This is a genomic window from Nonomuraea sp. NPDC049784 (genome assembly GCF_040659615.1).
In the GTDB taxonomy this organism is placed as follows: Bacteria; Actinomycetota; Actinomycetes; order Streptosporangiales; family Streptosporangiaceae; genus Nonomuraea.
Genome location: NZ_JBFAMX010000013.1, coordinates 1 through 54704, shown reverse-complemented (window position 1 = coordinate 54704; position 54704 = coordinate 1). Strand labels below are relative to the sequence as shown.

59 protein-coding genes (1 of these 59 running past the window's edge) are annotated in these 54704 nt (G+C 70.3%); 32 read left to right on the top strand and 27 right to left on the bottom strand.

The genetic code is table 11. The annotated features are described in order from the left end of the window. Positions 1 to 199, bottom strand: partial view of a histidine phosphatase family protein gene (locus AB0J09_RS06045; protein ID WP_360685867.1) — the 5' portion only. 398 nt of this gene lie to the left of the window's left edge; 199 of the gene's 597 nt are visible here — the first part of the coding sequence; its start codon is at positions 197 to 199; the stop codon falls past the left edge of the window. A 47-nt stretch (positions 200 to 246) separates the two neighbouring features. On the opposite strand from AB0J09_RS06045, the gene AB0J09_RS06040 reads away from it, so the two are divergent. Further along, positions 247 to 1194, top strand: a complete 948-nt coding sequence (locus AB0J09_RS06040; protein ID WP_360685864.1) for an ATP-dependent DNA ligase — start codon at positions 247 to 249, stop codon at positions 1192 to 1194. 146 nt (positions 1195 to 1340) lie between these two features. After that, positions 1341 to 2840: a M20/M25/M40 family metallo-hydrolase gene (locus tag AB0J09_RS06035; RefSeq protein ID WP_360685861.1), complete on the top strand. Its 1500-nt coding sequence runs from the start codon at positions 1341 to 1343 to the stop codon at positions 2838 to 2840. A 265-nt stretch (positions 2841 to 3105) separates the two neighbouring features. On the opposite strand, the gene AB0J09_RS06030 is transcribed toward AB0J09_RS06035, so the two are convergent. Genes AB0J09_RS06030 through AB0J09_RS06020 form a run of 3 tightly spaced genes read right to left on the bottom strand, consistent with a single transcriptional unit; the run spans position 3106 to position 5787 of the window. Further along, the gene (locus tag AB0J09_RS06030) at positions 3106 to 4389 is read right to left on the bottom strand and encodes an SGNH/GDSL hydrolase family protein (RefSeq protein WP_360685858.1); all 1284 of its coding nucleotides are present in this window, start codon (positions 4387 to 4389) and stop codon (positions 3106 to 3108) included. A 19-nt stretch (positions 4390 to 4408) separates the two neighbouring features. Beyond that, positions 4409 to 4771, bottom strand: a complete 363-nt coding sequence (locus AB0J09_RS06025; RefSeq protein ID WP_360685855.1) for a nuclear transport factor 2 family protein — start codon at positions 4769 to 4771, stop codon at positions 4409 to 4411. A gap of 14 nt (positions 4772 to 4785) precedes the next feature. After that, the gene (locus AB0J09_RS06020) at positions 4786 to 5787 is read right to left on the bottom strand and encodes a zinc-dependent alcohol dehydrogenase family protein (protein WP_360685852.1); all 1002 of its coding nucleotides are present in this window, start codon (positions 5785 to 5787) and stop codon (positions 4786 to 4788) included. A gap of 100 nt (positions 5788 to 5887) precedes the next feature. On the opposite strand from AB0J09_RS06020, the gene AB0J09_RS06015 reads away from it, so the two are divergent. Then, complete coding sequence (locus AB0J09_RS06015; protein WP_360685849.1) at positions 5888 to 6634, top strand: TetR/AcrR family transcriptional regulator; 747 nt, start codon at positions 5888 to 5890, stop codon at positions 6632 to 6634. 300 nt (positions 6635 to 6934) lie between these two features. Further along, positions 6935 to 7207: a hypothetical protein gene (locus tag AB0J09_RS06010; RefSeq protein ID WP_360685846.1), complete on the top strand. Its 273-nt coding sequence runs from the start codon at positions 6935 to 6937 to the stop codon at positions 7205 to 7207. 27 nt (positions 7208 to 7234) lie between these two features. Here the strand turns inward: AB0J09_RS06010 and AB0J09_RS06005 are convergent, their stop codons facing one another. The 3 genes from AB0J09_RS06005 to AB0J09_RS05995 all read right to left on the bottom strand — a co-directional run bounded on the left by AB0J09_RS06005 (position 7235) and on the right by AB0J09_RS05995 (position 10185). After that, a complete protein-coding gene (locus tag AB0J09_RS06005) occupies positions 7235 to 7849 on the bottom strand; it encodes a hypothetical protein (RefSeq protein WP_360685843.1) in 615 nt (204 codons plus the stop codon). A 116-nt stretch (positions 7850 to 7965) separates the two neighbouring features. Beyond that, complete coding sequence (locus AB0J09_RS06000) at positions 7966 to 8817, bottom strand: hypothetical protein (RefSeq protein WP_360685840.1); 852 nt, start codon at positions 8815 to 8817, stop codon at positions 7966 to 7968. A gap of 147 nt (positions 8818 to 8964) precedes the next feature. Then, positions 8965 to 10185 carry an MFS transporter gene (locus tag AB0J09_RS05995; protein WP_360685837.1) on the bottom strand — a complete coding sequence of 407 codons (1221 nt, stop codon included), beginning with the start codon at positions 10183 to 10185 and terminating at the stop codon, positions 8965 to 8967. Between the two features lie 231 nt (positions 10186 to 10416). Here AB0J09_RS05995 and AB0J09_RS05990 point away from each other — a divergent pair, with 231 nt between their 5' ends. Beyond that, on the top strand, positions 10417 to 10914 hold the full coding sequence (locus AB0J09_RS05990; RefSeq protein WP_360685891.1) for a sigma-70 family RNA polymerase sigma factor: 498 nt from the start codon (positions 10417 to 10419) through the stop codon (positions 10912 to 10914). Between the two features lie 51 nt (positions 10915 to 10965). Then, positions 10966 to 11661 (top strand): zf-HC2 domain-containing protein, encoded by a 696-nt coding sequence (locus tag AB0J09_RS05985; protein WP_360685834.1) that lies wholly within the window; start codon positions 10966 to 10968, stop codon positions 11659 to 11661. Between the two features lie 2 nt (positions 11662 to 11663). Here AB0J09_RS05985 and AB0J09_RS05980 read toward each other — a convergent pair whose 3' ends face one another. The 6 genes from AB0J09_RS05980 to AB0J09_RS05955 all read right to left on the bottom strand — a co-directional run bounded on the left by AB0J09_RS05980 (position 11664) and on the right by AB0J09_RS05955 (position 18410). Continuing rightward, on the bottom strand, positions 11664 to 13916 hold the full coding sequence (locus tag AB0J09_RS05980) for a hypothetical protein (RefSeq protein ID WP_360685831.1): 2253 nt from the start codon (positions 13914 to 13916) through the stop codon (positions 11664 to 11666). Further along, complete coding sequence (locus tag AB0J09_RS05975; protein WP_360685828.1) at positions 13913 to 15601, bottom strand: ABC transporter permease subunit; 1689 nt, start codon at positions 15599 to 15601, stop codon at positions 13913 to 13915. The genes AB0J09_RS05980 and AB0J09_RS05975 overlap by 4 nt, the downstream gene beginning before the upstream one ends. Continuing rightward, positions 15598 to 16764 (bottom strand): hypothetical protein, encoded by a 1167-nt coding sequence (locus AB0J09_RS05970; RefSeq protein ID WP_360685825.1) that lies wholly within the window; start codon positions 16762 to 16764, stop codon positions 15598 to 15600. Before AB0J09_RS05970 ends, AB0J09_RS05975 begins: the two co-directional genes overlap by 4 nt. Beyond that, complete coding sequence (locus tag AB0J09_RS05965) at positions 16748 to 17365, bottom strand: ATP-binding cassette domain-containing protein (protein WP_360685822.1); 618 nt, start codon at positions 17363 to 17365, stop codon at positions 16748 to 16750. Before AB0J09_RS05965 ends, AB0J09_RS05970 begins: the two co-directional genes overlap by 17 nt. A gap of 86 nt (positions 17366 to 17451) precedes the next feature. Further along, positions 17452 to 17814 carry a VOC family protein gene (locus tag AB0J09_RS05960; protein WP_360685819.1) on the bottom strand — a complete coding sequence of 121 codons (363 nt, stop codon included), beginning with the start codon at positions 17812 to 17814 and terminating at the stop codon, positions 17452 to 17454. Continuing rightward, positions 17811 to 18410: an alpha/beta family hydrolase gene (locus AB0J09_RS05955; RefSeq protein ID WP_360685816.1), complete on the bottom strand. Its 600-nt coding sequence runs from the start codon at positions 18408 to 18410 to the stop codon at positions 17811 to 17813. Before AB0J09_RS05955 ends, AB0J09_RS05960 begins: the two co-directional genes overlap by 4 nt. A 70-nt stretch (positions 18411 to 18480) precedes the next feature. Here AB0J09_RS05955 and AB0J09_RS05950 point away from each other — a divergent pair, with 70 nt between their 5' ends. After that, positions 18481 to 19020 (top strand): SET domain-containing protein, encoded by a 540-nt coding sequence (locus AB0J09_RS05950; protein WP_360685813.1) that lies wholly within the window; start codon positions 18481 to 18483, stop codon positions 19018 to 19020. 43 nt (positions 19021 to 19063) lie between these two features. Here the strand turns inward: AB0J09_RS05950 and AB0J09_RS05945 are convergent, their stop codons facing one another. Further along, complete coding sequence (locus AB0J09_RS05945; protein ID WP_360685810.1) at positions 19064 to 20053, bottom strand: aldo/keto reductase; 990 nt, start codon at positions 20051 to 20053, stop codon at positions 19064 to 19066. A 104-nt stretch (positions 20054 to 20157) separates the two neighbouring features. Here AB0J09_RS05945 and AB0J09_RS05940 point away from each other — a divergent pair, with 104 nt between their 5' ends. Then, a complete protein-coding gene (locus AB0J09_RS05940; protein ID WP_360685808.1) occupies positions 20158 to 20712 on the top strand; it encodes a helix-turn-helix domain-containing protein in 555 nt (184 codons plus the stop codon). 73 nt (positions 20713 to 20785) lie between these two features. After that, entirely contained in the window at positions 20786 to 21448 is a 663-nt protein-coding gene (locus tag AB0J09_RS05935; protein WP_360685805.1) for a hypothetical protein, read from the top strand. A gap of 56 nt (positions 21449 to 21504) precedes the next feature. Here the strand turns inward: AB0J09_RS05935 and AB0J09_RS05930 are convergent, their stop codons facing one another. From AB0J09_RS05930 to AB0J09_RS05920, 3 genes are all read right to left on the bottom strand, one after another. Continuing rightward, a complete protein-coding gene (locus AB0J09_RS05930; protein ID WP_360685802.1) occupies positions 21505 to 21873 on the bottom strand; it encodes a hypothetical protein in 369 nt (122 codons plus the stop codon). 103 nt (positions 21874 to 21976) lie between these two features. Beyond that, positions 21977 to 25438: a tetratricopeptide repeat protein gene (locus tag AB0J09_RS05925; RefSeq protein WP_360685799.1), complete on the bottom strand. Its 3462-nt coding sequence runs from the start codon at positions 25436 to 25438 to the stop codon at positions 21977 to 21979. Positions 25439 to 25530: 92 nt separating this feature from the next. After that, a complete protein-coding gene (locus AB0J09_RS05920) occupies positions 25531 to 26232 on the bottom strand; it encodes a response regulator transcription factor (protein WP_360685796.1) in 702 nt (233 codons plus the stop codon). A gap of 176 nt (positions 26233 to 26408) precedes the next feature. Here AB0J09_RS05920 and AB0J09_RS05915 point away from each other — a divergent pair, with 176 nt between their 5' ends. The 10 genes from AB0J09_RS05915 to AB0J09_RS05870 all read left to right on the top strand — a co-directional run bounded on the left by AB0J09_RS05915 (position 26409) and on the right by AB0J09_RS05870 (position 32387). Continuing rightward, positions 26409 to 26660 carry a MoaD/ThiS family protein gene (locus tag AB0J09_RS05915; RefSeq protein ID WP_360685794.1) on the top strand — a complete coding sequence of 84 codons (252 nt, stop codon included), beginning with the start codon at positions 26409 to 26411 and terminating at the stop codon, positions 26658 to 26660. Between the two features lie 72 nt (positions 26661 to 26732). Then, positions 26733 to 27398: a DUF2993 domain-containing protein gene (locus AB0J09_RS05910; protein ID WP_360685788.1), complete on the top strand. Its 666-nt coding sequence runs from the start codon at positions 26733 to 26735 to the stop codon at positions 27396 to 27398. 37 nt (positions 27399 to 27435) lie between these two features. Next, entirely contained in the window at positions 27436 to 27951 is a 516-nt protein-coding gene (locus AB0J09_RS05905; RefSeq protein WP_360685785.1) for a sigma-70 family RNA polymerase sigma factor, read from the top strand. Further along, positions 27948 to 28763: a zf-HC2 domain-containing protein gene (locus AB0J09_RS05900; protein WP_360685782.1), complete on the top strand. Its 816-nt coding sequence runs from the start codon at positions 27948 to 27950 to the stop codon at positions 28761 to 28763. Before AB0J09_RS05905 ends, AB0J09_RS05900 begins: the two co-directional genes overlap by 4 nt. Before the next feature lie 28 nt (positions 28764 to 28791). Beyond that, entirely contained in the window at positions 28792 to 29241 is a 450-nt protein-coding gene (locus AB0J09_RS05895; RefSeq protein WP_360685779.1) for a thioredoxin family protein, read from the top strand. Positions 29242 to 29412: 171 nt separating this feature from the next. After that, on the top strand, positions 29413 to 29826 hold the full coding sequence (locus AB0J09_RS05890) for a DUF4395 domain-containing protein (protein WP_360685776.1): 414 nt from the start codon (positions 29413 to 29415) through the stop codon (positions 29824 to 29826). Continuing rightward, positions 29823 to 30662, top strand: coding sequence for a sulfurtransferase (locus AB0J09_RS05885; RefSeq protein ID WP_360685773.1), 840 nt, complete (start codon positions 29823 to 29825; stop codon positions 30660 to 30662). Before AB0J09_RS05890 ends, AB0J09_RS05885 begins: the two co-directional genes overlap by 4 nt. Further along, complete coding sequence (locus AB0J09_RS05880) at positions 30662 to 30964, top strand: DUF1416 domain-containing protein (RefSeq protein ID WP_360685770.1); 303 nt, start codon at positions 30662 to 30664, stop codon at positions 30962 to 30964. The genes AB0J09_RS05885 and AB0J09_RS05880 overlap by 1 nt, the downstream gene beginning before the upstream one ends. An 86-nt stretch (positions 30965 to 31050) precedes the next feature. Further along, positions 31051 to 31611 (top strand): RNA polymerase sigma factor, encoded by a 561-nt coding sequence (locus AB0J09_RS05875; RefSeq protein ID WP_360685767.1) that lies wholly within the window; start codon positions 31051 to 31053, stop codon positions 31609 to 31611. Beyond that, the gene (locus AB0J09_RS05870) at positions 31608 to 32387 is read left to right on the top strand and encodes a methylated-DNA--[protein]-cysteine S-methyltransferase (protein WP_360685764.1); all 780 of its coding nucleotides are present in this window, start codon (positions 31608 to 31610) and stop codon (positions 32385 to 32387) included. Before AB0J09_RS05875 ends, AB0J09_RS05870 begins: the two co-directional genes overlap by 4 nt. A gap of 5 nt (positions 32388 to 32392) precedes the next feature. Here AB0J09_RS05870 and AB0J09_RS05865 read toward each other — a convergent pair whose 3' ends face one another. Next, positions 32393 to 32941, bottom strand: a complete 549-nt coding sequence (locus AB0J09_RS05865; protein ID WP_360685762.1) for an XRE family transcriptional regulator — start codon at positions 32939 to 32941, stop codon at positions 32393 to 32395. Positions 32942 to 33052: 111 nt separating this feature from the next. On the opposite strand from AB0J09_RS05865, the gene AB0J09_RS05860 reads away from it, so the two are divergent. Next, on the top strand, positions 33053 to 33451 hold the full coding sequence (locus tag AB0J09_RS05860) for a hypothetical protein (RefSeq protein ID WP_360685759.1): 399 nt from the start codon (positions 33053 to 33055) through the stop codon (positions 33449 to 33451). A 99-nt stretch (positions 33452 to 33550) separates the two neighbouring features. Further along, on the top strand, positions 33551 to 34807 hold the full coding sequence (locus AB0J09_RS05855) for a hypothetical protein (protein ID WP_360685756.1): 1257 nt from the start codon (positions 33551 to 33553) through the stop codon (positions 34805 to 34807). Positions 34808 to 34813: 6 nt separating this feature from the next. Here the strand turns inward: AB0J09_RS05855 and AB0J09_RS05850 are convergent, their stop codons facing one another. The 3 genes from AB0J09_RS05850 to AB0J09_RS05840 are packed head-to-tail and all read right to left on the bottom strand — an operon-like array spanning position 34814 to position 37537. Beyond that, entirely contained in the window at positions 34814 to 36220 is a 1407-nt protein-coding gene (locus AB0J09_RS05850) for a hypothetical protein (protein WP_360685753.1), read from the bottom strand. 7 nt (positions 36221 to 36227) lie between these two features. After that, on the bottom strand, positions 36228 to 36872 hold the full coding sequence (locus AB0J09_RS05845) for a hypothetical protein (RefSeq protein WP_360685750.1): 645 nt from the start codon (positions 36870 to 36872) through the stop codon (positions 36228 to 36230). Further along, positions 36869 to 37537, bottom strand: a complete 669-nt coding sequence (locus AB0J09_RS05840; protein ID WP_360685747.1) for a hypothetical protein — start codon at positions 37535 to 37537, stop codon at positions 36869 to 36871. The genes AB0J09_RS05845 and AB0J09_RS05840 overlap by 4 nt, the downstream gene beginning before the upstream one ends. 171 nt (positions 37538 to 37708) lie before the next feature. Between AB0J09_RS05840 and AB0J09_RS05835 the strand changes: the two genes are divergently transcribed. Both AB0J09_RS05835 and AB0J09_RS05830 read left to right on the top strand, forming a co-directional pair. Then, on the top strand, positions 37709 to 39652 hold the full coding sequence (locus AB0J09_RS05835) for a hypothetical protein (RefSeq protein WP_360685744.1): 1944 nt from the start codon (positions 37709 to 37711) through the stop codon (positions 39650 to 39652). 86 nt (positions 39653 to 39738) lie between these two features. Further along, positions 39739 to 42699 carry an ATP-binding protein gene (locus AB0J09_RS05830; RefSeq protein WP_360685741.1) on the top strand — a complete coding sequence of 987 codons (2961 nt, stop codon included), beginning with the start codon at positions 39739 to 39741 and terminating at the stop codon, positions 42697 to 42699. Positions 42700 to 42730: 31 nt separating this feature from the next. Here the strand turns inward: AB0J09_RS05830 and AB0J09_RS05825 are convergent, their stop codons facing one another. Then, on the bottom strand, positions 42731 to 43036 hold the full coding sequence (locus AB0J09_RS05825) for a DUF2992 family protein (protein WP_360685739.1): 306 nt from the start codon (positions 43034 to 43036) through the stop codon (positions 42731 to 42733). A gap of 106 nt (positions 43037 to 43142) precedes the next feature. Between AB0J09_RS05825 and AB0J09_RS05820 the strand changes: the two genes are divergently transcribed. Then, a complete protein-coding gene (locus tag AB0J09_RS05820) occupies positions 43143 to 44372 on the top strand; it encodes a MurT ligase domain-containing protein (RefSeq protein ID WP_360685736.1) in 1230 nt (409 codons plus the stop codon). After that, positions 44362 to 45075, top strand: a complete 714-nt coding sequence (locus AB0J09_RS05815; RefSeq protein WP_360685734.1) for a glutamine amidotransferase — start codon at positions 44362 to 44364, stop codon at positions 45073 to 45075. Before AB0J09_RS05820 ends, AB0J09_RS05815 begins: the two co-directional genes overlap by 11 nt. A 106-nt stretch (positions 45076 to 45181) precedes the next feature. On the opposite strand, the gene AB0J09_RS05810 is transcribed toward AB0J09_RS05815, so the two are convergent. Next, positions 45182 to 46231 (bottom strand): P1 family peptidase, encoded by a 1050-nt coding sequence (locus AB0J09_RS05810; RefSeq protein WP_360685732.1) that lies wholly within the window; start codon positions 46229 to 46231, stop codon positions 45182 to 45184. A 32-nt stretch (positions 46232 to 46263) separates the two neighbouring features. Between AB0J09_RS05810 and AB0J09_RS05805 the strand changes: the two genes are divergently transcribed. Then, entirely contained in the window at positions 46264 to 46989 is a 726-nt protein-coding gene (locus AB0J09_RS05805; protein WP_360685729.1) for an MBL fold metallo-hydrolase, read from the top strand. A gap of 222 nt (positions 46990 to 47211) precedes the next feature. Here the strand turns inward: AB0J09_RS05805 and AB0J09_RS05800 are convergent, their stop codons facing one another. Beyond that, positions 47212 to 48126, bottom strand: coding sequence for an NmrA family NAD(P)-binding protein (locus AB0J09_RS05800; RefSeq protein WP_360685726.1), 915 nt, complete (start codon positions 48124 to 48126; stop codon positions 47212 to 47214). Between the two features lie 166 nt (positions 48127 to 48292). Between AB0J09_RS05800 and AB0J09_RS05795 the strand changes: the two genes are divergently transcribed. Further along, positions 48293 to 48760: a MerR family transcriptional regulator gene (locus AB0J09_RS05795; RefSeq protein WP_360685723.1), complete on the top strand. Its 468-nt coding sequence runs from the start codon at positions 48293 to 48295 to the stop codon at positions 48758 to 48760. Positions 48761 to 49019: 259 nt separating this feature from the next. Continuing rightward, on the top strand, positions 49020 to 49295 hold the full coding sequence (locus AB0J09_RS05790) for a hypothetical protein (RefSeq protein ID WP_360685720.1): 276 nt from the start codon (positions 49020 to 49022) through the stop codon (positions 49293 to 49295). Here AB0J09_RS05790 and AB0J09_RS05785 read toward each other — a convergent pair. Both AB0J09_RS05785 and AB0J09_RS05780 read right to left on the bottom strand, forming a co-directional pair. After that, the gene (locus AB0J09_RS05785) at positions 49289 to 49651 is read right to left on the bottom strand and encodes a DsrE family protein (RefSeq protein ID WP_360685718.1); all 363 of its coding nucleotides are present in this window, start codon (positions 49649 to 49651) and stop codon (positions 49289 to 49291) included. The genes AB0J09_RS05790 and AB0J09_RS05785 overlap by 7 nt on opposite strands. 64 nt (positions 49652 to 49715) lie before the next feature. Then, complete coding sequence (locus AB0J09_RS05780) at positions 49716 to 51800, bottom strand: transglycosylase domain-containing protein (protein ID WP_360685715.1); 2085 nt, start codon at positions 51798 to 51800, stop codon at positions 49716 to 49718. A gap of 192 nt (positions 51801 to 51992) precedes the next feature. Between AB0J09_RS05780 and AB0J09_RS05775 the strand changes: the two genes are divergently transcribed. The 4 genes from AB0J09_RS05775 (at position 51993) to AB0J09_RS05760 (ending at position 54520) form a co-directional block, all read left to right on the top strand. Further along, positions 51993 to 52481: an FABP family protein gene (locus AB0J09_RS05775; protein WP_360685713.1), complete on the top strand. Its 489-nt coding sequence runs from the start codon at positions 51993 to 51995 to the stop codon at positions 52479 to 52481. 6 nt (positions 52482 to 52487) lie between these two features. Then, on the top strand, positions 52488 to 52784 hold the full coding sequence (locus tag AB0J09_RS05770) for a DUF2470 domain-containing protein (protein ID WP_360685710.1): 297 nt from the start codon (positions 52488 to 52490) through the stop codon (positions 52782 to 52784). A 329-nt stretch (positions 52785 to 53113) separates the two neighbouring features. Then, a complete protein-coding gene (locus AB0J09_RS05765; RefSeq protein WP_360685707.1) occupies positions 53114 to 53527 on the top strand; it encodes a Fur family transcriptional regulator in 414 nt (137 codons plus the stop codon). A gap of 54 nt (positions 53528 to 53581) precedes the next feature. Next, the gene (locus AB0J09_RS05760) at positions 53582 to 54520 is read left to right on the top strand and encodes a glycine cleavage T C-terminal barrel domain-containing protein (protein ID WP_360685704.1); all 939 of its coding nucleotides are present in this window, start codon (positions 53582 to 53584) and stop codon (positions 54518 to 54520) included. Between the two features lie 7 nt (positions 54521 to 54527). On the opposite strand, the gene AB0J09_RS05755 is transcribed toward AB0J09_RS05760, so the two are convergent. Then, the coding region (locus AB0J09_RS05755; RefSeq protein ID WP_360685888.1) for a D-aminoacyl-tRNA deacylase at positions 54528 to 54704 on the bottom strand (177 nt) is incomplete at its 5' end.

Below are 54704 nucleotides of genomic sequence, written 5' to 3'. Positions count from 1 at the left end.
CAGGGACGTCCGGGAGCTGCTCGGCGATCAGGCGGGCGGTCTGGGCGGCCCTGGGGAGCGGGCCGTGGTGGATGGCGGCGAAGGGGACGCCCTTCAGACGTTCGCCGAGCAGCGTGGCCTGGCGGCGGCCGTTCTCCGTCAGACCGCTCTCGTCCGGCGTGGCCTCGCCATGGCGGGTGAGGTAGAGGTAGCGGGTCATCGGGCTCCTTTGTTGACCTCGGATGCACGTCATGGGCATGGTAGGGCGTGGCCAGCGACGAGACGCGCGACGGGATTGCGCTCACCAACCTCGACCAGCCGCTCTTCGACGGGGCGGGGGCGACCAAGCGTGACTTGGTCGACTACCTCGACGCCGTGAGCGACCGCATCGTCCCGGTCCTGCGCGACCGGGCGCTCTCAGTCATCCGAGTGCGTCCCGGGCAGGAGCCGTTCATGCAGAAGAACCTGCCCAAGTACGCCCCCGACTGGGTGAAGTCGGTCTCCGTGTGGGCCGAGGCGTCGCGCAGGCAGGTGACGTACGCGCTCTGCAACGACAGGAAGACGTTGCTCTGGTTCGCCAACCAGCGGGCGGTGGAGTACCACCCGGGTCTGTTCGTGGGCTCCCATCCCACGCACATGGTGCTCGACCTCGACCCGCCCGACGGTAGCGACGCCTTCGAGCTGGCCGTGCGCGGGGCCTTCCTGGTACGCCAGGCGCTGGAGGACGCCGGCCTGGCGGGCGCGGTGAAGACCAGCGGGGCCAAGGGCGTGCACGTGTTCGTGCCCGTGGTGGAGGGGACAGGCGTGGAGGACCTGGCGGCGGCCACCCGCGCGGTGGGCGCCCGCGCGGAGCGGATCGATCCGGCGCTGGCGACCACGGCGTTCATCCGCGAGGACCGCGCGGGCAAGGTGTTCATCGACTCGACCAGGGCGGGCGGGGCCACGGTGGCGGCCGCGTACAGCCCGCGCATACGCCCCGGCGCGCCCGTGTCCTTCCCCGTGGACTGGGAGTCGCTCGACCAGGTAGCGCCCGCCGACTTCACCATTCACACCGCGGCGGAGCTGCTCAAGGACGCCGACCCGTGGGCCGATCTCATGCCCGAGCCGCAACGGCTGCCCGCCGACCTGGTCGAGGAGGGTCACACGATCCCGATCGCCCGCGTACAGGCGATGCACGAGGGCAAACGCCGCGCCCGCGCCCGTCGCGGCGAGTGACCGTACCCCGCCTGCGTGGGCGGCGACTCGCCAGATATGTCCGGATTTTGACGCACGTATGGGCCTTCTCAGTGATTCCTGGGCGGGTTACGTTCGCGTGGCGGCTCGGGGGACTTGCCGCATTCCCATCCAGCAGGGGGATCTTTATGCGCCGAATCGCCATCGCAATGATCACCGCGCTCGCCTTGCCACTCGCCATGGCCGCACCGGCCAACGCCGTCGGCCTGGACGACGTCTTCGCCAAGCTGCTCGTCAAACAGGTCAAGGGCGCGAACGTCAAGAAGCACCTCGAGGCCCTGCAGGCGATCGCCACCGCCAACGGCGGCACCCGCGCCGCAGGCACCTCCGGCTACAACGCCTCCCGCGACTACGTGGCGGGCAAGCTGCGTAAGGCCGGATACAAGGTCACGCTCCAGCCGATCGACTACGTCGAGAGCTGGACCGAGAACTCCCCGCCCACGCTCGCCCTGACCGCGCCCGGCTCGAAGTCGTACGTGCCGAACGAGGACTTCTACTCCTTCCAGCCCTCCCCGGCCGGTGACGTGACCGCGCAGGTCCAGGGCGTGGACCTGACGCTGCCGCCGTCCCCGGCGCCCACCTCGACCAGTGGCTGTGAGGAGTCCGACTTCGCGGGCTTCGTTCCCGGCCGGATCGCGCTCATCCAGCGCGGCACCTGCGCCTTCGCCCAGAAGATCCGCAACGCGGGGCGCGCGGGCGCGTCCGGGATCATCGTGTTCAACGAGGGCCAGGCGGGGCGGACGGAGGCGTTCCCGCTGGACATCGGTGAGTGGCGGGCCGGGGTCCCGATGGTGTTCGCCGACTTCGCCGTCGGCAATGAGCTGGCGGCCACGGCCGGCGCGACCGTCCGGCTCAAGGTCGACTCCAAGCTCGTGCTCGGCACCAATGACAACGTGATCGCGGAGTCCCGCTTCGGTGACCCGCGCAACGTCGTGATGACCGGCGCCCACCTCGACAGCGTCACCGCCGGCCCCGGCATCAACGACGACGGGTCGGGCAGCGCGTCGATCCTGGAGGTCGCCGAGGAGATGGCGCACCTCCCGGTGAAGAACAAGGTCCGCTTCGCCTTCTGGGCCGCCGAGGAGATCGGCCTGCTCGGGTCCGACCAGTACGTCGAGTCCCTGTCGGAGGCGGAGCGCGACCGGATCAGGGTGTACCTGAACTTCGACATGGTGGCCTCGCCGAACTACGCGTACAAGCTTTATGACGGGGACAACTCCGACAACGTCGGCTCCCCGGCAGGGCCGCCCGGATCCGCCGAGATCGAGAAGCAACTCGAGGCCTTCTACGGCTCGCGCCGGCTGCCCACCGTCGGCACCGACTTCGACGGGCGCTCCGACTACGGCCCGTTCATCGCGGTGGGGATCCCGTCGGGTGGGATCTTCACGGGCGCCGAGGGGATCAAGACGGCCGAGGAGGCGGCGCTGTTCGGCGGCACGGCGGGGGTCGCGTACGACGTCTGCTACCACGAGGCGTGCGACACGATCGCCAACATCAACGACACGGCGCTGGACGTGGACGCCGACGCGATCGCGGACTCGATCGCCCGGTACGCCTTCAACCTCCGATCCATTCCATCGAGAACGGCTCCCATGGCGGCGACGCTGACCGCGAAGTCCCCCGGCTGACACGGCCTGGACCTCATATAGCTACGGCGATCCGCCACCCCGACGAGCCCTGCAGATCGCTCGTGCGGAATGCACATCGTACGAGCCCCGCCTGGACATCGACTTCACCCGGCTGCACGACGGTCCGGCCGAGGCGGCCTAACCCGTCCGGCGCCAGGCCGCATACAGCCCTGGTTGATGCCACGGCGTCCACGATCATCTCCACAAGTGCGGTGCCGGGGTGCGGCAGGTGGAGGCGATCGGCGACAGAGCGAGGTTCGGGCGTTCAGCCGAGGTCGGCGGGGTTGATGGCGCCCGCGACGGCTCGGTACCCGGCGTCGTTGAGGTGGAGGTGGTCGCCTGAGTCGTAGGCGGGGTTGAGCCGGTCGGCGTCGGCGGGTGAGGCGGTGACGCGGTCGAGATCCACCACGGCGTCGTACGGGCCGGAGGTGCGGATCCAGGCGTTGATGGCTTCGCGCTTGGCCTCGCTGCGGGCGGTGTAGTAGGCCGATCCCTTGACCGGCATCAAAGTCGCGCCGATCACGGACAGGCCCTTGGCGTGGGCCATCTGGATGAGTTCGCGCAGTCCAGCGATGACCTGGCCGGCGGAGACGTCGGGGTAGGGAGCGAAGATCGGGGAGGGAGATGCCGCCGCCAGTTCGCCGATGCCGATGTCGTTGATGCCGGCCAGGATGATGACGGTGCGCACGCCCGGTTGGCCCAGGACGTCGCGGCGGAAGCGGGCGGCGGCCTTGTCGCCGAACCAGGCGGAGTCGACGGTGACGCGGTTGCCGGCGATGCCTTGGTTCAGCACGGCGCGGGGCGTGCCGGCGGCGGCCAGGCGTTCGGCGAGTTCGTCGGGGTAGCGGTTGTTGGCGTCGGTGCTGCTGCCGGCTCCCTCGGTGAGGGAGTCACCGAATGTGACCACGCCGCCGCGGCGCGCCGTGGGGGTCACATCCACGCCGGCGAGGTAGTACCAGGATTGTGAGGTGTCGGTGAAGGCGGCAGGACCGACGTCGGCCGCGTGATCGCCCGCGGCCCGGTAGGTGGTGGCGAGGGCTTGGGCGTGGTAGGTGGCCGGGCCGGTCGGCCGGTTCACGAAGAACGTGATGGTGACCGAGTCCAGGGCGGCCAGGTGCAGCGGCACCGGGTCGGTGGCGAGGTCGGCCCCGGCCGGGACGGTGAAGGTTCGCTTTCCGTGGACGGTCAGGTGGCGCAGCGATCCCGGTTCGATGGCGGCCCCGCGGGCGGTGCGAGCGAGGGTGGCGCGCTCGATGGTGAGCGGGGTGGTGCCGTAGAGGTTTGACAGGCGGATCCGGGCCGTCTTGCCGCCAGCGCTGATCCGGACGATCTGGCGCATAGTCTGGCGGGTGAAGCCCTGCTGTGACCAGTTGGGGGCGAAGCTGGTGCTGGGGCGCTGTGGCGCGGCGGTCCAGGTCGTGCTCCAGCCGGGTCCGGTGGCGGCTGAGGGTTGCCGGGTGGTGTCCGGAAATGCGGCAGCGGTGCCGGCCAGCAGGGCACAGGCGGTGATGGCCATGACAGTCAGCAGCCGTCGGGTGGCGGATGACATGGTTCTCCCTGGCGATTGGTCAGCCGTTGGCTGCGTCGAAGAAGGCGTAGAGGTGGCGGATGCGCCCGTCGGCGAAGACAGCGACGTCGGAGCCGGTTGCGGCGGGGATGCCGGCCTCGGGGTCGCCGAACCGCCAGAAGAAGCGGGCCTGGTGGTGGTGCACGTCGACCGGGGCGATCAAGCCGAAGCGGAAACCGGGCGGAATGCGCTGCTGCAGGACGGCGAACGCCTCATCCAGCGCCTCGTGTCCTTCAACGGCGATCTCCGGGTCGGTGTAGGTGCAGTCGGGGGTGAGGATCTCCTCGATGGTGGCGCGCCGCCGGGCGGCGTCGGTGTCGTTGATGGCGTCGATGAACCGGTGGATGAGATCGGCGTAGTTCACTGGGTTTCTCCTCGTCAGTGCTGAACGGTGACGACGATCTTGCCGACCTGGGTGTCGGACTCCATGTAGCGGTGGGCCTCGGCGATTTCGGACAGGTCGAAGGCGCGGTCGATCACCGGGGCGAGCGCTCCGGCGCGCAGGCCGTCGGTGATGAAGTCCTCGGCCCGCCGGACCCGCTCCTCATCGGCGAACAGGTGGAAGACGGCGTAGCCGTAGACGTTGATCGGCCACCACATCGGCAGCGGGGTGGGCCGCCCGTCCAGTGAGCCGAAGACGATCAGCATGCCGTCCGGGGCCACGGCCCGCGCCAGCTCGGGCAGGCCAGGACCGGCGACGCCGTCGAAGACCAACCGCGCGCCGCGGTCGCCGGTGAGGGCGTGCACCTGCTTGACCACGTCGCCGTCGTCGGCGGCGATCACCTGCGCGGCGCCCGCGGCCAGCAGCCGATCGGCCTTGGCGCCGGTCCTGGTCACCGCGATGGGGATGGCGCCCAGGTGAGCGGCGATCTGGACGGCGGCCAGGCCGACGCTGCTGGAGGCGGCCGTGATGACCACGGCATCGCCGGGCCCCAGCTGCCCGACTTCGACCAGCGCGCCGTAGGAGGTGAACGCGGGCACCCACAGGGCCGCGCCGGTCACCGCGTCCATGCCCTCCGGGCGGTGGATCAGCCGCTCGGCCGCCACGATGGCCCGGTCGGCGTAGATGCCATGGATGGACATCCCGTCGTCGTTCGGCTTGGCCACGATGCTGACCGCGTCCCCTGCGGCGTAGCCGGTCACGCCGGGTCCGGTGGCCTCCACGACGCCGGCGGCCTCGGTGCCCAGGCGCGAGCCGGGCAGCACCGCGTCGTAGTAGTACCGGCCGGTGCGCAGGAACACCTCGCCCCGGTTGATGCCGAACGCGTCGATGCGCACCCGCACCTCGCCGGGGCCGGGTTCACCGATCTCCACGTCCGCGAGGTAGAGCACCTCGGGACCGCCGAGCTTGTCGAACAGGACTGTCCTGGCTTTCATCATGAACCATTCCCTCTGCAGTACGGGTGTGCGCCGCTCGAAATCAGAGCGGCGTTCAAACTTTGTGCGCCGTACTCTAACGTAGCGGTGTAAGCTGTCAAGCGTGCAAGAGCAGACAGTGGGCCGGCGGGCACGGTTGCGGGCGCAGACCACCGCGGAGATCAAGGCCATCGCGCTCAAGCACCTCAGCGAGGGTGGCCCCGACGCGGTCTCACTGCGGGCGATCGGCCGCGAGATGGGCATGAGTGGCAGCGCCATCTACAGCTACTTCGAGACCCGGGACTCGTTGATCACCACGCTGATCAACGACATCTACACCTCGCTGCTGGACCAGGTGGAGACCGCACGCGACGCCATCGCCCCCGACGCCATCGCCGGCCGCATCCTGGCCTGGGGGCAGGCCGTGCGCGCCTGGTCGCTGGCCAACCCCGAAGGCTTCCGGCTGATCTACGGCGATCCGGTCGCCGGCTACCAGGCGCCGGCCGGGGGCCCGGCCCCCGAGGCCGCCAAACGCGCCTGCCTGGGACTCACCGAACTGGCCGCCGCCGCCTGGCCGTACGCGAAAGCCACCCAGACCTCCACCGGCCACCAGTGGTCGGACTTCTCACCCGGCCTGGTCGACACCGTCCGCGAGCATTTCCCCGACCTGCCCCCTGCCGTCGTCGCCCTGGCTCTGCGCATGTGGGGACGCATGCACGGTCTGATCTCCCTGGAGGTCTACGGCCATCTCGGCACGCAGACCGGCGATCCCGCCAAGCTCTATCACGCCGAACTGCTCGACCTGCTCAGATCCCTGGGGCTCGACGTGGAGCATGCACGCCACCTGGGGACGCCGCGATCCTCGGCCTGAGCTCTCTGGACGATGTGCCACAGGAGGAGATGACGCCCGCTACAGATCACGCTCTATTATCTGTGGCATCGCTGATCGCGACCTGCGGTAACGGATGCGAGCCGCTGCGTGAAGCGGCCCTGTCATCTGTGGCAAGGAGGACGCGGTGCCTGTCGTCCGCTCGCGGCGGGCCGACGTCGAAATCGGCGAGGCCCTGGAGGAACTGTGGGGTGGGGCGGCGGTCAACACCTGGAACGCCCGCCGCGCCGCGATCTTGTCCTGGCTGGCCTGGTGCCGCGAGCGCGGCCACACCACCCCGCCGTGCCCGCCTGGGTCAAACGACTGGCGGCACCCGACAGCCAGACCCCTGCCCGCTCCAAGACCGCGATCGACCGGCTGATCGCCCGCCGCGATGTCGGCGTCCGGGAGGAGACTCTCTACCGGCTCCTGTTCGAGACCGCTGCCCGGGCCGAGGAAATCCTCGCCCTTAACATCGAGGACCTGGACCTGACCGCCCGCCAGGCGCGGGTCAATCCGCAGGTGAGCGGCATGGCGGCGCCTCGAGGGTGGAAGATCCCGAGATGGTGCTCATAGGAACGTAACCCGCCAAAACGGGTTCGCCTAGGCCTGCGAATGGAGGCTCAGGACGGGCCGCAGTGCCGCCAGGACAGCCTCGGGCTGGTCGGCGAAGAAACGGATCGAGGTGGCCTCGGCACGGCCGCCGAACGGGCGCACGAAGGAGATCGGCTCGGTCAGCTCGATCGTCACGTTCGTCTGCGAGGAGACCGCCACGCCTAGCCGCCCGTCCTTGATCGAGACCATGCTGCTCTCGTTGTAGTTGCGGGTTGTCCGTACGGCGGCGATCCGATCGACGGGTACGCGCAGGTCCAAGTACACGCCGTACCGGATGCGCAGCTCGCTCGAGGTGATGACGTGGGGCCTGGTGACGCAGGCGGCGGCCAGCATGACCCCGAACAGCAGCCCGTACACGTCGGCGAAGAGCGCCCCGAAGCGCACCCACGCCGGCACGCCGAGCGCGACCAGCAGCAGATCCACCACCACGGTCTCGACCGCCATCGCGAACAACATCAGCGACAGCATGAACGTCTGCGCCTTCGTGTAGGTCGCGACGACGGCCCCCTCCGGCACGCCATGACGGTGCCGCACCATCCACTGCCCGACGGCAGCCAGGCCTTTCAACTCGAATCCCAGGATCCGCAGTACGGCTCTGACCATCGGGGTCCTCTCTCTCGGCGCGATGACCCCGATTAGAAACGTTGACGTCGCGTCAAGGTCAACCCGGCCTTGGAAGCGGACGTAGCGGGGGCAGCGTAATGCCCCCGCTACGGCGGCTACTTCACGAGGTAGGCGTCGGAGAGGATCTGCTGGACGGAGTTTCCGTCCTTGTCCTTCGCCTCGACCTTGATCGAGATGCTGCCCGGGCCCTTGGGGTTGAGCAAGAGCACCTTGTCGCCGGGCAGCACCGTGGCACGGGCCCAGTGCGCGCCCTTGTCGTCGGAGATCCAGACTCCCCGCAGCGACGGCGACCTGCCGCCCTCGGGCTTGACGGTGAAGGTGAACGGCCTGCCCCCCTGGACTGTGTCGTTCTCCGGCAGCCTGAGCCCGTACTTGAGGCGGATCAGTGGCACCTGGGCGCAGGGCTGCTTGTCATCCCACAGCGCGGCGTCCAGGCAGGCATATGAGGCGCTGTCGCCAGTTGGGCGGGCGGAGTGGAATGTCCAGGTGGTTTCGACGCTGGTGCCGGAGTGCTTGCCGGTGAACGCGTCCTTCCACGAGTCCGTGAGCCGGTACGCGCCGGACCCGGCGGGGACTGTGTAGTAGGGCAGGCCCAGGTCGTCGTACTGCGGCTCGACCTCGGCGGCGCCGCTGAACAGGCGGATCTCCTCGGTCCCCGGCGTGCCCTGGTACATGTGGCTAGGGTCGGAGGCGTCGGAGTAGTAGCCGAAGCCGAGCGTGCTGAGCGCGCGTAGCCGCAGCCGGTCGCCTTGGCGGCAGCCGTCGCAGTAGATGGCCGGGCTGACCCAGTCCGGCAGGTCGGGGCCGGTCGTGAACTGCGCGGGAACGATGGCCTCGTTCCAGTCCTCCCGCTCCTTGGCGGCGCGGGCGAAGCCGCGGGCGGAGGAGGCGAAGCGCGCGCCACCCGTGGCGGGGTCGATGAACGCGTAGTCGCGTTCCCACAGCACGTCCCGGCCGGGCGCGTTGTAGTACTCGGTCCTGGCCGTGGGCCCGGTGAAGCCGTGCGAGCCGCGGACGCTGAAGCGCGGCTGGATCTAGCAGCCCAGCTCTGCGACGTATCCGGCGGTCGCGGTCGGAAACGGCGCGGTGACGGGTCATGCGCCCGGTGCGGCGACGGCGTCGGGTGGCAGGCGACGTGACAGGCGCAGGAGGGCGACGCTCGCCAGCGCGAGCAGGACGGTGAGCACGGCCCACAGCAGCGAGGGCGCGGCACCCAGCAGGGCCGAGAACGTCGCCGGGGCGACGACGGCCCCGATCGCCCAGGTCTGCTGGTGGATCGCCAGATAGCGACCGCGGAGGGCGGGTGGTGCCGTCGCCGCGGCCAGGGCCCACGACGGGGTGGCGTGCATCAGCTCACCCGCGGTGAAGACGAGTGTGGCCGCCACCAGGGCGATGACGCGTGGTGCTCCGGGAGGAAACGCGGCCGCCGCGGCGTACGCGCCGCACGACACGATCAGGACCGCCCCGCCGAGGGCCATGGCGTGCGTACGGCGTGCGGCGCGCTGCCGCCGCCGGACCGCGAGCTGGCCCACCGCCACCAGGATCGTGTTGAGCGTGTACAGCAGGCCCAGCAGCCAGGCGGGGGCGCCGAGCACCGTGACGGCGTACACCGGCAGCGCGACGGGAAGGACCATACACGTCAACGTGAACGCCTGTTCGGCCGCCACCAGCCCGACGAACGGCCGGTCCGCCAGCACCCGCCGGTACCCACCCCGCTCCGGGGGCGCCGGATCCACCGGTGCGCGCCGCCCCGACAGAACCAGACACCCGGTGGCCACGACGAAGCTGGCCGCGTTGACCGACGCGATGATCACGAAGCCGGTTGTGCCGCCCAGCGACACCACCCCCGCCGACAGCAGCCCACCCAGGCCGAACGCGACGTTCCTGGCCGTCGACATCAGCGCGTACAGCCGGTCCCGGTCCGCGCCCGTGGCCAGGACCGAGATGTAGCCGCCGGAGGCGGGATAGTAGGCCCGATCGCCGATCGCGACCAGCGCGGCGACCACGATCAGCCCGGCGAAGCCGTCCACGAACGGGTACGCGGCGAAGCCCAGTCCGCGCAGTACGTACGTGCCCATCAGCACACGCCGTGCGTCGAACCGGTCGATGAGCACGCCGGCCACCGGATTGGCGGCCAGCCCGGCCGCGGCCGCCGCCGTCACCCCCAGCCCGACCACGGTCATGGGCAGGCCGGTGACCGTGTGGATGAACAGCAGGGTGAGCGGGACGTACAGGCCATTGCCCAGGGCGTCCACGAACATCCCGACGAGAAACGGCCGCACGCCCGACTGGCGCTCCGTGGAGACGATCGACATGACGAGGAGTATCGGCACGCGCGGGGCCGTTCCGGATCGGCTGCCGGCCCTAGACGCTCTACGCCGATGGTCCTAGGTCACCCACCCGGCTCAAGTACAACGAGAAGCGCAAAGTGCCAGCCCTCGGCTCCTTCTGGTGGCTAAAGTGAGAATTCCAATATCGGCGGGATATTTCGGGATATCCGCAGCGCGAGGAGCCACGGGGTGAACCACCGCGTGACCGACGAGGCCATGGTCCGAGCCCTCTACCGCGAATACGGCGCCCCCCTGATGGCCTTCGCCGTCCGCCTGACGGGGGGCGATCGGCGCTGGGCCGAGGACGTCGTGCAAGAGACCCTGGTACGCGCCTGGCGCAACATCCACGACCTGCGTACCGAGTCCGGCTCGCTCATGCCCTGGCTGGTGACCGTGGCCCGCCGGGTGGTGATCGACAACCGGCGGCGCTCCGGCTCGCGCCCGCTCGACACCGTCGAGGACGTCCCGGAACGCGCCAACGCCGTGGCGGCGGAGGACGAGCGGCTGCTCCGCGAGATCGTCGTGACGGACGCGATGCTCTCGCTCTCGCCGGCCCACCGCCAGGTGCTCACTGAGACGTTCCTGCTGGATCGCACGGTCCAGGAGGCCGCGGAGATCATCGGCGTGCCGGTGGGCACCGTGAAGTCCCGCGTGTACTACGCCATGCGCGCGTTACGTGTGGCGCTGGAGGAAAGGGGGGTGACGCCGCCATGACAAGTGAGCCGCGTCACGACGAAAGTCACGGGGAAAGGGGGTGACGCGCTCATGACCGAGGTGCGTCACGAGGACGTGGCCGCGTACGCGCTCGGCCTGCTCGGCGAGGAAGAACGCGTCGAGTTCGAACGCCACCTGCACGGCTGTGCCAGCTGCGCGGAGGAGGCCGGGGCGTTCGCGGCGATGGGGGAGCTGATCAAGGGTGTGCACCCGGACGATCTCCTGCCCCAGCCGCAGGACCCTCAGGTCGAATCGCTCCTGGTACGCCGTGCCGCCACCGAGCGCCGTCGCCGGCGGCTGCACCGCACGTTCATGTCCGCCGCCGCCTGCCTCGTCGTCGCGGCCGGCGTGTTCCTCGCGGTCAACTCGATGACCAGCGGCCCGAACCCCGACAGCATCCACAGTCCGGCCGGCGCGCTCCTCATGACCGGCCGCACATACTCCGCCACCGACCCCACCACCGGCGTGTCCGCCCTCGTCGGCCTGGAGGACAAGGGCTGGGGCACCCATGTCGCGCTGCAGCTCAAGGGCGTCAAGGGCCCGCTGCAGTGCCGGCTCATGGCGGTGGGTGACGACGGCCGCTCCGAGGCGGTGGCGAGCTGGGGCGTCCCCGCCAAGGGGTACGGCGTGCCCGGCTCTCCCGACCCCCTGGTGCTGCACGGCGGCACCAGCCTCCCGCAGTCCGAGCTGAACCACTTCACGATCGAGACCTCCGACGGCCGCACCCTGGCCACGGTCCAAGTATGAGATCAGAGAGCCGATAAGCTCGCCCGCAGCTCGCTGACCTGCCGCGGCTCCGCGATCCCGTCCCAGGGGGCGAGCGCCGCCAGCCCCGCCGCCCGGTGCTCCGCGGCCCGTTCGGGCCGCAGCCGGGCCAGGTGGAGGTGGGTCAGCGCCATGCTCACCCCCGCCGGGGGCAGCCGCGGCTCCGCCTCCTCCAGCAGCGCCACCACCTCATCCGGCTGGTGATCGGGCTCGTCCAGCAGCGCCCCGGCCCGCTGCACGAGGCAGCGGGCCCGCCCGACCTCGTCCGCGGTCTCCGCGTAGAGCCGCTCGGCCTCCTTGAGATGGGACTTCGCGTCGAAGGACAGCCCCAGGTAGTGATGCGCGAGCGCGAGCAGCTCCTGCGCGTGCGCCGCTGCGCTGGGGTCCGAGGCCCGCCCCGCCAGGTCCAGCGACTCGAACAGCACGGCGCGGGCGTCGGCGTACAGGCGGTGCGCCTCGGGGCCGCGCCTGTCGTGGTCGAGCGTCTGCCCCTTGCGCAGGAGCAGCGCGGCCACGTTCGTCAGCCGGAGTGAGTGTCCCGCGAGGTCGCCGCCGGACAGCGCCTGCCCGTAGAGTACGAGCGCCGACTCGACGGCGGTGAACTCGTCGCCGCCGGCCAGCAGGATGGCCGCGTGCTGCAGATGGAGCTCAGCAGGCCACGTGACGCGCAGCGCGGCCGCCTGATTGAAGTGCTGGCGCGCCTTTTGCGGGTCTCCCCAGGTGAGCAGGATCGCGCACTGCCGCAGCTCGGCCGTTGCCTGAACATGCTCGTCGCGCAGCGCCTTGGCCGCCTTGGCGAGCGCCTCCGCTGCCCGCAGCCGGTCCTCGTGCCGCTGCTCGAGCCGGAACCACGTCTCCAGCCCGTCCGCGATCCGCGCCAGCGCCCGCGCGGTCTTGGGTACGGGGTTCCCGAGCGCCAGCACCTGCAGCAGGACCCTGTCCTCGATCGCGAACCAGGCGCGGGCCTCGTCACGGGGCAGCAGGGCGGCGAACGAGTCGGCCTGGTCGGCGAAGTGCTCGACCAGGCGCCGCCAGGCCGCGGCCTCCAGCGGCGTGCCGCCGCCGCGGAAGGCGCCGGCCACCCTGACGCGCGTCATCCGTACCGTCTCCACGAGGCCCAGGTCGGCCAGCTCCCGGATCGTGTCCTCGGCGGAGGGCACGCCGAGCAGCGCGGCGGCCGCCAGGTGGTCCACCTCGGCGATCGGCAGGCCCGCCAGCAGGACGAACAGCTGCTTGGCCATCGGCCTGAGCTGCGTGACGCTCCGCTCGAGCACGAAGTCGAGCATCTTGTCGACGGGCACGCTCCGCAGGTCGTCGACCAGGGACTGGAGGGTGACCTTCGGGTTGCGGGCCAGCCAGCGGCCGATCCTGACGATCTCCAGCGGGCTGCCGAGGCAGGCGTCCACCAGCAGCCCCAGCGCCTTCGGGTCGTGGTTGACGCGCGCGTCGCCGACGTGGCGGGCCAGCAGCCGCCGCCCGTCCTCCGGGGCGAGCGGGCCGAGCCGGATCGGCTGGATGTGCTGAGGCAGCTCGTCGGTGAACGTCCCCGCCACCACGATGCGCGCGCCCGGCACGCTGAGAGGCAGCCAGGCGATCTGGCTCCACGTGCTGACGTTGTCGAGCAGGAGCACCCGGTCCGTGCCGGTGAGCGCGTTGATCACCTGCGCGGTCGCGTCCTGCGGCTCCTGGATGGCACCGGGCGGCAGGCCGAGAGTACGGAGCACGCGCTGGGCCACGCTCAGCGGCGTCTCCGGATCCTCCCTGTCAGGCCCGCGGAGGTCGGCGTAGCGCTGCTTGCGGATGTCGGCAGTCAGCCCCCACGCGGCCAGGATCGCCACCGCGGACGTGCCCATCCCCATCGCGCCCTGCACGACGACGATCCCGTGCTCCTGCGCCCGCTCCTTGACCTGCTGGATCTCGGCGTCCCTGCCGACGGGTCCGTCGATCTCGCCGGGGAACGACTGGCGTGGGGAGATCGGCGGGGGCGGGGTCTTGCGGCGGCGTACGAGGTGGGTGAGCCAGCCCGCCGCGACCGGCAGGGAAAGGACCAGGACGACGATCAGCCAGGGCGGGAGCCACTCCGCCACCCGCTCGATCAGCTTCTCCTGCAGCAGCAGGACCGTGCCGCCGACCGTCACCAGGCCGCCCAACCCCAGCTCGGGCAGGTGCGCCCCGGCCTGCTGGGAGAGTTGGGACAGACGGAAGTGCAGGCGGTCCTTTCGCGAGATATCCGTCATCGGCGCACCCCTCGCGTCAGCCCCCGGTACAGCCAGCGCGCGGTGGCGATGACCACCAGTACGGGCACCGCGGTCGCGATCAGCGACTCCGCGGCCAGCTCGCTCGCGGCGCTCATGAAGTGGCGCGACTGCTCCAGCAGGATCAGCTGCAGGTGGTCGCCCGCCGGCCAGTTGAGCAGCAGCCCGACGACCGTGTCGTTCCACACCAGGACGAACGCCAGGACCCCGGCCAGCACCACGGCCGGGCGCGCCTCGCGTACGACGTGGAACAGCTCCCAGCGGTCGCGTGCCAGCATGGGCGCAGGCACGCGGACGAACGCGTTGTGCAGCACGAGCACCGCCAGCGGGATCACCAGGGCCGCGTGCACGATGGCCAGCGCGGGAGCGGTGCCGACGACCGGGTTGAGCCACCGCTGCAGCGGTACCGCGAACGCCTGCGGCGGCAGCACGGCCAGGGCCACCGCCACCAGCAGCACCGGCCGCCAGGCGCGGCGCGGCAGCAGGTGCTCGTGAGCCAGCACGTACGCGGCCGGCACGGCTGCCAGCAGCACCAGGCACACGACCACGAAGGCCCGCAGGAACGTGGTGCCGAGCGCCCCGACGAATCCACCGTCGGCCAGCGCCTCCGCGTACGAGCCCAGCGTCCAGGGACCGCCGTTCCACCACCCGGACAGCGCCGTGGCGACCGGATCGCGCAGCGAGGTCAGCACGAGCACCGCGAACGGCAGCACCCACAGCACCGACACCGCCACGCACGGTACCCACACCCGCCAGCCCTTGCGCGCAGGTGCGGCGGTCACCGGCTCGGCCCAGCTCACCCGCCCGCGCAGCCCGGACAGCGCGGGCACCGCCATCACGGCCACGAGGACCGACAGCCCCACGGAGAGCGCGGAGGCCCGCGTGTCGCCCAGGTCGCCGTGGTGCCGCCACCAGAACAGCCCGCCGCCCTCGATCTCGGCCTGCATCGACCCGGGCGCGCCCATCAGCACGACGTCGAACACCCGGGCCGCCGCGACCAGCGCGAAGAGGTACGCCAGCGCGGCCGGCCCGGCGAGCGCGGGCAGCACGACTGACCAGAGCCTGCGCCGCCGCCCCACGCCGAACGCCCTGGCCATCCGGAGCAGGTTGGTCGGCATCCGGGCCAGCGCCTCGTGGAAGACCAGGAACGCGACCCCCGCCCACTGCCAGATCAGCGCCAGCCCGAACACCAGCCAGATCCACACGGGGCCGAGGAAGGCCACCTCCGTGCCGAAGAGCGCGTTGACCAGGCCACGCTGCGGGTTGGTGTCGAACATCAGCCGGAAGATCGCGCCGGTGGTGAGCGGGGAGACGGCGGCCGGCAGCACCAGCAGGAAGCGCAGCACGCCGCCGAGCACCGGGCCCGCGTTCCTGGCCAGCCAGGCCAGGCCGAGCCCCACGGCGCATACGACCACGGCCAGCACCAGCCACACGAACGAGTTGCCGAGCGCCTGGAGCACCTTGCCGTCGAACAGCACGTCGTACGCGCCGAGCCCGTGGGAGAGGCTGAGCACCACCGTCGCGCAGAGCGGGACCAGGATGACGCCCGTCGACAGCAGGACCGCGAGCAGGAGGTAGAGCGACGCGCGCCAGCGGCTAATCCCGTGCCTGACCACCGGGATCCTGGCGTCGTGATGCGACGCCACCTCGAACATGAAGGCGTTCACAGGGCACCGTCCCTGCTGCCGGCGACGAGCTTGTCATGGGCCGTGACGGCTGCGGTGGCCGGATCGACCCCGTTGACGGTGACGTCCGTGAACAGCTCGGTGAGCACCCGCCACAGCCCGCGCCCGTCGCCGCCCTCCAGCCCGCCGATGAGCCGGTCGGACAGGTCGTATTGGAGGTTCGCGCCGGACTCCAACTCGTCAGGGAACGGGGTCAGGAAACCGCCGTCCTGCACCCAGCGGGTCAGCGCGCCGGGTTGCGTGCGCGGGTCGGTCAGCCAGTTGACGAAGTTGACCGCCTTCTCGGCGCCGTCGTTCATCGCCACCGCCACGTCACCGCCGACGACCAGCGGGCGCGGGTTCCCCGCGTAGGCCGGGAACCGGAAGGACGCCGCGACGCCCTCGCCGGCGTAACGCTTGATGACCGGCAGAGCGAAGTCGGGCGCGGCCACCAGATCGGCGGTGCGGTAGACGAACACGTCGAGTATCGAGTCGTGGAACTGCATGGTGAGCGCGCGCCTGCCCTGCTCGGGGGTGAACGCCTGATGCCAGATCTCGCCGAGCAGCGCCAGCGCCTCCGTGATCTCCGGCGCGCGCCACTCGTCGGGACTGTCCAGTGAGGGATACAGCCTCCGGTACACCGCGGGGGCGTAGGCCAGCAGCACGTTCTCGAGCCAGTCGCTGAGCACCCATCCGTCGGCCGCGCCGATCGCCAGCCGGGTGGGCCGCCAGTCGGCCAGGTTCGCGGGCTGGGTGGCCTGCCCGGTCCGGTACCAGATGAGCGACTTGTTCGCGATCTTGAACCAGGCCCCGAGCTGCCCGCCGCTGCCGGACGGTGTCACGAGTCCGCGCCAGAACTCCGGCTGGCCGGATCTGCCACTCAGCGGCCTGACACGGCGCTGGATCAACGGATCGAAGAGCAGGCCCAGCCGGGGGATCACGGCCACGTCGGGGAGGACCTCCTGCGCCGGCCCGCGCAGCAGGGCGCCGATGTTGTCGCCCGCCGAATAGACGCTGACGGACCCGTACCCGTTGACCACCTCGTGGAAGCGCCTCAGCTCCTCGCCGCTCCACACCACCGCCACCTGCAGGGGCCGCTCGCGGGCGCAGCCGGTCAGCGCCGCCGCCGGGATCGCGGCAAGGAACGCTCTACGGCTCAGGGACATCGGCGATCTCCCAGAAACGCGAAGGGGAAGTAAGGCTGGCCACCCTGGTCCTGTCATCGGCGACGACCAGCACGGCCAGGCTGGGATTGGTGCGCAGCGCCGCGCTCACGGCCGCGTGGCAGGGCCCGTACCCCGTGCGGTCCTCGACCACCACCACCCGTATCGGCAGCAGCCGAGCGCGGGCCACCGCGATGTCCAGCCGCTCGTCGTGGGCCAGCTCGTGCGGTCTGGACCGCAGGAAACCCTCGATCTTTGCTTGCTTGGCCATGTACGCGACCGAGCCGCGGGTGAGCGAGACGGCGGCGAACGAGAGGTTCTGCTCCACGGTCAGGTGCGGCAGCAGCCCCGCTCCGGCCGGGACGAGCCCGATCTTGCGATCGACCGGCAGCCGCATGGTGACCTCCTCGCCGCCGACCCGGATCAGGCCGTCGTCCGGCATCTCCAGGCCGAGCAGGATGTCGGTGAACGTGTCCGCCTCGGCGCAGTCGGCGGCCACCACCACGGCGGTGCTCCCTGAGTCGACGGTCAGGGGGCCGGGCGGGAGCCCGCGGCGAGTCCCACGCGTCTCCCAGGTGAGGCCGGAGAGCTCAAGAAGTGGCACGTCCACAACCGCCGTCGAGTCGGATGTCCTCCGCACTTGACGTTTTCACAAACAGTGGATCACGGCAATGTAATTAAGTGATTTCGCTATGTGCTCACCCAGAGACAGAACGGATGCCCCGCCGGGTCGAAATGTACGCGTACGTCGTCTTGCGGCTGGAAATCGGCCACGGTCGCGCCCAGCTCGACGGCGCGGGCGCTGCTCGCGTCGAGATCGTCGACCTCGATGTCCAGGTGCATCATCATCTGCTGCTTGCCGTGCCGTCCGGGCCAGGCCGGCCGGACGAAGCCGGGGTCGCTCTGGAACGACAGCCCCGGCCCGCCGTCCGGCGGGGCCAGCAGCACCCAGCCGGGCTCCTCGGCCTTCACCTGCCAGCCGAGCAGTTCACGGTAGAACATGGCGAGCGCGGGACCGTCGAGCGCCTCCAGGCAGACCGTGGACCACCTCATCGGGGACCGGTGAAGTGGGTCGAGAACCAGTCTTTGGCGTGCTCGGCCACGGCCTCCAGAGCGCCGGGCTCCTCGAACAGGTGGGTGGCCCCGGGCACGATGGTGATCCGGCTCTCGGCACGCAGGTGCCGCTGAGCCTCTTCGTTCAGCTTCACCACGATCGGATCCCTGCCGCCCACGATGAGCAGGGCAGGGGCGCGTACCGCCGCGAGTCGAGGCCCCGCCAGGTCGGGCCGCCCGCCGCGTGAGACGACCGCGGAGATGTCGTTGCCCGGCTCGGCCGCCGCCCACAGCGCCGCCGCCGCGCCGGTGCTGGCGCCGAAGTATCCGATGGGCAGCCCTGCCGCCGTGTCCTGCTCGCGTACCCATGCGGTGCTCTGCAGCAGCCGCTCGGCCAGGAGCCCGATGTCGAAGACGTTCGCCCTGTCGGCCTCCTCGCCGGGCGTGAGCAGGTCGAACAGCAGCGTGCCCAGCCCTGCCTTGTTGAGCACCTCAGCCACGTAACGGTTGCGCGGGCTGTGCCGGCTGCTGCCGCTGCCGTGCGCGAATATCACCACTCCCTGAGCGGCGTCAGGAATGACCAGATCGCCCTCCACCTGACACACCTCCCTTTCAACCTCTTCCTCCGACTTCCCCGCAAGCCCCGTCTTGCACCATCCTGGGCGTGTGGTCGAAGATCCGGAGCCCGACTGCCGGCTGCACCCGAACCTGGAGGTGGGGCCCTCGCCCGTCTCCGGGGACGGGCTGTTCGCCACGGCCGCAATCCCCGCCGGCACCGTCATCGCCCGCCTGGGCGGGACGCTGGTGACCTGGGAGCGGCTCCAGGAACTGTTCGACGACCCCGCCGTCCCTTACGTCGACACCATCGACGCCTACGGGGACCTCCACCTGGTCCTGCCGCTGGGGCAGCCGATCGGCAAGAGCAACCACAGCTGCGACCCTAACCTGTGGTGGGTCGGCCCCTACACGCTGGCCGCCCGCCGCGACCTCGGCGCCGGTGAGGAGGTCACCAACGACTACGCCACCAGCACCGCCGCACCCGGCTTCAGCATGGAATGCCGGTGTGGCACGGCGCTCTGCCGGGGCCGGGTGAGCGGCGCGGACTGGAGGCGTCCGGAGCTCCAGGAACGTTACGGCGACCACTGGGTCCCTGCGCTGCTCGACCTCATCAACGGAGACCGCTCGTCCCGTCGCGCCTCCGGCTGACGCCGGTTCAGCCGAGTTCAGGCGGCGGCACACGATCGCCTGCTCACTCGAGCTCGGTGGGGGGCGGCATACGATCGCCGGCGACCTGCGCGGCGATGGGGTCGAGCGCGGCCAGCTCCTCGCCGGTCAGCTCGATGCCGACCGCGCCGGCGTTCTCGATGAGCCGCCCCGGGCTCTTGGTGCCGGGGATGGGCACGACCGGGATGCCGTGCACCTCCTCCCGCTGCAGCAGCCAGGCGAGCGCGATCTGGGCCATCGTCGCCCCGCGCGCCTCCGCGACACGCCGGACGGGGGCGAGCAGGGCGGCGTTGTGCCCGGCGTTCGCGGCGTCGAACCGGGGCAGGCCGTGCCGCATGTCGTCCTCCGCCAGCCCTTCGGTGGACGTGTGGCGGCCGGTCAGGAAGCCACGGCTGAAGGGAGAGTAAGCGACGAACGCGATGCCGAGTTCGGCGCAGACCGGCACGACCGTGTCCTCGTACTCACGGGTGAACAGCGACCACTCGTTCTGCACCGCCGTGATCGGATGCACCTGGTGCCCGGCGCGGAGCTGCTCCGCCGACACGTTGGACAGGCCGAGCCGGCGCACCTTGCCGGCGGCGACCAGTTCGGCCATGGCGCCCACCGTTTCCTCGATGGGCGTGGTGTAGCCGGGGTGGTGCAGGTAGTAGAGGTCGATGTGGTCGGTGCCCAGGCGGCGCAGGCTCGCGTCGCACGCGCTGCGCACGTACTCGGGGTCGCTGCGGACCCCGATGAGCTCGCCGGTCCCGGGAGCCCGGATGGCCGCGAACTTCGTGGCGACCGTGATCTCCTCCCGCTTCCGCTCGGCCAGGAAGTCGCCGATCAGGTGCTCGTTGGCGAAGTCGACGCCGTAGTAGTCGGAGGTGTCGAGGAAGGTGACGCCGAGCTCGGCGGCCTTCCTGAGCGTGCCGAGCGACTCGCCCCTGTCCGTCGGGCCGAGGAACTCGCTCAGCCCCATGCATCCGAGGCCGAGGGCGGAGACCTCCAGGCCGCCGCCGAGTTTGACCATGCGCATGACGTGTCTCCTGTTGGGGGAATAGAATCGGGATGTTCGTCCCGGTTATTTGGGAATATACGGGACGGCCATCCCGCTTGTCTATCGAGCCAGGAGTCTTCCGCATGAGCAGGCCATTGCGTGCCGACGCCCAGCGCAACAGGGCACGCGTCCTCGAGGTGGCGGCAGAGACGTTCGCCGCGGAGGGGTTGTCGGTGCCCGTTCACGAGATCGCCCGCCGGGCGGGCGTGGGCACGGGGACCGTCAGCCGCCACTTCCCGACCAAGGAGTCGCTGTTCCAGGCGATCCTGCTCGACCGGATGGAGCAGCTCGTACGGCAGGCGGCGGAGCTGTCGGAGCATGAGGGGGAGGAGGAGGCGTTCTTCGCGTTCTTCGCCACCATGGTCGAGGAGGGCGCCGCCAACCGCGGTCTGGTGGACGCGCTCGCGGGCGCCGGGTTCGACTTCGAGGCCGTGGCGGCGGACGGCAAGTACGACGTGATGGGGGCCTGGCGCGGGCTGCTGGAGCGGGCGCAACGCGCCGGCGCGGTGCGCGCGGACGCCGACATGGCCGACGTGAAGGCGTTGCTCACGGGCTGCGTAGACCGGGAGCGGGGAGCCGCGGACCCGGTCGCCAGGGCCCGCATGCTGGCCATCGTCCGCGTGGGGCTGCGTGCCTGACGCCGTACGCTGCTCCGCCATGCGTGCCGCGTTTCCGCCGCGATCCGCATGGCGTGATCCATATACTGCGCGGATGTCCGATTTTGCCGACTTCAGGGCCAGAGGACGGGCGGCCCTGCTGGCGGGCCAGGCGACCCACGACTCTCCCATGGTGGAGGGCGCGCGGCGGTGGGGAGCGTCGGCCGTGCTGCGCCCCTCGGGGGAGGTGCTCGACCGGCTGGCGGCACTGACCGGCACCATCGAGGCGCCGGGGCACTGGGTGCACGGGCGGCGGACCTTACATGTCACCCTGAGGTCCCTGGAGCCCTACCGCGACCGGATCCCCGCCGGCGATCTCCTCCGCAGGGCCTACGGGGAAGCGCTGGCCGAGGCGGCCGCCGGGCTCGCGCCCGCGAGGGTGCGGCTGGCCGGCGTGAGTCCCCATGCGGGCGGTGTCCTGGTGTGCGGCCACCCCGAGGACGACACGCTGGTCACGCTGTCGAAGCGGTTCGCGCATGCGATGGAGTGCCGCGGCGTACGGCACCTGGAGCAGGGCCGGGTACGCGACCGCTGGTACGTCAGCCTCGTCCACTTCGCCGCCCCGCTCGCGGACCCCCTCCGGATCGTCGAGTGGTGCGACGCCCACGCCGACGTCGACCTGGGCACGGCCGAGCTGGACGCGGCGGAGATCGTCCAGTTCGTCCTTACGGGCACGGGCATCCGGATCAAGGCACTCGAAAAGGCCCGGCTGGCCTGAGACGGCGGGGCGCCACCCGGCCCCAGTCCAAGGTGGCACCCCGCCGCCGCCCCGGGTCAGCCCAGCACCAGCGCGGTGACGAACTGCAGCAGGTGCCAGGCCACATAAGCGCTGAGCGAGCAGAACGCCCACTCCTTCCCCCGGCTGATCCTGGAGATCCACCGGAGCTGCTCCGCCGGCTCCTTCCGCGCCTTGACGGACCTGGTGACGAAGTACGCCGACATCATCCAGGCCGCGCCCGAGCCCCCGACCAGCCCGAGCGACAGCGCCAGCAGGACTGGGGACCCGCTCAGGAGATCCGGTGACGGCAGCTGACGGACCCAGGCGGCCAGCACCCCGGCGAGCACGGCGGTGGTGATCCGCCTGTCCTTACGCGCCTGACGCTTCAACCACTGAAGGTCTCGACGCAGATGATTCTTGAGCATCCGGATCACCTCCGTTTGGAGTAGCTGGTAGCACCAGCTAACGGAAATTTCCGGACAAGATCTCCGACCTCACATCCGAGATTTCACGACTTTTAGCGATATTTCAGGGCGACCCATGCACCGCCCCGAGCTCGCGCAGCTCCACCGACACCCGCCGCGCCTCCAAGACGTCCCCCACCTCTTCGAGCAGCCGCAGAGCCTCCCGGAGATGCCCGGCCGCCGTACCCCGGTTCCCCAGCCTGGCCGAGATCAGGCCGAGCGCCCGCAGGGCGCACCCGAGGTCCCGCCTGGTCCCGCATTCCAGGTGGACGTCCCTGGCCTGGCCCGCGTGGACCAGCGCCTCCTCGGCCAGATCCAGGTCCAGCAGCACCATGGCCAGTGTCGTGAGCGCCGCCGCCCACCGGTCCTTGGTGCCGGTCTCGTTCTGCAGCTCGGCCGTCTCCCACGCGAGCTTCAGCGCGGCCTGCGGCTTGCCCGCCGTGTGCAGCGCCTGCGCCATCGACAGCAGCGCGCTGGCCCGGTTGTCCCGCAGCTCCTCCCTGATCGCCAGCGACGCCTTGGCCGCCTCCAGGGCAGGCTGGTGCTGCCCCAGCGACAGGTAGGTGTTCGCCAGCGTCTCCTGGACGTCCGCCTCCGCCCGCCGGTTCCCCAGGCCCTGCACGATGTCCAGGGCCTCGAGCGCGTACACGAACGCCACGTGCGGCAGCCCCTGCCGCCGTCGCACCCTGGCGAGCCGGTTGAGCATGCGGGCCTCCACCGGCTCGTCGCGGATCACGCGGCTGATCGCGAGCGCCTGGTTGAGGTAGTCGTCGGCCCGCAGGTAGTCCGCCAGCCGCCAGTGCACCAGCCCGATGTCCCCGAGCGTCTCCGCCTTGCCCTGCTCGTGGTGGAGCTCGACCTGGACGGCCAGCGCCTGCTCGTAGTACGCCAGCGCCTCGTCGTACCGCGAGCCGTTGCGCGCGATCCGCCCGAGCGCGCACAGGGCACGCCCGCAGCCGTGCTGGTCGCCCGTCGCCGTGTACCCGGCCAGCGCCCGTTCGGCGTCCCGCCGGGCGTCGTGCGGCAGCCGCAGCAGGTCGTAGATCTCGGCCAGGCAGAGCAGCGTCTCGGCCTCGGCGTGCTCGTCGCCCAGCGCGTGGCAGATCGACAGCGCCTCCAGCCCCTCCGACAGCGCCGCGTTGGGCTCGCCCAGATCCCGCCGCACCGTGGCCAGGATGATCAGGCTCTGCGCCGTGCCCCTCCGGTCGCCGAGCTCCTCGCGCACCTCCAGCGCCTGGCCGGCGTGCTGCAGCGCCAGCTCGTACCGCTCCTGGGACAGGTGCAGCCGGGAGAGCGTGTGCAGGCAGTTCGCCACCCCGGTCAGGTCGCCGATCTCCCGGTAGAGGTCGAGCGCCTCGCCGGCGCACTTCAGCGCCTCCTCGTTGTTGCCCGCGATGCCGTGCACCTCCGCCAGGTCGTTGAGCGCGCGGGCCCGCCCCTCGCTGTCGCCGAGCGAGGCGAAGTCGTCCAGCGCCTCGCCGATGAACCTGGCCGCCAGCGTCGAGGGACCGATGTCCCGGTGGACCGAGCCGAGGTTGCTGCGCATGAGCGCGATCGCCCGCCGGTTGCTGACCTGCATCGCCGAGGTCAGCCCGGCCTGCTGGACCTCCAGGTTGATCTCGTAGTAACGCAGCTCCCTGAACGGCTCGAACACGGCCTCGGCCAGCCGCCACGCCATCCCCTGCGCGCCGCTCTCCTCGGCCATCCGCACGGCCGACACCAGCGAGCGCCGCTCCGCCTCGAACCACTCGGGCGGCGTCGCGGGGTCCGTCGCCTTCGCCAGGTAGTGGTCGAGCAGCCGCACCCTCGCCTCCCGCACGCCGGCCTCCGCGTGCCTGCCCAGTTCCCTGGCCAGCCGCTTTACCAGGTCGTGCACCCGGTAGCGCGGCCCGGCCAGCGGCTCGACCAGGTACGCCCGGTGCAGCCCCTCCACCGCCACCACGGCCTCGCTCACCGGCACGCCGAGCGCCGCGGCCAGCACCTCGGGCGTGAAGTCCCGCCCGGGCAGCAGCCCCACGTGCCGGAACGCCCGCCGCTGCCCCGGGCTCAGCGACTCGTACGCCAGGTCGAGCGCCGACCTGAACGCCTCCTCCGGGTCGCCCACCAGCAGCCGCCCCGGCCTGCGCAGCTCCTGGACCCGCTCCCGCACGCTCAGCCCGGGGTTCTCGGCCAGCTTGGCGGCCGAGATCCGCAGCGCGAACGGATGGTACGAGCACACCCTGGCCAGCTCGGCCAGCGTGTCCCTGTCGGCGGCCCGCGGCGAGTTCCCGCCGAGCACCGCCACCAGCAGCGCCACCGCGTTGCCCGGGTCGAGCACCGGCAGGTCCATGAGGTCGGCGTGCCCGTTGGCCCGCAGCGGCGCCATCCGCGTCCGGCTGGTCACCAGCACCACGCAGTCCTTGCCGCCCGGCAGCAGCGCCCGCACCTGCCCGGGGTCGGCGGCGTTGTCGAGGATGAGCAGCAGCCGGCGCCCGGCGATCCTGCTGCGGTAGAGCAGCATCAGCTCGGCACCGTCGTCGGCGGGCATGTGCTCGCCCACCCCGAGCGAACGCAGGATCTGCCCCAGCGCCTCGGCCGGCGTCATCGGCGGCTGGCTCGGCGACTGTCCCCGCAGGTCGATCACGATCTGCCCGTCGGGGAACCGGTCGGCGTGCAGGTGCCCCCAGTGGGTCACCAGCGCGGTCTTGCCCACGCCCGGCAGGCCCTGCACGACCATGGTGTTCGTCCGCCTGGGCCGCTCCAGCCAGTCGGTGAGCAGGTCGAGGCTCTGCTGGCGCCCGGTGAAGTCGGGCACGTCCGCGGGGAGCTGGCGCGGCTTCGGCACCCCGCCGACCGGCAGCGGCTCCATCGTGCCCGGCCGGGTCAGGAACGGCGTCACGTTCCCCTGCCACGGCGCCGACAGATGTTCCCAGGCGCCCGCCGCGTCGCGCAGCGCGGACGGGTCCGCGATCCGCAGGCGCCGGTAGCCGGGCCGTACCAGCCAGCCTCGCCGGACCCACTGCGTGAGCTGCCGCTGCACCACGTCAGGAGAGCTGCCCACGAGGTCGGCCAGCGTCTCCATCGACAGCGGCGGCGCCGACTCCGAGGCCAGCACGTAACGCTCGTCGAGGTGCAGCAGCCACACGGCCAGGCGGGCGGCGACGGGGGCGCGGGCGAGCGCCTCGTGCCTGCGGGCCGCCACGTTCCTGGCGAACAGCTCCTGCACCAGCGCGGTGGCCACGGCCGGGCTGGCGGCGGCGTGCTCGCGTAACCGGCGCAGGTCGATGGGCCAGGCGCGCAGCTCGGTCAGCGCGTCGATCTTGGCGCGCTCGGCCGGGCTCCAGAAGGCCAGTTCGCCGATGAGGTCGCCGTCGCCGCGGAGGTCGTGAATTGCTTCGCGCTCGCCGACGGGGGTGTACTCGCGGGCGTAGCCGTAGTCGATCACATAAACCCGGTTGGCGGGCCGCAACGGCGAGCAAATGGTCTCGTTACGCCGGAAGACGCGGGGGCTCGCGCCCTCGTCGGCCAATGACCGGAACAGCCTCACCCCGACACCACCAATCTGGGGACGGCGGTGTCCTCTTATGACAGACGCGAAACAGCCTCAACGACAATTTGTCACATCAGCGGGCTCCGCTGTCAATCGGCTCCGACGGCGGCGGTGTCCTGGCGGTCGGGGACGAAGCGGTAGCCGACGTTGCGGACGGTTCCGATGAGGGACTCGTACTCGGTGCCGAGCTTGGCGCGCAGACGCCGCACGTGGACGTCGACCGTCCTGGTGCCGCCGAAGTAGTCGTAACCCCAGACCTCCTGCAGCAGCTGGGCCCGGGTGAAGACCCTGCCGGGGTGCTGGGCGAGGTATTTCAGCAGCTCGAACTCCTTGAACGTGAGGTCGAGCACCCGGCCGCGCAGCCGCGCGGTGTAGGTGGCCTCGTCGATCGACAGGTCCCCGCTGCGGATCTCGTCGGGCACGTCCTCCGTGGCGGCCTGCGAGATGCGGCCCGTGGCCATGCGCAGGCGCGCCTCCACCTCGGCCGGCCCCGCGCTGTCGAGCAGCACGTCGTCGACGCCCCACTCGGCGGTCATCGCCGCCAGCCCGCCCTCGGTCACGATCACGAGGAGAGGGCAGTCGATGCCGGTCGTGCGGATCAACCGGCACAGGCTCTTGGCCTGCACGAGCTCCTTACGCGCGTCTACGAGAACCGCGTCGGCGGGAGGCGTGTCGATCAGTGCGGACGCCTCCGCCGGCGAGACCCGGACCGAGTGGAGCAGCAAGCCCAGCGCCGGAAGCACCTCGGCGGACGGCTCGAGGGCGTTGGTCAGCAGGAGCAGGTTGCTCATTACGGCCTCCTCAAACACGCGAGGACCCGGGGGCTACGTCGCCCAGGTCCTGTAGGTGAGGATATCCCACGAGTAAGTCGCGTCCATTACGCGTCCAGCAGGTGAACAGCGCGTCTCCTGAAACAAGCTCGTTAAGGGCGACGCACAATAGACCACAAACCGATTGTGAGGTGCCCATGGCCACGGGAAAAGTACGTTATTGGGCTGCGGCCAAGGATGCGGCCGGTGTGGCGGAGGAGCCGTTCGACGCGGTCAATCTTGGTGAACTCATGACGAAAATCACACAAAATCGTGCCGATCTGGCTCGGGTGGTGAGGCGCTGTTCGTTCCTCGTGGACGGTCACCCGGTCGGCAAGCGGCCCCATGACGAGGTCGTTCTGGCTGACGGGGTGACGGTGGAGGTGCTGCCGCCGTTCGCCGGGGGGTGATGGGTCGCTTCGCGGGGGAATGAGTGATGCCAGTCGATAGGCTCTTGACCCCCGCCATAGACAGGTAGCCCCATGCGCAAGCTGATCGTTGCCCTGATCGTGCTGGTCATTCTCCTTGTCGCCCTCGACAGGGTCGCCGTGGCCGGGGTGGAACGAGATCTCGCGAACAGGATCGCGGCCGCGTCCGACCTCTCCGGCACGCCGACCGTGACAATTGAGGGCATCCCATTTCTCACGCAGGCCATCTCCGGGCACTACCCCGAGGTACGGTTCGACCTCGGCACGTTGACCTACGGCGGCGTGCCGGTCAAGAACCTGCGGGGCGCCGCCTACGACGTGACGGCACCCCTGGCGGACGTCCTCCAGAACAGAGCCAACATCCAGGCCCGGCGCGTGGCCGTCAGCGGCGTCCTGACCAGGGCGACGATCGACAAGTACGCCCCCAGGGGCGTCAAGATCGGTGGCAACGGCGAGCGGCTCACGGCGTCGGGCGAGGTGACGGTGGGGGTGAGCAAGGTGAAGTTCAACGCCGAGATGCGGGTCGAAGTGGCCGACGGGGGCATCAAGCTCCAGGCGGAGAAGATCGAGGGCGTGCCCGACCAGCTCGCGCAGTTCGTTTCCTACACCATCAAGTTCAAGGGCAAGCTGCCCTTCGACGTGAAGGTGACCGGGGTCAAGAGCGTGGCCGAAGGGTTGGAGTTCTCGGCCGAAGCGTCTGACGTGCCGATCCGTGGATGACATTGAACCGGCCCGGCCCGGCGTACGTGAAGAGGGCGTGAGTGCAGCAGCCGGTACCGCCGACGAGGAACTCGTGAGGACCCTCTTCGACGAGCACGCCGGGCCGCTCTACGGCTACGTTCTGCGACTGACCGGTGACTCCGGCCGGGCCGAGGACGTCGTGCAGGAGACCCTGTTGCGGGCCTGGCGACATCCCGAGGCTCTGTCCGGCAAGCCGATCCGCGCGTGGCTGTTCACGGTGGCCCGTAACCTCGTCGTGGACCAGCATCGAGCGAAGAAGGCCAGACCGCAGGAGACCGGCGACGAGGCGCTGGCGGTCATGCCGGCCGACGACCATCTGGAGCGCGCGGTCGAGTCGTGGGCGGTGGCCGAGGCGCTGGCCGCGCTCAGGCAGGAGCATCGTGAGGTGCTGCTGGAGGTCTACTACCGGGGGCGATCGGTGAAGGAGGCGTCGGCGACGCTGGGCATTCCGCCGGGCACGGTCAAGTCGCGTACCTACTACGCGTTGCGGGCGCTCAAGCTCGCCCTCGAGGAGCGGGGGTTGGCGCCATGATGACGTGCGAGGAGGTACGGCTGGCCCTGGGCGCGCATGCCCTGGGCGCGCTGGACCCAGAGGAGGCGCTGGAGATCGACCAGCACCTGGCTACCTGCGAGGAGTGCGGAGCCGAGCTGCTCGACCTGGAGGGCGTGGCCTCCTTTCTTGGCAAGTTGTCGGAGCGCGATGTGGAGCTGGTGGTCAGCCCTCCACGGCAGGTGCTCGACCGACTGCTGAACGACCGCGCCAAGCGGACCAGGCGTGGCCGGCTGCTGCTGGTGGCGGCCGCCTCCGTTGTGGCGCTGGCCCTCGGCGGTACGGTCTGGACGGTCGTGAACGACAGCCCCGCGCAGCAGAGCGCGATGGCCCCCGAGTCCACCCGGCAGACGGCGAGCGTGCTGGGCGCGCCCGAGGACAGCAAGGCGAAGGCACTGGCCAGTGATGCCGAGCCGTCCGCGAGCCCGAAGCCGAGCAAGAGGCCGACCATGCTGCCGAGCAGGGCGCAGCGGGACGCGGTGGACGGGCGCACGTTCGCCGGCAGGAGCCCGGCGAGCGGCTACAGCGCCACTGTGTCGGCCTCGCCCGGTGACGACGGCGGCACGGAGCTGAGCGTGCAGGTCGGCGGCGTGCCCGTGGGCACGACCTGCCGCCTGCTCGTCGTCGCGGACGGGCGGCGCGACTTCACGGAGAGCTGGATGGTCAGCCGGGCGGCATACCAGGAGAGCACCGTGTTCAAGCGCACGACGTCGCTGCCCATGAGCGACATCACCAGGTTCGACGTCGTCGATCAGGCGGGGAAGGTTCTCGTCAGGGTCCCGGTGCGGAAGTAATCGCGTGCCTGCGTGGTTGCATCAGGCAATGACTGGATTGTGGGTGGCGCTGGCGACCCTGGCGCTCGGCACTGTGATCGGGGTGGTTCGCCTGCGCCGCGACGGACGTGTGCGTGACACGGCTGGAGACCGGCTGTCCGAGGCCGATCTCGGCGCCGGGCTGGGGGAGCGGGCGACGCTGGTGCAGTTCTCCACGGCGTTCTGCCAGCCGTGCCGGGCTACCAGGCGGATCCTCGCCGACGTGAGCGAGCTCGTGCCGGGGGTGACCCACGTCGAGATCGACGCCGAGTCCCGGCTGGACCTCGTGCGGCGGCTGGACATCATGCGCACGCCGACGGTCCTCGTGCTCGACACGCGCGGAAAGATCGTGAAGAAGGCGGCCGGTCAGCCCAGGAAGGCCGACGTCCTGGCGGCTCTCGCCGCGGCCGTGACACCGCCGCCGTCTCAAGAGTTGTCTCAGCAACCGGACGAGATGTGACAGATGACGAGACGCCGAGTAGTGTCTTCGGCATGAACCCAACGACAGAGCTGCTGACGAAGCGGCGCGCGGTAGATTTCTGCCGCGTGACCACCGCGCTCTGTCGCGCTGCCTGAGGACGATCCCGCGGACATCAGGTCCGCCCCGTCGACCCTTCAGGAGCATCCTTCGATGCGTGCCGACCCTAGAGCGCTGCGTTTCGGCGCGGCCATCACCACCCTGGTACTCGCCCTCGTTCTGGTGACAGCGAGTGCTTGGCTGCTGGCCGCCCAGGCGGTGGTCTTCGCGCTCGGAGTCGTGTGGCGCTCGCCGTACACGATGCTCTTCAAGGCGCTCGTCAAGAGCGCGCCGAAGGATACCGAGGACGCCCGCCCGCCGCGCTTCGCGCAGGGGGTGGGGCTCGTCTTCGCGGTCGCGGGCCTGGCCGGATACCTCACCGGGATCGTGCCGCTGGCCCTCGTGGCCACGGCCGGGGCTCTCCTCGCCGCCTTCCTCAACGCAGCCTTCGGATTCTGCCTTGGCTGCGAGATGTACCTGCTCATTCGCCGTCTACTGCCCGCCGCCAACATGGAGGTTCCCAAATGAGCCGCTCCGCCGCCCTGGTGGACGCCGACTGGGTCGAGGCCAACCTCGACACCCCTGGAGTCGTCCTCGTCGAGGTCGACGAAGACGTCAGCGCCTACGACAAAGGCCACATCCGTGGCGCCGTGAAGGTCGACTGGCGGCAGGACCTGCAGGATCCGGTGCGCCGCGACTTCGTGGACAAGACCGGTTTCGAGGCCCTGCTGTCCGACCGCGGCATCTCCAACGATGACACCGTCGTGCTCTACGGCGGCAACAACAACTGGTTCGCGGCTTACGCCTACTGGTACTTCAAGCTCTACGGCCACGAAAACGTCAAGCTGCTCGACGGCGGGCGCAAGAAGTGGGAGCTCGACTCCCGCGAGCTGGTGCGTGACGTGCCCGAGCGGGCCAAGACGCAGTACGCGGCCCAGGAGCAGGACACCAAGATCCGCGCCTTCCGCGACGACGTGGTCGGCGCGATCGGCAAGCTCAACCTGGTCGACGTGCGCTCGCCCGACGAGTTCACCGGCAAGCTGCTCGCTCCCGCGCACCTCCCGCAGGAGCAGGCGCAGCGCGCCGGCCACGTGCCCACCGCCCGTAACATCCCGTGGTCCAAGGCCGCCAACGACGACGGCACGTTCAAGGCCGACGATGACCTGCGCGCGCTCTACGGCGAGGCCGGGGTCGACTTCGGCAAGGACACCATCGCCTACTGCCGCATCGGTGAGCGCTCGGCGCACACCTGGTTCGTGCTGCACGAGCTGCTCGAGCAGGACAACGTGAAGAACTACGACGGTTCGTGGACCGAGTACGGCTCGCTCGTGGGCGTGCCGATCGAGCTGGGGGAGGCCCGCTGATGAGCACTGCACAGGGTTGCGGAGCGCCGGAGCAGACCATCACACTGCCCGCCGGGATCGACCTGGCCACCCAGGCCGTGATCCAGGGCGTCGTGACGGGCGCCGGCACGGCGTACGCGCGTCTGCTCGACCACTCCGGCGAGTTCACCGGCGAGGTCGTCGTGTCCGATGAGGGCATCTTCCGCTTCTTCGCCGCTCCCGGCGACTGGACCGTCCGCATCATCGCGGGCGGCGGCGTCACCAGGGACATCAAGGTGGAGGCCAAGCTGGGCGAGGTCTCCTCGCTCGCGGTCGCCGTCTGAGCCGTCCAGCCTAGGGGCCCGCGTCCTTTCGGGGACGCGGGCTCTTGCGTTGCAACCGATCCGGGCACGGCGGTGTTGTAGCAAGTGTGAGTGAAACCGACTGCCTCGATCCGGTGCGCAAGGCGCTGCTCGACGACCTCGACCAGGGGTTCGCCGAGCTGTACGGCGCCTACCGCGGCCTGGTCTTCTCGACCGCGCTGCGGCTGAGCGGGCGCTGGGCCGATGCCGAGGATCTCACCGCGGAGGCGTTCCTGCGGGCGTACCGGGCGCTGGCCGGCTACGAGCGTGACCGCATCGCCGCGCTCCAGCCGCGCGCCTGGCTGATGACGATCCTGATGAACATCTGGCGCAACTGCGCCAGGGCCAAGTCCCGCAAGCCGCCACCGGAGTTGCAGGACCAGCCGGTCGAGGAACCCGATCCCGGCCAGGACGTCGAGGAGGCCGCGGTGCGCCGCGAGACCGGCGACGAGCTGGCCGAGCTGCTCGGCCTGCTGCCCGAGGAGCAGCGGGTCGCGGTGGTGCTCAGGCACGTCGTCGATCTGCCGGTCAGCGAGATCGCCACCGTGCTCAGGATCCCGCAGGGCACGGTCAAGTCGCACGTGTCGCGCGGGCTGCGGCGGCTACGCGCACTGGGAGGTGCCCGATGACCCACGACCCACTGCCCGGCGCACCGGAGACGCCGGGCTCCGACGCGCCGGACGGGCTGCTTGCCGCGCTCGCGGCGCTGTCCGCCGACGCGCCTCAGGGGCTGCTCGACCGGATCGCGGCCCGCTGGGTAGGCGTGCCGAGCCCGATCGGGGAGCTCCGGGTCGCGTTCACCGACCAGGGCGTGGCCTACGTGCACACGGGCGAGGGGTTCGCCGAGGCTTTCAGGAAGCGGTTCGCCCGGCCGCTGCTGCCCGCCGAACGCCCGCCCGCCGGACTGCTGCCCGCGCTGCGCACCGGCAGATCCTCCAAGGTCCGGCTGGACCTGCGCGGGCTGAGCGACTTCCAGCGTGACGTGCTGGAGGCGGCCCGTACGATCCCGCGCGGCGAGGTCAGGCCGTACTCGTGGATCGCGGAGCGGATCGGCCGGCCAGGGGCCGTGCGCGCGGTGGGCACGGCGCTCGGCCGCAACCCCGTGCCGCTGCTGATCCCGTGCCACCGCGTGACCAGGTCGGACGGTGTCGTAGGCGATTACGTGTTCGGCTCGGCGGCCAAGGAACGGCTGCTGCTGGCCGAGGGGGCCGATCTGGAGCGGGTGCGGGAGCTGGCCGGGGAACGGGTGTTCTACCTGGCCAGCGACACCACGGGTGTCGTGTGCTTCCCGACGTGCCACAACGCCAGGCGCATCACCCCCCGGCACCGGCACGGCTTCCGCAGCATCGCCCAGGCCAGGGCGGCCGGTTACCGCCCGTGCCGCACCTGCAGGCCCGCCTCGTAGGCCGCTCAGGGTTTGGCCGGGTAGCGCATGAGGAGCGCGGCACGTACGACGTCAGGGCCGCGCGCGCGGTAGCCGTGCGGCACGTCCGAGAGCCACGAGATGTGGTCGCCTGGGCCGGCGGTGAGCGGCTCGTGGATGGGCCCCGCGCTTAGCGTGCCGGCGAAGACGGTGACGTGCTCGCTCACGCCCTCGTGATGCGCGGGCGAGGTCTGCGTGAGGCCGGGCGGGACGGTCACCCGGTAGAGCTCGTACGTGACGCGGTCGTCCTCGAACACCTCGAGCAGTTCCGCCTCCATCGCCGTGCCCCGCATGATCTGCGGCTCGGGCGGCTCGGCGAGCAGCGCCCCGATCGGCACGCCGAGCTGCGCGGTGATCGCCCAGAGCGTCTCCAGCGTCGGGTTGTGCGTGCCTGTCTCGGCGCCGGCCAGGGTGGCCGTGTCGATGCCCGTGCGCTTGGCGAGCTCCGACAGCGACACACCGCGCTCCTGACGCAGCCGCCGCAGGCGATCTCCCACCACTCGAGGGTCGGCGTCGATTGCGGGCTGCGGCTCCATACAGTCATGGTGCACGCGTCGCACTTCGTGGCCGCCATTTCCCCGCCGATAATTCTTTTGTCACCGCCCAGCGATGACACCCGCACCGGCACGCGTAATCGTGGATGGCACATGCACTGGCACGCGTACACCTGGACCGGCAGCGCGGAAGAGCGTGACAGGGAAGCGGAGCGCCGCCCAGGCTCGCCCGACTTCTCCAGCTCCGCCGTGCCGCCCATGCGGACCGGCGACTGGCTGGCCAAGCCGCGCTCGCGCATCGCGGCCACGTTCGACGATCTCGACGCGGCGCTCGACTGGCTGAGCTCCCGCTACCGCCGGCTGGAAGGCGCGTTCCCGCACCCCGACAGGGTCGGCCTGGACGAGCGGCTCGCGTCCGCCAGAGACGCCCTGCCGCGCGGCGTGGACGTGCAATGGGGAGAGTGGCTGACCGGCGGCAGGTTCGCCACGGTGAGCCTCATTTGCTGCCCGAACAGGCACGTCACCCACCCGTGTCCCGTCCGCAGGCCGTAGCGCTTTCGGGAGTTGCGGCTGCGGCAGAAGGGACAGACCGATACGATTCTGCAGATGTCCGGATCGACAGGTGTGATGGCGCCTCCCCGACCTGGGCCTATGCCGGCTCAGGGGATGCCGTCGCCGTACTCGCTGCCCCTGCACACCCTACGACTGGCGGGCAAGTGTGCCCTGCCGCTGATCTTCTGGTTCGCGGCCGGCCAGCTCGCGCGCTTCGCCCTGCTCTACGGCGCCACCGAGCTCGCGTACGGCGACTTCAGGCAGCTTCGCCTCGTCGTCGTGATGACGCTGCTCACGTTCATCATCCTCACGGCGATGACGGTCACCACCGGCATGCTGTACTCCCTGCGCGGCGCGCTGTGGGAGATGCGCGCGAGGGTCGATGAGGGCGTGCAGCAGGAGCGCTTCTTCCGGGTGCTCGACCGGGTGGCCCCGGCTTTCGCGGTGCTCTACCTGTCGTGGGGATTCCAGACGGAGGACGCCAGGGACGTCTACCAGATGGACCTGTTCCACCACTTCGACAAGATGATGGATCAGTCCTTCTTCGGCGAGGACGCCACCGTCGGCCGTGGGCTCATCGATCTCGACTGGCGGGTGTCGCTCGGGGCGATGGTCGTCATGTTCGGGCTGAAGTGGCTCTTCGCGAAGCTCGTCGAGCAGGGCAAGGGCAAGTTCTACGGCTTCCTCGCCGCCTTCTCGGAATTCGCCTTCGTCTTCTACGGCCTGAACGCCACTTTCTTCATCGCCAAGGCCCGCTCCGACTGGCTGCAGCACCGCAACGTGGTCGCCGGCACGGAGGAGGTCTGGGCCGAGGCGCAGAAGAGCGTGCCGCTGTGGGAGACCGTCACCGGCATCTTCGGCGATGTCTGGCCGTTCGTCCTCGACGGCGTCGCCGTCCCGCTGGCCTGGCTCACCGTGGCGATGCTCGTCTTCGGCTCCTACTCCGACGAGACCCGCGCCCTGCTGAAGGGCACCCGCCTGGAGAAGGGCGTGGACCGGCTGGAAGACAGCCACGACCTCACGCAGAAGTCGTTCGACCAGCTCACCGGCGGGTTCAGGGACCGCTGGCTGCCGCTGGCCAACTCGCTGCGGATGATCTTCAGGAGCGGCCTGCCGCTGTTCGGCATGATGTGCCTGTGCTACGTGGCACTCAACGTGGCCGGTCAGTACGCCGAGCGGGGGCTGCGGACGCTCATCGGCGCGCGGGAAGAGTGGGTGTGGTACTTCCAGGGGCCGCCGCTGGGCTTCGTACACGAGATGATCGTGACCGTGCTGACCATGGCGCTGCTGGCGGCAACGTACGACATCGCGGCCACAAGGGCCCGCCTCAACGGCGAGTCCCTCAACGACGTCTGAGCGCCCTCAGCGGCGCCTGAACCGGAGGACGTCGATGTCCTTCTCCAGCTTCGCCACGGTCTCCTTTTTGAAGAGGTCCTCCGTGGGGGTGTCCGAGCGGTAGTTGCTCGGCCTGAAGGAGAGCTCGACCTCGTTCGCCACCGAGGCCGGCACCTTGGCCACCCCCAGGATCTTGTACTCCTTGCCCACCACCATCCGGTCGATCGGCGGATCTCCCACCCAATCGTTCTCCACGACCCAGGTGCGGCCGGCGCGGTCCTCCATCTGGACGTCGCCGGGCTTGGCGGTCTTGGTCGCGCTGCCCTCATCGAGGGCCTTCTTCGTGATGTCGACCTTCAGCCAGGCCACCTCGGGACCGGTCGTGCTGCCCTCGGGAGCCTTGGTGGGCGCGATCGTGGCCCTGTACTCGATGTTGCTCACCTTGCCCGCCTGGCCGGCGGGGACGATGGTCACCTTGGTCTCTTTCGTGGAGACCTTCTCGTAGAAGAGGTAGCCGTCGTACGAGTGGGCGGCCGTGGTGATGAGCGAGACGATCACGGCGCCGGCGGCGATCAGCAACATGCGCTTACGCCGCGCCCCGGGTGCGGCGGCCCGCCGCGACCCCCGGTCTGCGGCCTGCGGCGCGTCGGGCGAGGCATCGCTCGGCCCCTCGCCCGGAGGTTGGTGCGGCATCCCGGTCGCGGCGGCGGCCTGCATGGGCGGCCCCGACGGTGGTGCGCTCTGCTGCGGCTCGAAGGACAGGGGGCCCTGGACCGCCGGTAGTGGCTGGGTGACGCCGCCGACGGGTTCACGGGGGGCCGGAGGCCACACCTGCTGGTCGGACTGGGTGTGCCGAGCCCGGCTCTGCGGCGCGCCATGGCGCGGAGCCACCCCTTGGCCCTGTCCTTGTGCGCGCATCGGGCCCCGCGGCGCGCTGGGCCGCTCCGGCGCCTCCTGCGGGGCGCTGGGCCATTCCAGCGCGTCCTGTGGCGCGCTGGGCCACTGCGGCGCGTCCTGTGGCGCACTCGGCCACCCCAGCGCGTCCTGCGGCCCGCTCGGCTGCCCCTCCAGCGCGTCATAGCCGGGAGGCGGCGTTCCGCGGCCGCGACGCCCGCCGTGGCGCTGCGGCATTCCGCGGCCGGGCAGCTCGCCCCCTGACGGCACCCGAGGGACCGGCGCCGTCTCGGCGCCGGGCGGCACCTCCTCCCCGGACTCCATGCCCGGCCCGGAATACGGCCCTTGGCCGGATCCTGTGCCGTGCTCAGGAGGCAGGGCGTGACCGGAGTGCCGTCCACGGCCGGGCGGTTGGGTGCCGGGGCCGGAGTGGGAGCCGAGGCCGGGCGGAGGCTCCTGGCTGGGCGGGGGCGGGGGCGGTTCCTCCTCGCGCCGCGGGTCGTTCCTGGGCGAGAACCAGTCGCGCTCGTTCGTGCTCATCCTGCGATCACTTCTTGTCGGTCGAGTAGACGTCCTGAGGCGAGGCCGCGAGCTTGCGCGCGCCCTCCTCGTCCAGGCCGAGATCCACTTCGGCCTCCGGCTGGTACGGCTCCACCACGAAACCCGAGGGCAGCCTGAACACGACACGCGCCCCCGGCAGCTCGGACGGCGGCACCTCGAAGAAGAACCGCCCGCTCGTCCACAGGCCCGGCTGCACCCACCGGAAGGCCAGCGTGTAAGTCTCGGTCACCCGGTCCGTGGCGGCGAACTTCTTGCCGTCGGCGGTCAGCAGCACCGGCTGCGCCAGGTGGTAGGGCTTGAGACTGGACATGGCCGAGGCGTTGACGATGAGGAAGAGGTTGTCCGTCCCGATCGTCTGGTCGCCGAGCTTGATCGACTTGGCGGCGACGAACGAGTCCAGCCGCACGGAGAACCGTTTGGCGTCCACGATCTCGCCCTTGCCGCCCGTGTAGGTGAGCGGATCGGTGATCTCGCCCTCTCCCCTGTGCAGGGTCTGCAGCGCCACGGCCGCACCCAGCAGCACCAGCCCGACGGCGAGGCTGAGGAGTTTGGCCCCGATCCCGGGCCGCCGGCCGGCCCGCCTACCGCGGCGAGCAGGCGCGACCGCTGATCGTTGCTGTGTAACGGTCACGCCGCGTCACCCTTTTTGACGGTAAGCGTCACCCGCGCCTTGACCTCGGGGACGAGCTTCTTGTCGCCGGGATCCTTGGGGACGATCTGCCAGCGAGGGGTGGGGTCATTGAAGCCGCCCTCGAATTCGAAGGCGGCCACGTCCATGGACATCTTCTCGGGCGGCTGCTCGTTGTCCTTCAGCCGGTAACGCACGATGACCCGGCTGATCATTCCCGGGTGGAGCTGGCGGCTCTCGCCGCCCCCCTTGCCCTGTGCGAAGACGAACGGCCCCGCGTCCTTGTCGAAGGCAGGAGTGATCTTCAGCAGCGAGGTGGCGAAGAAGTTGGAACCGACGGCCTGCGTCGGATTCTGCCCCGGCAGACCGACGGGGACGGTCTCATCACCTTCGTTGGTGACGTCGAAGACCAGCTCCACGAAGCGCTTGTCCTCGTCGAACTGCGTCTTGGCCCTCTCCACGGTCACGCGCGACTCGACGAACTTGGTGGAGTAGAGGCCCTGGTCGAGCACCGCGCCCTGGCCCAGAGGCTCCGGCTCGTCAGGGGCCTCGCGCAGACCGCCAAGTAGAGCGGTGATGCCGACGGCGGTGAACGCCACCAAGGCAACAGCGGGCACCACTACCGGGCGTCTGGGCTTTTCACTGCTTGCGCCGGAGGGTTCCGTCATGGGTAAGGATGGTAGTAGGTCTCGTCTGTCCCATCTGCCGCAATGCTCCCATCGGGCAGGGAGAATTGCCGAGAAACCCTGCCGCTGTGGGGCTCGAAGCTCATACGCTGTCACGGAGCGGAAAGGGCTGGCCCCTACCCCCTAATGACATATCGGCGGCCGGAGGGTCACGTGACGGACGTGCATCCCGAGCATGCCCAGCTACAGGCGGACCGCATCTACCTGGGCTGGCAGTACATCCTGCTGCATCCCGACCCAGGCCCGCCGCCCAAACGCCCCTCGCCCGCCGAGGAGCCGCCGCCCGCCGCCGCACCCGATGCCGCCGAGCAGGAGCTGCTGCGCCGCGAGCGCCGCCAGGAGGACATGCTCAACCAGCCGGTGCGGATCTTCCGGACGTTCATGCTGGTGCTGGCCGTGCTCATCCTCGCGGCGGCCGTCGCGGGCTACCTCGCGTGGCCGTTCGCGCTCGCGGGGCTCACCGCGGCCGGAGGTGTGGCGGCCATCTGCAGTTACGCGCTGCTGCAGGGCGACAGGGCGGTCAAGTACCGCGTGCTGGAGCAGCAGGCCAGGGACGAGCGCCTGCGGGAGGAACGTGACAAGGAGCTGTTCCGCGCGCAGGAGGAGCACGCTCAGCGCTACCGCGAGTGGCAGGAATCCAAGGAGCGCCACGACAGGCAGCTCAGCTGGTACGCGGTCGCCGTACCCGACGAGATCGACCGCATCGACGTGGCGGGCGGCACGTTGCCCGGCTGGTCGGCGCTGATCACGCTGCTCGGGGCCACACGGCTCTACAGCGGCGGCCACCTGACCGTGCTCGACCTGTCCGAGGGCGCGATCGCGAAGGACCTGATCGAGCTGGCCCGCAAGGGCGGCGACGACCCGCTGGTCTGGGTGCTGCCGGTCGATCTGCCGAGGCTCGACCTGGGGGCCACGCTCAAGCCTGAGGCGTTCGCGGACGTGCTGGCGCACGTGGTGAGCGTGAGCGAGGAACACCGCACCACGCGCGACCTCAGCTTCGACAACGCGATCCTGGAGCGGGTGCTGGAGGTGCTCGGCGAGAACGCCACGATCAGCCAGGTCACGGCCGCACTGCGGGCGCTGGCCCAGGTGGGCGACCCGCGTGACGACCTGAGGTTCGGGCTGATCACGGCGACCCAGCTGGAGCGCATCGGCACGCTGTTCGGGCGCGGGGTGAGCGACCGGGTGGTGATCGAGCGGGCCTGGGCGCTGGAGTCGCAGCTGCGCAAGCTGGAGACGCTGGGCACGGAGGCCGTGCGGCTGCCGCCGGCCAGGCTGCGGGTGGTGAGCATGGACCGGCAGGCGGGCGTGTTCGGCAACCGGGTGCTCGGGACGTACGTGGCCACGGCCCTCACTCACATCCTGCGCCAGTCCGCCGCCTCCGACCGGCCCTGGTACCACACGATCATTGTGGCGGGCGCCGACAAGCTCAGGGGCGACGTGCTCGACCGGCTGATGGACGCCTGCGAGACCTCCCGTACCGGACTGGTCCTGACTTATCGGTCTTTGACCCCCACGGTGCGGGAGCGGCTGGGCAGAGGGCATGCGGCGGTGGCGTTCATGAGGCTGGGCAACGCCGAGGACGCGCGGGTCGCCAGCGAGCACGTCGGCACCGAGCACCGGCTGGAGCTGGCCCAGCTCACCGAGACGATCAGCGAATCGCTGCCCGGGCTCGACGGCGGCTACACCTCGACGATCTCGCAGATGGACGACGACAGGGAGGCCCGGGACGAGAGCCACGCCGACCTGGCGGGCGACATCACCGAGTCCACCGAGTGGGGCAGGACCGCAGACAAGATCTCGGAGAAGGAGCGGGTGCTGCAGCGCTCGCGCGAGTTCCTCGTCGAGCCGCACCAACTCCAGCAGCTCCCCACGACCTCCGTGATCGTCACGGACGCCACGGCCCAGGGCCGGCGCGTACGCCTAGCCGACGCGAACCCGGCCATTCTGACCTTTCCCAAGACCACGCTCGGCGAGCTGGAGGAGGTACGCGAGGCCGTGCTGGCGCTCGATCCCAAGGCGCAGGACGGCGATGGAGAGCCCCCACCGAACCTCGGGCCACCACCGCCACGCCTGGACTGGCGCAAGGGCAGGTAATGACATGGTCAATGTCAAGGTGACGAGCTGACGGTTGGCGGAATTTAACAAAGAACCGTCTGTGGGGGAATGAAATGCAGCCGAGTGTGTCGCTCAGTGGGCCCTGGTATCGAATCCAGTCGATCGCAGCACCCTCGCGAAGCTCGTCGGCGGAGTGGGATTTCGTCACCGTGCTGCCCGCGGTGCTGTCGGCCGCGCAACGCGGCCGGCCGTTCGTGATCGGGTGGCTGTCGCGAGGATCCGGCGCGCCGCTCGAGCTCATCACGAACGCGGGGCCGCTCTCGCCGCCGCGCCAGCCACGCAGGTCCACCGACGCGCCTGAGTTTCCGAACGGGCCACAGCCGCTGCTGTTCCCCGGAGGGGCCCGCGGCGTCCAGCTCGACGAGGAGTATCTCGCCGACCTGGCGGACCTGGTGTGGACGCCGTGCCCGGGCCGGCAGGCGCCGCCGCTGGGGAGCAAGGGGCGCGAGTTCGACCCTGACGAGCTCAGGCGTCCGACCTTGTTCGAGTCGACGCTGGTGACGCTCATGTCGCGGCCGTTCGCCTGGCTGGTGGTGGCCGAGCCGACCGACCTGCTCGACGCCGAGGTGGCGCACCTGCGTACCCAGCTCAACGTGCTCAGGCAGTACGGCGACGCGTCGGAGCGGTCCCGCTTCGACGCCGAGCGGGCAGAGCGGCGCATGCAGGAGCTGGACGCGTTCAGGGAGGCGGGGCTCTGGAACGTACGCGTGCTGGCCGGGGGCGCCACCGCCGAGGAACTGCGGCAGATCGCGCCCGTGCTGGTCGGGTCGGTCGAGATGAGCCAGCACCCGTACCGGCTGCGTAGCTCGCACGGCGCGGCCTACTCGCTGCCGGAGGCCCTCGCCATCACCATGCAGGACCCGGCCGACGGCGCCGCCGCGCCGTTCGCCGCCACCGCCGGCGCTCTCGCCGCGCTGGCCGGGCTGCCCAGGCGGGAGGTCCCCGGGGTACGCGTGCTCGAGTCGGGCTTCTTCGACGTGACGTCCGAGGCCGACGAGGGCGAGCTGGAGCTGGGGGAGATCCTCGACGGGCAGGACAGGGGGGTCGGGTCGTTCCGGGTGCCGCTGGCCACGCTCAACCGGCACGCGTTCGTCACGGGAGCGACCGGCTCCGGCAAGTCGCAGACCGTGCGTCACCTGCTGGAGCAGCTCAGCAGGGCCGGCATCCCGTGGCTGGCCATCGAGCCTGCCAAGTCCGAGTACGCCGCCATGGCCGGACGCCTCGACGAACCGATCACGGTCATCAACCCGTCGGCCCCTGACGGCGTGCCGTTCAGCATCAACCCGCTCGAACCCGAGCCCGGCTACCCCGTCCAGGCCCACATCGACATGGTCAGGGCGCTGTTCATGGCGGCGTTCGACGCCGAGGAGCCGTTCCCGCAGATCATGTCCCTCGCGCTGCAGCGCGTCTACGAGGCGACCGGCTGGGACGTCGTCACGGGCGGCGCCGTGCCCGGCTCGAACGTCCCGCCCAGCATCCCCACCCTCGAACAGCTCCAGCAGCACGCCATGGACGTGATCAAGGAGATCGGCTACGGCCGCGAGGTCCAGGCGGACGTCGAGGGCTTCATCTCGCTCAGGCTCCGGTCCTTGCGGGTCGGCTCGGCCGGGCGCTTCTTCGAGGGCGGCCACCCCGCCGACATCGGCGGCCTGCTCGAACGGGACGTCGTGCTGGCGATCGAGGACGTGGCCAACGACGAGGACAAGGCGTTCCTCATGGGGACGCTGATCATCAGGATCGTGGAGCACCTGCGCATGCGGGCGCGCAGGGAGAAATCCCATGAGCTGCGCCACGTCATCGTGATCGAGGAGGCGCACCGGCTGCTGCGTGACCGCGGCCAAGGCCGGGCCTCCACGCACGCGGTGGAGCTGCTGGCCGGGCTGCTCGCGGAGATCCGCGCGTACGGCGAGGGCATCGTGGTGGCCGAGCAGATCCCGACCAAGCTCGTCTCCGACGTCGTCAAGAACACCGCGCTGAAGGTCGTGCACCGCCTGCCGGCGGAGGACGACAGGAAGCTCGTCGGCGCCGCCATGAACCTCAGCGAAGAGCAGTCCCGCCACGTGGTCTCCCTGCAGCCGGGCTCGGCCGCGGTCTTCGCCGACGGGATGGACCGGCCGCTGCGGGTTCGCATACCGCTGGGGGAGTCTAGGGAGAAGGTGCTGCCCGGGCCGCCGCCGCCCATCCGCGGCCGCCGGTCCGCGGCGTGCGGCGCGACCTGCCGTACCGGGCAGGCGTGCACGCTGGTCGAGCTGCGCGAAGCCGACGTGCTCGCCGACGCGCCCGACTGGGCCTGGTTGAGGATCTGGTGCGACACGGTCGTGCTCGCCTTCGTCAGCAACCGGCCGCTGCCGGGGGTGCCGCGCGTCCTTGCGGCCGCCTGGTCCGACCTGCCGGCGCGGCGCAGGGAATGCCTGCTGGCGACCCTGATCGACCGCTCGGTGCAGCGGCGCGCGTGGTCGCTGCGCAGCTGGTTCGATCCTTCGCTGCTCACGGAGAAGGCGGCCGAGACCGCTACGCGGCTGCTCGCCGGGCTCGAGGGCGGCGGGGAGCGGCCGGGGGCGTCGTGGGTGATCCCCCAGGTCCGGTGGTTGCACGAGGTGGACAGGCTCTTCCCGTACGGCCAGCCCGCCCCCAACCTGCGCAGCCCGGCGCCTCCCATGGAGTACGCCCTCTTCCGCCAGCCGCCGAACGGCAACGGCTCCGCCCCGGACCTCGTCCATACGGAGCTGCTGGGCCATCGGGCCAAGGCGCTGCGGCACCACCCGCTCTCGATGGAGATAGACCGGAACCGGGCGCTCGCGTGGCGGGTGATCCTGGGGGACGACGAGAACGAAGGGGTCCAGCGGGACATCACGACGGTGGCGATCGGGATCGAGGCGTCGGCTCGAGTGCGTCATGTGGGGCAGACGATGGGGGCCGGATGGCTGGAGGGCGTACTGTCCTGGCCTCGGCGTTTCGTCCTGCCGTTCGACCACGACGGCGCCCCGGAGATCGCCTTCGCCGACTCCGCCCCGAGCCTCGCCTGACCCCTCGGCCCCTTCGGGGGACAGAGGGGCGTCACCGGTCGCGGCGGCGCTCGATGCGCTTGCGGCGGGCCACCTCGTGCTTGTGGTCCGCCGCCTCCCGCCGCCGAGCCCGCCGGTCGTCCACGGCCTCCGCCTTGCGGCTCTCCAGCTCCAGCCGCAGGGCCTCCTGGGAGGCCGTGCTCCGGCTGGACACCTTGGCCGCGGCCCGGGCCGCCAGCTTCGCGGCGCGCTTGGGGTTGACGCGCTTGACCTCCCGTCCCTGCGACGGGACAGCGGGCGAGGAGGCCGCCCCCCCGAAATGTCGGCCTGACGAGGCCGCTTCCGGCACACCGGACATCCCATGGAAGGGCGGATACGGTGAAGCCTCGCCCGGGCTACCAACCGGGCCGCGTTTTCGTGTGCATCTCCAGACTATCCGCCAACGCCGACTAGGATCCTTGGGCATGACCCAGCTTCCTCTGCGGGCCCAGCTCGCCAGCGCCCTGGGCCGCAGCGCGGCCACGCTGTCCAGGATGACCGGGCGCGGAGACGGTTCGGTGATCGGCGGGCGAGTGGGCCTGCTGCTCGAGCCCGACCTCCTGCGCAAGCTGGCCCGTGACCGCAAGCTGGCCCTGGTCAGTGCCACCAACGGCAAGACCACCACGACCAGGCTGATCACGTCGGCGCTGCTCGAGCTCGGCGAGGTCGCCACCAACGCGTTCGGCGCCAACATGCCCGCCGGCCACGTCTCGGCGCTCTCCCAGCACAAGGCCGCCCCGTACGGCGTGCTGGAGGTGGACGAGAAGTACCTGCCGGAGGTGCTCGACACGACCGGCGCGAGCGTCGTGTGCCTGATGAACCTCAGCCGCGATCAGATGGACCGTGCCGCCGAGATCTGGCTGCTCGCGCAGAAGTGGCGCAGGGCACTGTCCGGCAAGCCCACCCACGTCATCGCCAACTGCGACGACCCGCTCGTGACCTGGGGCGCCTCCACGGCCGCCAAGGTCACGTGGGTCGCCGGCGGACAGCGGTGGAAGGAAGACTCCTGGTGCTGCCCCGAGTGCGGCGGCCCGCTCGACCGCAAGAACGCCTTCTGGGCGTGCCGGGAGTGCACGTTCCACCGGCCGGAGCCGCAGTGGGCGGTCGACGACGACGTGGCCATCGACCCGCGCGGGCAGCGCTGGCTGCTCGACATCCAGCTTCCCGGCCTGGCCAACCGTTCCAACGCGGTGATGGCGCTGGCGGTGGCGGAGGCGTTCGGGTTGCCGGTGGAGCGCGCGCTGCCCCGGCTGCGCGAGGTCACCTCGGTGGCCGGCCGCTACACCACCGTCGAGCGCGACGGCCGCCACGCGCGGCTGCTGCTGGCGAAGAACCCGGCGGGGTGGCTGGAGGCGTTCGACGTGGCCGACCCGCAGCTACCGATCATCCTCTCGGTCAACGCGCAGGGCCCCGACGGCCGTGACACCTCGTGGCTGTGGGACGTCGACTACCGCATCCTGCGCGGGCGGCCCGTGTTCGTGACCGGCGAGCGCCGCCTCGACCTGGCGCTCAGGCTCGACGTGGCGGACGTGCCGTTCACGCTGTGCGGCACGTTCACCGAAGCCCTCGCCATGCAGCCGCCCGGCCGCGTCGACGTGATCGCCAACTACACCGCCTTCCAGCACATCCGATCGGAGTTCGGCCGTGCCGTCTGACAGCGCCCTGCGCATCGTCTGGATCTACCCCGACCTGCTGAGCACGTACGGCGACCAGGGCAACGTGCTTGTCCTGGAGCAGCGTGCGCACCGCAGGGGCATCGAGACGGAGACGATCCACGTACGCTCGGCGGACCCGGTGCCGGAGACCGGCGACATCTACCTCATCGGCGGCGGCGAGGACCGCCCGCAGATCCTGGCCGCCGAGCGCCTGCGCCGGGACGGCGGCCTCCACCGCGCGATCGCCCACGGCGCCGCCATGCTGGCGGTGTGCGCCGGATACCAGATCATGGGCAGCACGTTCGGCGGCGAGGAAGGCCAGCCCGTGGACGGCATCGGCCTCCTCGACATCGCCAGCTCCCGCGGGCCGGCGCGCGCGGTGGGCGAGCTGGTGGCGGAGGTGGACGCCGCGCTCAACCTCCCCACGCTGACCGGCTTCGAGAACCACATGGGCGTCACCCACCTGGGCCCCGGCGTCAAGCCCCTGTCCAGGACCATCGTGGGCGTGGGCAACGGCGACGGGTTCGAGGGGTGCTACGCGGGTCACGTTGTGGGGACGTACCTGCACGGGCCCGCGCTGGCCCGCAACCCGGCGCTGGCCGACCTGCTGCTGTCGTGGCGGGTGGGTGAGCTGGTGCCGCTCGACGACTCCCGCTACGAGGCTCTCCGCCAGGAACGCCTGGCAGCCGTCCTGCCCAGCTGACCTTCCGTCATGGCGCTCTGCCGCGGGTGCGCGGGGGCCGGAGGTGGGGCGCGCCGGTCGGCGGCAGAGGCCTCACCGAATCGCTTCATGGCTAGCCGATTCGAGATCACAGGTGCGGGCTGGTGCTGTTTCCCGAAAGCCGATCGTATGGCACTGCATGGCTGGTGTGGCCGCGGACGCCCATGGTGGTCGTCGCGGTGAAGAGTGAGTTGAGCAGCGCCTCCTCGACCGAGTCCATGACCGCGGCGAACACGGGGTTCAGCCGATCGTCGGGTATGGGCGGGAGTTGCGGTGGCGCCGTGGTGAAGGCGATGGCGTAGTCGCCGCTTCCGTTGGAGTACGACGCCCCTACACGGCCCATCGCGAAGATCGCCCGACGGGCGAGGCGGCCGAGTTGGCGTGCGTCGAGTGGCGCGTCGGTGGCCACCACGATCATGCAGGAGTTGCCGGTGGGCTCGTGTTGAGTGACTCCTGGGATGAGTTCGTCGACCGGCATCGGGATTCCCCGGACGGTCAACACACCGCCGAAGTTCGCCTGGACAAGCGCCCCGACCGTGACAGGAGTACCATCCACCACCGGCTGCCGGGATGAGGTGCCGATACCGGCCTTGAATCCCAGAGCCGTCGTCCCGGTGCCCGCCCCCACGCATCCCTCTGCAGGCAGTCCGCCGGATGCTCCTTCCAGCGCGTCGAGAACGTGCCGTTCGATGATCGGGCGGCGCCGGATATCGGACAGGAAGCCGTCGTTGGTCTCTCCCACCACGGGGTTGAACGAAAGCCCGTCCGGGCAGCGGTCCATCAGATAGCTGAGCAGCGCGTCAGCCGCTCGGAACGCCGACAACGTGGCGGTCAGGACGACAGGTGACTCCAGCATGCCGAGTTCGTCGATCTGGGTCGAGCCGACCAGCTTGCCATATCCGTTACCGGTGTAAACAGCCGCTGACAGCCCTCGCCGTTCGGTGGTCAGGTGCTGGGGAACGATGGCGGTGACCCCGGTGTGCAGATCGACGCCGTCGTCGATGGTGGTGTGACCTACCAAGACGCCTTCGACATCGCTGATCGCGTTCAACGGTCCGGTCGGCAAGGCCCCGACGACGATGCCCAGCGCGCGCGCCCGCACGCGTGCCCTCGTGGATGGGGTGAGGTGATTGTCCATGATGTTCCTGTTGTCGGTGTTACGATCTGCCGGTGCGCGAGGCGTTACGGCATCTGGCGGGCCGCGTCTGGTGGTATCCCCATGACGAGGACGATGACAATGTGCAGGGAGGCGTCGCGGTCATCGCCGACCATGCGGGCTCCATTGTGGTCGACGCCGGCAACAGCCCATCGGCCGCGCACCGGATACAGGCGGCGATCGAGGCCGCCGGGCTACCGGCCGCACGGCAGCTGATCTATACGCATCACCACTGGGATCATGTCTGGGGCGCGTGCGCGTGGTCGGATGTGGAGATCATCGGTCACCGGGCAGGCGCCCGCATTCTGGAGGCGGAGACCCGACGCCCGTGGAGTCACCGCTACCTGCGTGACGAGGTTGAGGCGAATCCTCGGCTCGGCCCCAGTTTCCGAGCACGCGCATGGGCGATGCCCTCCTGGGAGGGATTCGCAGTGATTCCTCCGCACACCGAGTTCGATGACGTGCTCACCCTGCCGAGCGGAGTCGAGGTGAGACACGTCGGAGGACGGCATGCCGAGGACTCGACGGTGGTAGCCGTACCGGACTCCGGTGTGCTTCTGCTGGGAGACTGCTTCTACCCGCCGCCGTTCCATCTGCGTGAGCCGGGCGACGGATATGCCGTCGACCTGGTCGAGTTCCTGCTTGACGAGTACGCGCGCTATGACTGGTACGTCGACAGCCATCACCGTCCGCGATCGGCACAGGACGTGCGGGACGTACTCGGCACCACGTCCAGTTGAGGGCTGTGATCGTGACCGGCCAGCCAGTGGGGCGCATTCGTCAACACCATCCTGGTGCTCTCTTGGAGGGACTTGCTGAGCTTTGCGGACAGGTCCCTCCAAGTGAGCGACATCTTCCTCGTTCCTCGGTGGTCAGGCCGCGTGGCTTGTACCCGCGGCGGCGGACTGTGCGAACCGTTCGGTCCGCATGGCGGATCTTCCCGATGACAGGTGAACGATCCGTCAGGCTCCCAGGCTCGCGCCGCGCACGAACTCCTCAACCGAGGTCGGCTTGATCTCCGCGTAGCGATCGTTGTCCAGGTTGTCGAACTTGCCCTTCCCGGTCACCATGCACCACTGGTACTGCAACGCCACGTAGTCGAAGGGATTCTGCGTCGCCTTGGCCCGGCGCTCGATTTCGGAGCGCAGTTCGTCGGCCGTGCCCAGCGTCCGCAACTCCAGTTTCCGGCCTGTGCCGCGCTCGACCGCCGCGTGGAACTGGCGCATCGAGACGACCTCACCGGCGAAGCGCACCGTGCCTCCGTTCGCCAGAGCCGGGTCCAAGACGGCGGCGGCGGTGTAGGCGGCCGTGTCCTGGACGGTGGTCAGATCCAGCGGCTGGTCGGGGTCGCCCCAGTGCGACAGGGTGTCCTTCTCCCAGTCGATGAGATCCATGAAGCCCACCATCACCTCGACGAAGGCCCCGTTAAGCACCGAGAGGACGCTGAGGGGGGTTTCAGCGAAGCCCGCTGCCGCCTGCCGCCGCCAGTCGATCATGAAGTTGTCGCCGTCGTCGAGCCTGGTGATATCGATGGCGAAGTCCGAGGGGACAAACCGGGCCGCTCCGGCCTGCTCGGCCGCCGTCAGCAGGTTCGCCTGCCCGTCCACGATGAGGTCGGGACCGCCCTGGACGGCGGAGACGACGGTTTGTGCCCCGCCGATTGCGGTGGCCAGCCGGTCGGTGGGGTCGGTGATGTCGCCCTCGACCAACTCGACTCCCTTGGCCTTCAGGGCATCGAGGGCCTGCTTCTTCTCGCCGACGGCCCCGGGGCGCACCAGCGCGCGCACGGTCGCGCCCTTGGCCAGGAAGGCCGACACGAGCCGGTTGCCAAGCAGCCCGGTCGCCCCCACCAGGAACACCTTTGCCTGTGCTGTCATTGTCGTTGCATCTCCTTGAGTAGCCACGCTGTATCGCGTGGGCGGTACGGCGGATGAGCAGCATGTGTCCGATCACGGGCATGGTCTGTTCGGCCCGCTTCGGGTGGTCGACTGTGAAGGTAAACTCTGAAACCGGTTACAAGGTCAAGTGGTGAAGGTGGACACCATGCGCATCGGGGAACTGGCCAGGCGTACCGGAGTCGATGAGCAACTGCTCCGCTATTACGAAAAGCAGGGCCTGCTGGTGCCCGAGCGGTCCGCCAATGGCTACCGCGAGTACGACGAGGCCGATGTGGGCGCCGTGCGGAAGATCCGGGGGTTGCTGGCCGCCGGGCTGTCCACGACCACCATCGCCGAGGTCAGCTCATGTCTGCGCGATGACTCGCTGCCGACCCCCGCGTGCGCGGGGGTCGTCGAGCGGCTGCGCGGCGAACGCGAGCGAATCGACCAGGTCATCCAGGGCCTCCTGGACGCCCGCGCCGCCCTCGACGACGTCATCCGCCGTGGGGAGGGTGCGGGCTCCCCAACGCCGGACGTTCGCACTACGGTGTCGAACTTTGCGGGCAGGCCGGGCGACTCGCGGCCACGGGCCGCATCGAACGCGACGGGCCGCATAGAACTCAATCTTCGTTAGAGTGTTTTCGCGCTGGTCAGGGGGTTTCGTGCCTGCCGTCATCGGCTCCAAGAGCTGGACGTAGATTCCTGGCCACCCAACCCCGACACCGGCATGTCCCGACCTGAGACCCGAACAAGTCCGCCACCGCCGAGCTGAGCTAAGCGTTGCCGCCCCAGGCCTTGGGAGATGCGCACGCCGACCAGATCGAGTCCGTGAGCCGCGCCGGCGGTCAACCCGGCCCACTGTCCCGGGCGGCCGGCCGCTGCGCGGGGCGGAGATGCTGATCCGCAGGCCACCCGCCGAGGTGTTCCAGGCGTTTGCGGATCCGGACGTCACGACCAGGTTCTGGTTCACGAAGAGCACCGGCAAGCTGACGCCGGGCGCGCACGAGAGTGGGCACAGCCGGACGGGCGACGAGGTCGTCGCCCACGTGGCAGCCTCGGTCGGTGGCTTCACCATCGTGCTGTGCGCGGCGAAGGCCCTGTTGGAGCGGGGCATCGAGTTGAACGCCGCACGCGACGCCCACCCCGGCAATCTGGTGACGGGTCAGTAGACCAGCGCCTGCGCGCCCTCGCTGACCGCTTCCTCGACGAACGCCGGAGCGCCCGCGATGCGGACCCCCTCCACCACGTCGTCCACGGTGATGTTCCTGCGGGCCGCGCACTGGGTGCAGAGCGTCACCCGCCCTCCTGCCAGCACGGCATCGAGCAGATCCACGAGCGGCGCGGCATGCGGCAGGCTGAACTCCTTGGCCCTCCCCGGCAGCGCGAACCACGACGCCTCGCCGGTCAGCCAGAGAGAAACGGGCACACCGCTCGCGAGCGCGGCGGCCGCGACCGTGAACGCCTGGTTGCACCGCTCAGGAGCATCCGCCCCGGCGGTCACCTTGATCACCAGTGATCGTCCCATACCGCCACCCTAACGCCCCGGCCCGCGACGAAGGACTCCGATCGGAGACTCCGCGGAACGCTGATCACTCGGGAAGTGAGCCGGGCCGGTCCTGCGCCGTTTCCTGACGGTCTTCGCGGGCCGGTGCGCAGTTCTGGTCGCAGCCGCTGAAGCGGGCCGTGTTCACCGGGGCGAAGTCCGAGGCCGGCACGTCCTGCAGCGCCGCCACCATGGTGTCCTTCCAGATCGGCCCGGGCACCGAGGCGCCGGCCACCGCGCCGAAGTACCGGCCGCCGATCGTGACCCCGGTCAGCTTGTACCGCTGGGAGCCACGTGGGTCGCCCAGGCTGACCGCCCCCGCGAGGTCGGGTGTGAACCCGGCGAACCAGGCCGTGGCGTACCCGTCCGTGGTGCCCGTCTTGCCCGCCGCCGGGCGGCCGATGCCGCCGACCCCGCTCATCGTGCCCTTGGTGAACACGCCGGACAGGACGTGCGCGGTGGCGTCGGCCACCTCCGGGTCCAGCGCCTTGCGGCACGACGGCTCGTACGAGCTCGTCGTGCCCGCACTCGCGTCGGTCACCTTGGTGATGACCATGGGCGCGCAGTACGTCCCGCGCGCCGCGACGGCCGCGTACGCGGTGGCCACGGTTACCGGGTCCATCTCGTTGATCCCGAGTGTGAACGTCTCGTACTCCTGCAGCGGGCCACCGTCCGCCCGCCTGATGCCCAGCGACTTGGCCGTCTCCACCGTCTCGCACAGGCCGACCCGCTGCTCCAGCGCCATGAAGAACGTGTTCACCGACCCCCATGTGCCGGTCGCCAGCGTCTTGAAACCGGGCGAGCCCTCGTCATTGGTGACCGTCCAGGACGGAATGCCCATGTTCTGGCCCTTGCAGTTCTTGAACGAGGCATAGCCGGGGGCGGTGTAGGCGTTGGTCACGCTGATCCCGTCGTCGATCTTCATGCCCTGCTCGAGCGCCGTGATCAGCGTGAACGTCTTGAACGTCGAGCCCGCCTGGAAACCGATCAGCCCGCCGTGCCGCTTGTCCGCCACCGGGTTGTAGGAGATCTCCTTCCGCTTGGCCGAACGGCCGTAGGGCCGGCTGGCGGCCATCGCCTTGATCTTGCCCGTGCCCGGCTCGACCAGCGCCTCGGCGGCGACGGGGTGGTCCGACGCGAACACGTGCCTGCTGATCGCCGTCTCCGCCGCCCGCTGCGCCTTCGGGTCCAGGGTCGTGTAGATCTTCAGGCCACCACGCTGGAACCGCTGCTCCCTGATCCGCTGCGTCTTGCCGAAGGCGGGGTTGGTGAGCAGCTCATAGCGTACGTACTCGCAGAAGTAGGGATACGGGCTGTCCTGGCATCCATTAGGCGCGTCGACCCCCTTGTAGCCGAGCTTCTCCGCCTTGGCCCGCGCCGCCTGCTCCGGCGTGATCCGGCCGAGCTGCGCCATCCGGTCCAGCACCACGTTCCGGCGCTCCAGCAGTAGCTTGCGGGCCTGCTTGCCGAGCTCGGGGTCGGTCCTGTTGGGGTTCTGGACGGCTCCGGCCAGGGTCGCCGCCTGGGCCAGGCTCAGGTCGGCCGCAGAGACGCCGAAGAAGCGCCGCGCCGCCGCTTCCACGCCGTTGGCGCCCGCCCCGAAGTAGGCGATGTTCAGGTATCTACGGAGAATCTCGTTCTTGCTGTATTTCTGCTCGACGCCCATCGCGTACCGCAACTCCTTGAGCTTGCGCGCGTAGCTGGCCTCCAGCGCCTTGTTCTTGCCCTCCTCGGTGCCGGCCGAGTTCAGCAGGACCTGCTTGACGTACTGCTGGGTGATCGACGAGCCGCCCTGGGCGATGCCGCCCGAGCTGAGGTTCTTGGCCAAGGCCCGGATCGTGCCCTCGAAGTCGATCGCGCCGTGCTCGTAGAAGCGGTAGTCCTCGATGGCGACGATCGCCGTCCTCATCACATCGGCGATCTGGTCCAGGCGTACGACCTTGCGGTTCTCGGCGTAGAACTGGGCGATGCGGTCGCCCTTGGCGTCGTACACGACGGAGGTCTGGGCCAGGGGCGGCTCTTCGAGCTGGGCGGGCTTGAGATCCAGCGTCTCGGCCGCCGAGACGACCAGCGTGCCCGTGCCGCCCACGGCGGGTAGCGCGAGCGCGGCCACCACGGCGCCGGCGGACACGGCCGCTCCGATCAGACGGGCAAGGCTCGACAAAGGGCGCGAAGGGGACATGGGCGTCATGACAGCACAAGGCCATTCTTACTGTCCAAGACCGATATGCCTTCTTCATCGATATCGGAATGGATATCGAGCGAAGGAGGACCACGCGGATCGAGGCCGTACGGCAGGCCAGGGCCACTACGCTTGGGGAGCATGGAAGAACCTGAGGTGCACCCCGACCTGGAGCACATCGCGTTCCTGCTCGGGCGGTGGGAAGGCGCCGGCGTGGGCGGTTACCCGACGATCGAGAGCTTCAACTTCGGTCAGGAGATCGAGTTCGGGCACAACGGGAAGCCGTTCCTGTCCTACGTGAGCCGCACCTGGCTGCTCGACCAGGACGGCAACCGGGTCAAGCCGCTGGCCACCGAGTCGGGATACTGGCGTGCCCAGCCCGACAGGCAGATCGAGGTGGTGCTCGCGCACCCGACCGGGATCGTCGAGATCTACATCGGCGAGGTGGTCTTCCACAAGATCGAGCTGCGCACGGACGTCGTCGCCCGCACCGCCTCGGCCAAGGAATACACCGCGGGCCACCGGCTGTACGGGCTGGTCAACGGCAACCTCATGTGGGCGTACGAGATGGCGGCCGTGGGTCACCCGCTCACGGACCATATGTCGGCGGAGCTGAAGAAGGTAGCTTGACCCGTTATGAGCACGCCCTTCACCGCTGACGCCGTCGAGGCGATCAAACGCCACATGAACGACGACCATGCCGAAGACGCGCTGATCATCGTGCGAGGGCTCGGCGGCCGCCCGGCCGCCACCTCGGCGGTGACGAGTGACGTGGACGCCGAGGCGATCGAGTTCACCGTCGACGGCGGGGAGCGGGTGCGGGTGCCCTGGGGAGAGACGCTCACAGAGCGGGCCCAGGTGCGAAAGGCCGTGGTGCGGCTCTACCGGGACGCGTGCGGCAAGCTCGGCATCGCGGCACGAGGCGAGCACTGACCCGAGAACATGAAGAAGGGCCCCAGGCCTACTCCGCCTGCCGAGCAGGCGGGCCGGATGGACCAAGGCCGGGATAGGATCCCGCCCTCCGGCTGCCAGGGGCCCCGGTGGTTGCCTCGAATTCGCCGTACGTCACGAGACGAGACAACAGTCCGCGGCGTTAGCGGACAACCACCTCGCTAGTCCAACTATGAATCACCATTGTTTGGACCACCTCCTTTCCGCGTACCAAAGAAGCTATGCGCTCCTGCTCGGAGGGGGCAAGTGAATATCGGTGGACCGTCCGGCGGCCCAGCGCAAGGTGCGGACGATGCGCCTAAACTCAGGACATGACCGAGACGCAGTGGCATGAGGAACTCCGCGCCAAGGGCTACCGGGTCACCCCCCAGCGTCAGCTTGTCCTTGAGGCGGTCAAGTCGTTGGAGCACGCCACGCCGGAGGAGATCTGCGTCAAGGTCCGCGAGACCGCCCGCGGCGTCAACATCTCGACGGTCTACCGCACGCTGGAGCTGCTCGAAGAGCTCGGCATGGTCACCCACACCCACCTCGGGCACGGCGCGCCGACCTACCACCTGGCCGCCGAGGCCGATCACGTGCACCTGGTGTGTCGGGGCTGCGACGAGGTGTTCGAGGTGCGGCCCGAGCTGGCGGAGGGGCTGGTCAAGGGGCTGGACGAGGAGCTGGGGTTCATCGCGGACGTGCATCACCTGACGGTCTTCGGCAGGTGTCGCAACTGCCGATAGGCGCCCGGCCTCCCGTCTTCGGGCACTGTCATGACTGCCTATAGCCTGGATGGCATGCGTAGCCCTCTGCTCGACCTCCCCGGTGCCGTCGCCGCCGACGTGCCGGACTCCGACGTAGCCGCGCACTACGGTGACCTGTTCGCCGAGCAGCGCGCGCTGGCCAAGGGTGAGGCGGTCGTCGACCGCAGCAACCGCGAGGTGGTCCGCGTCTCCGGCACCGACCGGCTCAAATGGCTCAACGACCTGACCTCGCAGAAGCTCGACACGTTGCGGCCCGGCGAGTGGACGCAGACGCTCGACCTCGACCTCCAAGGTCACGTGCAGCACCACCTGACGCTGGTCGACGACGGCGAGAGCGTGCTGGCCCACGTCGAGCCGGGCACCGCGCAGAGCCTGGTCGACTATCTCGACCGGATGCGGTTCATGCTCCGCGTGGAGGTGTCGCGGGCCGACGAGCTGGCCGTGCTGTCCACAGCCACCGAAGACTTCCTGGTGCCGCGCGACGAGCTGCCCGACCACCTGGGCAGGCCCCTGGCGGGGCTGTGGGCTTACGAGGCGCTGCGGATCGAGGCGCACCGGCCGCGGCTGGGGCTCGACACCGACCACAAGACGATCCCCCACGAGGTGGGATGGATCGGCTCGGCCGTGCACCTGAGCAAGGGCTGCTACCGGGGCCAGGAGACCGTCGCCAGGGTGCACAATCTCGGGCATCCGCCGCGCCGCCTGGTGTTCCTGCACCTCGACGGCAGCGTCGACACGCTGCCCCCGCACGGCGCCCCGGTGGTCTTCGAGGGCCAGGAGGTCGGCGAGGTCGGCTCGGCCGCCCGGCACCACGAGCTGGGCCCGATCGCGCTGGCCGTGATCAAGCGGACGGTGCCGCTGGACGCGCCGCTGCTGGCCGGCGGGGTGGCGGCGGCGCAGGAGGTCGTCGTGCCGCCGGACGCGGGCCGCAACGTCAGCATCGACCCCTCGCTTCGCCGCCGCATCCGCTGAGGGCCGCCTAGACCTCGACGATGAGGGTGATCGGGCCGTCGTTGACCAGCGACACCTTCATGTCCGCACCGAAGACACCCGTCTCCACGTGCGCGCCCAACGCGCGCAGCTCCTCCACCACCGCGTCCATCTCAACGCTCAGACACGGCCCGCTGATCGGACGAGCGGCTTCCAGTGAGCCGGC

Coding starts and splice junctions, on each gene's coding strand:
- AB0J09_RS06035 (WP_360685861.1), top strand. CDS start 1,341: ATGCGCCGAATCGCCATCGCAATGATCACCGCGCTCGCCTTGCCACTC.
- AB0J09_RS06030 (WP_360685858.1), bottom strand. CDS start 4,389: ATGTCATCCGCCACCCGACGGCTGCTGACTGTCATGGCCATCACCGCC.
- AB0J09_RS06020 (WP_360685852.1), bottom strand. CDS start 5,787: ATGATGAAAGCCAGGACAGTCCTGTTCGACAAGCTCGGCGGTCCCGAG.
- AB0J09_RS06005 (WP_360685843.1), bottom strand. CDS start 7,849: ATGGTCAGAGCCGTACTGCGGATCCTGGGATTCGAGTTGAAAGGCCTG.
- AB0J09_RS05995 (WP_360685837.1), bottom strand. CDS start 10,185: ATGTCGATCGTCTCCACGGAGCGCCAGTCGGGCGTGCGGCCGTTTCTC.
- AB0J09_RS05990 (WP_360685891.1), top strand. CDS start 10,417: ATGGTCCGAGCCCTCTACCGCGAATACGGCGCCCCCCTGATGGCCTTC.
- AB0J09_RS05985 (WP_360685834.1), top strand. CDS start 10,966: ATGACCGAGGTGCGTCACGAGGACGTGGCCGCGTACGCGCTCGGCCTG.
- AB0J09_RS05980 (WP_360685831.1), bottom strand. CDS start 13,916: ATGACGGATATCTCGCGAAAGGACCGCCTGCACTTCCGTCTGTCCCAA.
- AB0J09_RS05970 (WP_360685825.1), bottom strand. CDS start 16,764: ATGTCCCTGAGCCGTAGAGCGTTCCTTGCCGCGATCCCGGCGGCGGCG.
- AB0J09_RS05960 (WP_360685819.1), bottom strand. CDS start 17,814: ATGAGGTGGTCCACGGTCTGCCTGGAGGCGCTCGACGGTCCCGCGCTC.
- AB0J09_RS05945 (WP_360685810.1), bottom strand. CDS start 20,053: ATGCGCATGGTCAAACTCGGCGGCGGCCTGGAGGTCTCCGCCCTCGGC.
- AB0J09_RS05940 (WP_360685808.1), top strand. CDS start 20,158: ATGAGCAGGCCATTGCGTGCCGACGCCCAGCGCAACAGGGCACGCGTC.
- AB0J09_RS05935 (WP_360685805.1), top strand. CDS start 20,786: ATGTCCGATTTTGCCGACTTCAGGGCCAGAGGACGGGCGGCCCTGCTG.
- AB0J09_RS05930 (WP_360685802.1), bottom strand. CDS start 21,873: ATGCTCAAGAATCATCTGCGTCGAGACCTTCAGTGGTTGAAGCGTCAG.
- AB0J09_RS05920 (WP_360685796.1), bottom strand. CDS start 26,232: ATGAGCAACCTGCTCCTGCTGACCAACGCCCTCGAGCCGTCCGCCGAG.
- AB0J09_RS05915 (WP_360685794.1), top strand. CDS start 26,409: ATGGCCACGGGAAAAGTACGTTATTGGGCTGCGGCCAAGGATGCGGCC.
- AB0J09_RS05910 (WP_360685788.1), top strand. CDS start 26,733: ATGCGCAAGCTGATCGTTGCCCTGATCGTGCTGGTCATTCTCCTTGTC.
- AB0J09_RS05900 (WP_360685782.1), top strand. CDS start 27,948: ATGATGACGTGCGAGGAGGTACGGCTGGCCCTGGGCGCGCATGCCCTG.
- AB0J09_RS05895 (WP_360685779.1), top strand. CDS start 28,792: ATGACTGGATTGTGGGTGGCGCTGGCGACCCTGGCGCTCGGCACTGTG.
- AB0J09_RS05890 (WP_360685776.1), top strand. CDS start 29,413: ATGCGTGCCGACCCTAGAGCGCTGCGTTTCGGCGCGGCCATCACCACC.
- AB0J09_RS05885 (WP_360685773.1), top strand. CDS start 29,823: ATGAGCCGCTCCGCCGCCCTGGTGGACGCCGACTGGGTCGAGGCCAAC.
- AB0J09_RS05880 (WP_360685770.1), top strand. CDS start 30,662: ATGAGCACTGCACAGGGTTGCGGAGCGCCGGAGCAGACCATCACACTG.
- AB0J09_RS05870 (WP_360685764.1), top strand. CDS start 31,608: ATGACCCACGACCCACTGCCCGGCGCACCGGAGACGCCGGGCTCCGAC.
- AB0J09_RS05865 (WP_360685762.1), bottom strand. CDS start 32,941: ATGGAGCCGCAGCCCGCAATCGACGCCGACCCTCGAGTGGTGGGAGAT.
- AB0J09_RS05860 (WP_360685759.1), top strand. CDS start 33,053: ATGCACTGGCACGCGTACACCTGGACCGGCAGCGCGGAAGAGCGTGAC.
- AB0J09_RS05855 (WP_360685756.1), top strand. CDS start 33,551: ATGCCGGCTCAGGGGATGCCGTCGCCGTACTCGCTGCCCCTGCACACC.
- AB0J09_RS05850 (WP_360685753.1), bottom strand. CDS start 36,220: ATGAGCACGAACGAGCGCGACTGGTTCTCGCCCAGGAACGACCCGCGG.
- AB0J09_RS05840 (WP_360685747.1), bottom strand. CDS start 37,537: ATGACGGAACCCTCCGGCGCAAGCAGTGAAAAGCCCAGACGCCCGGTA.
- AB0J09_RS05825 (WP_360685739.1), bottom strand. CDS start 43,036: ATGTCCGGTGTGCCGGAAGCGGCCTCGTCAGGCCGACATTTCGGGGGG.
- AB0J09_RS05820 (WP_360685736.1), top strand. CDS start 43,143: ATGACCCAGCTTCCTCTGCGGGCCCAGCTCGCCAGCGCCCTGGGCCGC.
- AB0J09_RS05810 (WP_360685732.1), bottom strand. CDS start 46,231: ATGGACAATCACCTCACCCCATCCACGAGGGCACGCGTGCGGGCGCGC.
- AB0J09_RS05800 (WP_360685726.1), bottom strand. CDS start 48,126: ATGACAGCACAGGCAAAGGTGTTCCTGGTGGGGGCGACCGGGCTGCTT.
- AB0J09_RS05795 (WP_360685723.1), top strand. CDS start 48,293: ATGCGCATCGGGGAACTGGCCAGGCGTACCGGAGTCGATGAGCAACTG.
- AB0J09_RS05790 (WP_360685720.1), top strand. CDS start 49,020: ATGCTGATCCGCAGGCCACCCGCCGAGGTGTTCCAGGCGTTTGCGGAT.
- AB0J09_RS05785 (WP_360685718.1), bottom strand. CDS start 49,651: ATGGGACGATCACTGGTGATCAAGGTGACCGCCGGGGCGGATGCTCCT.
- AB0J09_RS05775 (WP_360685713.1), top strand. CDS start 51,993: ATGGAAGAACCTGAGGTGCACCCCGACCTGGAGCACATCGCGTTCCTG.
- AB0J09_RS05770 (WP_360685710.1), top strand. CDS start 52,488: ATGAGCACGCCCTTCACCGCTGACGCCGTCGAGGCGATCAAACGCCAC.
- AB0J09_RS05765 (WP_360685707.1), top strand. CDS start 53,114: ATGACCGAGACGCAGTGGCATGAGGAACTCCGCGCCAAGGGCTACCGG.
- AB0J09_RS05760 (WP_360685704.1), top strand. CDS start 53,582: ATGCGTAGCCCTCTGCTCGACCTCCCCGGTGCCGTCGCCGCCGACGTG.